Origin of the sequence: Aeromonas sp. s2 (assembly GCF_040907935.1) — a bacterium.
Classification (GTDB): domain Bacteria; phylum Pseudomonadota; class Gammaproteobacteria; order Enterobacterales; family Aeromonadaceae; genus Aeromonas; species Aeromonas dhakensis.
Genome location: NZ_JBFOCR010000027.1, coordinates 1 through 57,671, shown reverse-complemented (window position 1 = coordinate 57,671; position 57,671 = coordinate 1). Strand labels below are relative to the sequence as shown.

Here is a 57,671-nt window from a genome sequence, read left to right as displayed (position 1 = left end):
TTAACAATTTGGGGCATGTTGGTGCTGAAGAGAGAGAAAATGCGGCCACTATGGCCCCATCCGGCAACCTCAACTGACGGCAGACACGCAGGCGATGTCGAATGGATAGCAAGGCTTGCCGCAACAAAAGGGGAAAGAGGGATAGCCGCGCCCGGCATCCGCCAGGCAAGGGAATAGCCGCCTCAGAGAGGGGCGACGGGCAGCCAGTACTCCATGCGGGCATCCGGCTGGTTGCCGTCAAAATCGGGGGCGTAACGCTCCAGCTCGAAGCCGTCCACCCCGCGATAGCCGGAGCTCGGCAGCCAGTGCAGGATAAACCAGTTGAGGGTCTGCCCCAGCTGACTGACCGGGCCCACGTGGCTCAGCACCGCGTAGGTCTGGGCCGGCACCCGGAGGCGCGCCAGACCGGCGGGCAGGCTGGTCCCCTCCTCCATCACGCTGCCCGCCCAGTAGGGGAGCGACTCGCCGGCGCCAGAAACATCCACCACCCCCACCCGCTCCTGCCCGGGTGGCAAACCACCCGCCGCGCGCAGGGCGCGCCAGATAGCGGGCACCGTCTGCTGAAAGTCGGGGGCAGCGGCAAACAGCCCGTGGATCAGCCCCTTCACCCCGTGCAGGATAAAGCCCGGTTGACTCTCGATCCGCACCTGTACCAGCCTGGCAGGCATGGGCTGCGGCAGGGTAGCCCGCACCAGAGGGGTACGCAGCCCCAGCCGCAGGCCCCGCTTGCGATAGGCCAGCGGCGAGCAACCGAACTGCTGCTTGAAGGCGCGGCTGAAGCTCACCTCGGAGCCAAAACCGTAACAGAGCGCCAGATCCAGCACCCGCTGGCGACCAGAAAGCAGCGCCTCTGCCGCCTGGCTCAGCTTGAGCTCGCGCACATAGTGGGCCACCGTCAGCCCCGTCTCATGGAGGAACACCCGCTGCAGCTGCCAGCGCGACCAGCAGCTCTGCTCCGCCAGTTCGGCCAACGCCAGCGGCTGATCCAGGTTGGCGTGGATGTAGTCGAGCACCCGCTCGATGCGGGTCAGCTGGCTGTGCGGCCGGGGTTCGGCCTCTGGGGCGGAAGAGAAGCTGGTCATGGCGAGATCGGATCTGGGCTGTCGGCAAGGCGCTGCGCGCAAGGGCCCCATTAAACATGGCCGCCACCTTGGCGGCAAGGGCTGGCGATATGGTCACGTCCGCCCTCTTGCCAGGTGGCTCGAGTGCTGGTCCGTCAAGCCAGCTTGGCAGGCTGTCACAAAAGTGACGCGTTTCCCTGTCAGATTGTTTGAAAACAAATATATCAATTACCCCAAAAAGCCCATAAAGTCCTCGTTCGAATCTTTTATGCAGGGAGAGCCTAGATGAAGAAAGTTGCCTTGATCACCGGAGCCCGTGGCGGCATCGGATCCGCCATCACCACCGCCTTGCTGGCCCAGGGGTATCGCATCATCGCCACCCACTCCAGCGTCAACGGGGCGGCGGCGCACGACTGGTATGCAGAGCAGGGCTTTCGGCCGGATCAGGTGCGGCTGCTGGCGCTGGACGTGGCCGACACCGCCATGTGCCGCGAGGCCCTGGGCCGCCTGCTGCAGGATGAAGGGCGGGTGGACGTGCTGGTCAACAATGCCGGCATCACCCGGGACGGGGCCTTCAAGCGGATGACCCCGGAGCAGTGGTTCGAGGTGATCCACACCAACCTGTGCAGCCTCTACAACGTCACCCAGCCGCTGTTCGACGCCATGTGCGAGCAGCGCGATGCCCGCATCATCAACATCTCCTCGGTCAATGGCCAGAAGGGTCAGTTCGGCCAGGTCAACTACTCGGCGGCCAAGGCGGGCATGCTGGGCTTCACCAAGGCGCTGGCGGCGGAAGGGGCCCGCTTCGGGGTGACGGTCAACGCCATCGCCCCCGGCTACACCGCCACCCCCATGGTGGAGGCGATCCGCACCGACATCCTCGACAGCATCAAGGCCGACATCCCCATGCGCCGGCTGGCCAAGCCGGAAGAGATCGCCGCCGCCGTGGTGTTTCTTGCCAGCGAGGCGGGTGCCTATATCACCGGCGAGACCCTGGCCATCAACGGCGGCCTCTACATGAAGTGAGGCCTGGCCTTGTCTCATCGATATAGCGCATCGACAGAGGGCAGCCCGCGGGCTGCCCTCTTTTTTGATCCGGCCAACCGGAACGGCCTTCTTCCTTGCCCGGACTACGGACGTGTCGCCGTGGCCCCCACCGGCTCGGCGAAGTGGCTGCGCAGGGCGGCGATCACCCGGCGCACCTTCTCCGGGATCTCCCGCTGCGGGGTGATGGCGTGGATCTCCATGGGCGGCACCCGAAAGCCCGGCAGCAATTCCAGCAGGCGACCCGAGGCGAGATCTTCGGCGATCTCCCCCTCCGGCTGCAGCGACACCCCCTGCCCCGCCAAGGTGAACTGGCGCAGCGGCAGCACGTTGTTGCACACCACCCGCGGCTTGGGCTTGACCCTGTGCCCCTGCCCCTTTTCATCGAAGAAGGTCAGGCCGCCGTTCAGCATGTCGGCGGCCAGCCAGTCGTGTTCCAGCAGCGCCTCCGGGCTGCGCGGAGTCCCCTTGCGCGCCAGATAGGCGGGCGAGGCGCACAGCAACATCCGGGTCTGACCCAGCTTGCGCGCCACCAGGGTGGAGTCTTCGAGCGTGCCGACCCGCAGCGCCACGTCGATACGCTCCTTGATAAGATCCCGTTTCTCGTCGTCGGCAATGATCTGGATGCACAGGCCGGGGTGGGCCTGCAGCAACGGCGACAGTGCCCGCGCCAGCGGCTGGCCGGCCATCCCCACCGGGGCGGTGATCCGCACCTCCCCCAGCAGGCTGTCGCGCACCTCCGAGAGGCGCAGCTCGGTCTGGTTGAGGGTCTGCTGCAGAGACTGGCACCCCTGCCACACCACCTCCCCCGCCTCGGTCAGGTTGAGGCGGCGGGTGGAGCGGTGCAGCAGGGTGAGGCCGAGCAGGCTCTCCAGCTGGCTGATATGCTGACTGACGGCGGAGGGTGTCATGCCGAGGGCCTTGGCGGCGCCGGTCATGCTGCCCGCCTCGACCACGGCGGCGAAGATGGCGTAACGCTTGAGCTGTTCCATTATTAAATCCAGCTTATAAGTGAATGCAATTTACAACGGATTATTAAATCACATTCGGGGGCGTAGGATAGCCCCATTCCAACAGTGAAGGAGAATCTCCCATGAAAATTGCCCTGATCGGTGCCAGCGGTTTTGTCGGTACAGCCATCCTCAATGAAGCCGTCAGCCGCGGCCATCACGTCACCGCCATCGTGCGTGACGTGAGCAAGGTAGCCGCTCACCCGCAGGTCACCGCCGTGGCGGTGGATGCCCAGGACAGCCAGGCGCTGGCCAAGGTGCTCAAGGGGCACGATCGGGTGATCAGCGCCTACAACCCGGGCTGGACCGCCCCGGACATCTACGACCAGTACCTCAAGGGGGCCAGCGCCATCGTGGCCGCCGCCGTCGCGGCCAACAGCTGGCTGCTGGTGGTCGGTGGTGCCGGCAGTCTGGAAATTGCCCCGGGCGTGCAACTGGTGGATACCCCGGAATTCCCGGCCGAGTGGAAACAGGGGGCCTTGGCCGCCCGCGACGGCCTCACCGCCCTGCGCCGTGAAACCACCCTCGACTGGCGTTTCGTCTCCCCGCCCGTGTTCCTGGAACCCGGCGAGAAGCGCGGCGGCTACCGGCTCGGTGCCGATCAGGTGCTGTTCAGCGGTGAACAACCGGCCGGGATCACGGTCGGCGATCTGGCCGACGGCGTGCTCAACGAAGCGGAAAAACCGGCCCACCTGCGCCAGCGCTTTACCCTGGGTTACTGAGCCTGAGCCAGGCACCACACAGGGCCGCGACACCCGTCACACAAAGGGAGGCACCAGCCTCCCTTTTTGCATCTCTGCATTTTGCGCATCTCTGCGTCGCCAGCGATGCTCGCCTCTCTATTTGCCCAACTTGCTCAAGTCGCGCTCACATTGCACACAAGCCGGTGCATGCCGGGTCAGGCCAACATGGGTGCCAAGTGCGCCGGTATATTGCCATTATCGCCGCTCAATCCGCAGCCACCCGGATGGGTGGCGAATTCTATTTCGATTTTTGTATATAACTAAGAATAATTTGTTGTTTCCGTCTTATAACTCCGAACAGTAGCATCTCCCTCAATCCAAATGGCGCCATCCCTGGCAACAGGGACGCGGCCGGTTTATCGGTCAGGGCGTCGTCGTTTTCATGTCAGGTGTGCGGGTAACATCCCGCCCCTGGTCAGTGAGGAGGTGCACATGGAACATTCACCACTGCCGATCATCGATCTCGCCGCCCTCGACGGCGCCCCCGAGACCCGTCGCCAGATGCTGGCCACCCTTGGCCGGGCGGCCCGTAAGGTGGGTTTTTTCTATCTGGTCGGCCATGGTCTGAGCGAGCAAGAACAGCAGGAAACCCTGGCGCTGGCGGCCCGCTTCTTCGCCCTGCCGCAGCAGGAGAAGCTGGCGGTGCAGATGGTGCACTCCCCCCACTTTCGCGGCTACAACCAGGTGGGGGCCGAGCTCACCCGGGCGCGGCCGGATCTGCGCGAGCAGTTCGATATCATGAACGAGGCGCAGGCCCTGCCTTCGACGCAGATCCATGAACCCTGGCAGCGGCTGATCGGCCCCAACCAGTGGCCTGCCGCCCTGCCCGACATGCAGGCGCAGCTGCTGGCGTGGCAGGAGAAGTTGAGCGCCATCAGCCTCACCCTGCTGGCCGCCTTCGCCGAGGTGCTGGAACAACCGGCCGGGGTGTTTGACGAGAGCATTCGCGGCGCACCCTATCAGCACATGAAGCTCATTCACTACCCGGGGCAAGCCGAGGGTGGCAGCGGTCAGGGGGTGGGTGCCCACAAGGATCCCGGCTACCTGACTCTGGTGATGCAGGATCATCACTCCGGGCTCGAGGTGGAGACAGCGAATGGCTGGATCTCGGCGCCGCCCCTGCCGGGCGCCCTGGTGGTCAACATCGGCGAGCTGCTGGAGCTCGCCTCCAACGGCTACCTCAAGGCCACCCTGCACCGGGTGCAGAGCCCGCCGCCCGGCGTCTCGCGCCTCTCCTGCGCCTTCTTCATGGCGGCCAGGCTGGATGCCACCGTGCCGCTGCTCAGCCTCTCCCCCGCGCTGGCAGCCCAGGCGCTGGGGCCCGAGAGCGACCCGACCAACCCGCTCTTTTATCAGGTGGGGGAGAACGTACTCAAAGGGAGGCTGCGCTCCCACCCGGATGTGGCGGTCCGCCACTATGGCGTCGGCCCAGCCAATCCGCAGATGACAAACGGACAAACTACAAAGCGCGAACGGCGCGAGCCACAACTCGCCTGACGCTGCCATACCTAATAGACGGGGGCGCCGCGGCGCCCCCTTCAAACGACACAAGCAGTTGGGCCACAGCCTGGCAATGACGGAGCAATACAATGAAATTCAAGACCATGAGCGTGCACAGCGGCCAGCGGATCGATCCCCAGACCGGCGCCCTCACCACCCCGCTCTACCAGAGCAGCACCTTCAGCTACTTCAACGCCCAGGCGGGCAAGGAGCGCTTCGCAGGTCAAGCCCCCGGCTTCATCTACAGCCGCTTTGGCAACCCCACCACCGCCGAGCTGGAGCAGAAGCTGGCGGCGCTGGAAGGTGCCGACGAAGCGCTGGTGGTGGCGAGCGGCATGGCGGCGGTGAGCGCCATCATGTATGCCCTGGCCGACAGCGGCGATGAAGTGGCCTATATCGGCCCGCTCTACGGCGGCACCGATGCGTTTCTCAAGCAGACCTTCAGCCGCGCCGGCATCAAGGTCACCGCCTACGAGAGCGATCAGGATCTGCTGGCCAACATCCGCCCCGCCACCAAGGTGGTACTGTTCGAAACCCTGACCAACCCCACCCTCAAGGTGGTGGATCCGCGGCTGGTGGTGGAAGCGGCCCGCAAGGTGGGCGCCATTACTGTGTGTGACAACACCTTCCTCACCCCCTATTTGCTGCGCCCGCTGGAGCTTGGCATCGACATCGTCATGCACAGCGGCACCAAATACCTGGGCGGTCACGGCGACATCATCGCCGGGGTGGTGGCGGGCTCTCACGCACTGATGAAGTCGATCCGTACCGTGGCCCTCAAACACATCGGCTCCCCCATAGGCCCTCAGGAGGCCTACCTGCTGCAGCGCGGGGTCAAGACCCTGCCCCTGCGCATGGATGCCCACCTGCACAACGCCCAGCAGGTGGCCGACTTCCTGGCCGCCCATCCGGCGGTGAAGAAGGTGATCTACCCGGGGCTTGCCAACCATCCGGGCCACGATGCCCTCGGCGCCTTCGCCAGCGGTTTTGGCGGCATGGTGAGCATCGAGCTGGAAGGTGGGTTTGCCCGTTGCGCCACCCTGCTCGACAACCTGCAGCTGTTCGTGCAGGCGGTGAGTTTGGGGGATCTCGAGAGCCTCGCCTGCCATCCGGCCAGCACCACTCACGCCGCCATGGACGAGGCGAGCCGCCTCGCCGCCGGGGTCAATGACGATCTCATCCGCTTCAGCATCGGGGTGGAGGACGCCGACGATCTGATCGCCGATCTGGCCGCCGCCCTGGCCCTGATCTGACTGTCAGCCGCTTTTGAACGCAAAAAAACAGCCCGCCCCCTGCCAGGGGGCGGGCTGTTTTGCTTGCGGCCGTCGCCCAATAGGGGCAACCCGCTAGGGTGTGACGGAGAGGCGCTGCACCGGCCAGCCCAACGCGGCCAGCTCGGGAGCCAGCGTCTTGGCATCCCCCACAACCAGGATCACCATGTCGTCGGGATCGAGCCAGCGGCGGGCCAGCTCGCGCAGGGTAAAGGGGGAAAGCTGGCTCACCTGCTTCACCTGCTGCTCCACATAATCCTGCGGCCACCCTTTGAGCAGGATGGGTTGCATGTAGGCCACCTCCTGCGGCAGCGTCTCGTAGTCGAGCGCCTGGCCATTAAGCACCCGATCCCGCAGGGTACGCACCTCCAGCCTGGTCGGCCCCAGCCGCTGATACTTGTCGAGCTCCTGCAGGATCTGCCGCAGCGCCGCCCCGGTCACTACGCTGCGTACGCTGCTTTGCAGCAGGAAATAACCCGCATCGACGTTGCCCTCGAAGGTGGCGCCGATAAAGTAGGTGTAACCCAGCTCCTCACGCAGCCGGATGTTCAACCGCTCGGCGAGGGAGACATTCATCAGCCGGGTCAGGTACTGCTCGCCGAAGGCATCCTCTGCCATGGCGCGCCGCCCCACCCGGATCTGGCTGAGCGCAGCCCCGGGATTGTCCAGCAGATAGATGGCCCGTTTGGCCTGCTGCCCACGCCACTCCAGAGAGCGCAGGGCCGCCGGCTGACCCGCTGGCTCGACCAGAAAGCCGAGGGCTTTCATCACCCGCTCCTGGGCCAGATCCCCGCTCACCACCACTTGGGCTTCCCCGCTGCGATGGACCGACTGATAAAAATGGCGCACATCGTCCAGGGTCAGCGCCCGCAGGCTGGCCACGGGATCCAGCGGCTTGCTCCCCTTGAGCAGGGCACCGAACTGCCAGTCCGCCTGCCACTGGGGATCGCGAGCCAGCTGTTGCAGCCACTGGCTGTAGTCAAACTGGCTGCGCTCGAAATCGGCGTTGCGCATGGCGGGCTGCAGCACCAATTCCCGTACCAGCGCCAGCACCTCCTCGAAATGGGAGGTGAGCCCCTGGACCTCGATGGAGCTGCGCTCCTCACCATGTTCGAATCTGATGCTGGCTCCCAGCTGGCGCGCCCGCTCCTCGATGCTCGCCTCCTGCAGCTGTTCGCTGCCAAGGGAGAGCATGGCGTCAGTCAGGGTGGCGACCCCGCCCTTGCCCTGCGGCTCGGCCCGCTCACCGCCCGGCCAGTTGATGCTCATGGCAAAGGCCGGCACTTCATCGCTGTAGTGGCCGAGCAGAGAGACCCGCTCACCCAGCTTGGCATGCCACAGGGTCGGCATGGGCACCGGCAAGGCACCACCACTGGCCGGCTCCTGGCGTCGATCCAGGGTTTCCTTGATCTGCCTGGGAGCCAGCGTCTGCAGCGGCCGGGCCAGCGGCAAGGGGGGCGGCTCGACGAAGTTGGGGTTGCCCGCCTGCCACTCGGGATGCTCGGCCGGCACCACGCTCAGCACCACCCTGGGCTTGTTCAACACATAGCGCGTCAATGCCCGCTGCAGATCGGCCGGCGTCACCCGGGCAAGGCGCTTGAGGTTGCGGTACTGGAAGTTGGGATCCTGAAACAGGGTATAACCTGTGCCCAGCTGCTCCACCTTGCCGGCCACGCTGTCCAGCGGCCAAATCCGTTTGGCGCGCAGGGCATTGACCGAGTGGGCCAGCTGCTCGCGGGTGACCCCGTCGCTGGCGAGCTGGCCGATGACCCGATCGATCTCCGCCTTGATGGGGCCAAGCTCGGCCCCTTTGGCCAGATTGGGAATGGCATGGATCATCAACTTGCATGCCAGCACATTGCATTCATGGCTGGCAAAGACGGAGACCAGCCTGCCGCTTTGCTGCAGCTCTCGCTGCAGAAGGCCGCTGGCCGAGCCCCCCAGCTGATCCGCCAGCAGATCGAGAGCCTCGACCCCGGGATCACTGGCAGAGACGGTCGGATAGGCCAGCACCAGCAGGGGTTCGGCCACCCGATCGGTCAGGGTGCGATAGCGGCTCTTCTTCAGCGTCACCGGACGCACCAGCGGCCGAGTCTGGGCCGGTGTGGCGGGCAAGGCCCCGAAATAGCGCTCGACCCAGGCCAGAGTCTGGGCCGGTTGAATGTCACCGCCGATCACCAAGGTGGCGTTGTTGGGCCCATACCAGCGCAGGAAGAATTGGCGCACATCCTCCAGGGTGAGGCGATCCAGATCCGCAGCCCGGCCAAACGGCGTGTTGAAGTAGGGATGATTGGGCGGGTAAAGCGTGCGATTCAGCGCCTCATAGAAGCGCCCATAGGGTTGATCTTCGACCAGGTTGGCGCGCTCGTTCTTGATGATGTCGCGCTGCACGTCCAGCTTCTGCTGATAGAGGGTATCGAGCAGAAACCCCATGCGATCCGCCTCCAGCCAGAGCACCTTCTCCAGCTGATTGGCCGGCAGCGTCTGGAAATAGCGGGTCTGATCCTCCTGGGTCCAGCCGTTCACATCCTTTGATCCCATCTGTTGCAGCAGGCGGTTATGGCCCTCCTCCCCCACGTGAGCCGAGCCCTGAAACATCATGTGCTCGAACAGGTGGGCCAGCCCGGATTGGCCCGGAGCCTCTTCTTCCAGCCCCACCCGGTAGTGGACCGCCACGTGCACCAGGGGATCGGAGTGATCCTGGGTCAGGATCACCGTCAGGCCATTGTCGAGCCGATATTGCTGATAGGGCACGATCAGTGGATCGGCCACTCTTTTCTGCTCCTTGACCAGCACCGGGCCGGCCAAGGCCAAGACACTGAAGAAATAGAGCAAACTCCACACGACTCTCATGTAATTTCCCAATTCTCGAACCTGAACATTATTATGGGTCACCGTTGCTGCCCTTCATTGGTCTCGCAGCAAGGAGAAAACGGTGACGGCACGCCATGGGCATAACGCGCACTATTGAGCATATAAATATTATTTTCGCCCCCCACGGGGTTGCCGCGAGCCGGCCGCCACGCCGCGTCGGATCACCTGCTGCCACGGCCTCGTGGTATCGGCCTGGCCAGGCGGTCAGTGTAATCAATCAGGCTCGCACTGGATATCTTGAATGGATATTCATTTGTAACAAGGCATATATCCCGCCCATCCCGCGAGCCCACCGCCCCCTATTTTGTGGTACAGATGGAATAGAACGAGTCAGCTACCAGGGCGGCGGCGGGAATATATTTCCGACACTGATTGATCAGTCAGGAAATAATCGATGCGTCACAGTTAATATCTATTTAGTTAATAACAGTGCCACTGCATGGCAAAACCAAGACCCCATGCCTTGCAGCGTCAATGGCGTCGAGCCTGCCCTGTTCCTGCCAAAAAAACAGGGGGCCTGAGCCCCCTGTCGTCGTTCCCGATTGCCATCAACCGCGGTCCAGCAGGATGTTGAGCATGCGGCGCAGCGGCTCGGCGGCGCCCCACAGCAGCTGATCGCCCACGGTAAAGGCGGCCAGGTACTCCGGACCCATGTTGAGCTTGCGCAGACGACCGACCGGGATGCTGAGGGTGCCGGTGACGGCGGCCGGGGTCAGCTCGCGGGCGGTGATGTCGCGATCGTTGGGGATCACTTTCACCCAGTCGTTGTGGGCGGCCAGCAGGGCTTCGATCTCGGCCAGCGGCACATCCTTTTTCAGCTTGATGGTGAAAGCCTGGCTGTGGCAGCGCAGGGCGCCGATGCGCACGCACAGGCCATCCACCGGAATGGCGGCGTTTTCGATACCCAGGATCTTGTTGGTCTCGGCCTGGCCCTTCCACTCTTCGCGGCTCTGGCCGTTGTCGAGCTTGGTGTCGATCCAGGGGATGAGGCCACCGGCCAGCGGTACGCCGAAGTTGTCCACCGGCAGGGTGCCGGAGCGGGTCTTCTCGGTGATCTTGCGCTCGATGTCGAGGATGGCGGAGGCGGGATCCGCCAGCTCCACCGCCACTTCATCACGCAGCAGCCCCATCTGGGTGACCAGCTCACGCATGTGGCGCGCACCGCCGCCGGAGGCAGCCTGATAGGTGGCCACGCTCACCCACTCCACCAGATCGGCCTTGAACAGGCCACCCAGGGCCAGCAGCATCAGGCTGACGGTGCAGTTGCCGCCGACGAAGGTCTTGATGCCGTCGTTCAGGGCATGTTCGATGACGTCGCCGTTGACCGGATCCAGGATGATGACCGCGTCCTTCTCCATGCGCAGGGAGGAGGCGGCATCAATCCAGTAACCCTGCCAGCCGGCGGCTTTCAGGCGCGGATAGACATCCTTGGTGTAGTCGCCGCCCTGGGCGGTGATGATGACGTCCTGTGCGGCCAGCGCCGTGATGTCGAAGGCATCCTGCAGGGTGCCGGCATCGACGCCGAAATTGGGGGCGGCCTCACCGGCCTGGGAGGTGGTGAAGAAGGTGGGCTGAATGCGGGCAAAATCCTTCTCTTCCTGCATCCGGCTCATCAACACCGAACCCACCATGCCACGCCAACCGACCAAACCTACTTTTTTCATAATGTCCTACCCTGGATAGCTGCTTATAGAAACCGAGTGTGATAACCGTGATCCCTTGTCCGGCGCGGGCCGTTTACAAGCGGTTCACAAAATATGGGTTGCGAAAAATGCGTCTGTCCACATTACGGATTGTGACGGCGGGCGCAAGTCGAATTGCGCAATATTCTGTGCCGTTCGCTGCAATATCCGTCAGCCTGGCCGACCTGCGGGCAGCCGGTTGGCATCCCGCCACGAGTTGGGGCATCATTGAGACCGACCGGCAGCCCCGCTGCCCCTCGGGGACGACCCCGAGGCCTCCTGATACGCAGGGACGACCCTGCTTCCTGCGGAATCTGCCTTATGTCCTGGTTGCTCCTGCTGCTGGCCGGCCTGTTCGAGGTCGCCTGGGCCATCGGCCTCAAATACACCGACGGTTTCAGCCGTCCCCTGCCCACCCTGCTGACTCTCTCTGCCATGGGGGTGAGCGTGCTGCTGCTCGCCATGGCGGTCAAACAGCTGCCCCTTGGCACCGCCTACGCGGTCTGGACCGGCATCGGCGCGGTCGGCACCGTGCTGATGGGGATCTGGCTGTTCAACGAACCGGCCACCCTCGCCCGGGTGCTCTGCCTGCTGCTGATCATCGGCGGGATCCTGGGTCTGAAATTCATCGGCTGAGTCGTGACCCAGGGCGGTTGAAAGGAGAGCAAAACGGGGCATGAGCCCCGTTTTTTGCCTGCCAAACGCGCCGACCCCTGCTATTATCTGCGGCCAAACATGAGCCAATAAAAATCAGGATATCGTGATGACCGACCACACTTTTATTCCCGGCAAGGACGCGGCGCTGGAAGACTCCATCGAACGCTTCCAGACCAAGCTGCAAGCCCTGGGGTTTGATATCGAAGAGGCCTCCTGGCTCAACCCCGTGCCCAACGTCTGGTCCGTGCACATCCGGGACAAGGAGTGCTCCCTTTGTTTCACCAACGGCAAGGGTGCCAGCAAGAAGGCGGCGCTCGCCTCCGCCCTTGGCGAATATTTCGAGCGTCTCTCCACCAACTACTTCTTCGCCGACTTCTATCTGGGCGAGCAGGTTGCCAATGGCGACTTCGTTCACTACCCGAACGAGAAGTGGTTCCCCATCGAGGGGGATCAGCTGCCGGCCGGTCTGCTCGACAGCTTCACCCGCAAGTTCTACAACCCGGACGGTGAAGTGACCGCCGACATGCTGGTGGACCTGCAATCCGGCAACGAGGTGCGCGGCATCGTCGCCCTGCCCTTCGAGCGCCAGTCCGATCACCAGACCGTCTACATCCCGATGAACATCATCGGCAACCTCTACGTCTCCAACGGCATGAGCGCCGGCAACACCAAGACCGAGGCCCGCACCCAGGGCTTGTCCGAGGTGTTCGAGCGCCACGTCAAAAACAAGATCATCGCAGAAGCGCTGAGCCTGCCGGAGATCCCGGCCGAGGTCATTGCCCGTTACCCCGGCATCAAGGCCTCCATCGATGCGCTGGAAGCCGAAGGCTTCCCCATCTACAGCTTCGATGCGTCGCTCGGCGGTCGCTACCCGGTCATCTGCGTGGTGCTGCTCAACCCGAGCAACGGTACCTGCTTTGCCTCCTTCGGCGCCCACCCGCGCTTCGAAGTGGCGTTCGAGCGTACCGTCACCGAGCTGCTGCAAGGCCGCAGCCTCAAGGATCTGGATGTGTTCGTACCGCCCTCGTTTGACAACGAGCAGGTAGCGGATCACCACAACCTGGAGACCCACTTCATCGACTCATCAGGCCTCATCAGCTGGGACCTGTTCAAGCAGGATGCGGACTTCGAGTTTGCCGACTGGGACTTCCGCGGCACCTCCCAGGAGGAGTTCGACCACCTGATCGGCATCTTCCACGAGCTGGAGCAGCCGGTCTACATCGCCGACTACGAGCACCTGGGCGTCTACGCCTGCCGCATCCTGGTGCCCGGCATGTCCGACATCTATCCGGCCGAAGATCTGCTGCTGGCCAACAACACCATGGGTGCCCACCTGCGCGAGACCATACTGGCACTGCCGGCGCTGGAGTGGGACGCGGAGCAGTACATGGCGCTGTTTGACCAGCTGGATGAAGAGGGTCACGACGAGCGCACCCGGGTACGCGAGCTGCTCGGCATCGCCGCCGCCAAGGGCTCCGCCCTGCACACCCTGCGGGTGGGCGAGCTCAAAGCCATGCTGGCACTGGCCGCCGGCGAACTCGACACGGCGCTCGATCTCATCGACTGGACCATGGAGTTCAACCAGTCGGTGTTCCCGGCCGATCGCGCCAACTTCTATCGCGCCCTGCGCGCCTGCGTCGAGCTGTTCCTGGACGAGGATCGTGACCCCGAGCAGTACCGCGCCGTGTTTGCCCGCATGTATGGCGAAGAGACGCTGACGCAGGCTTGGGCCCACGCCAGCGGTGAAGCGCGCTTCCACGGACTGGCTGCCGCCGATCTCTCCCTCAGCCAGTTCCCGCTGCATCAGAAGCTGCTGGCTGCCTACGAGAAGCTGCAGAAGGCCAAACGAGCCCATTCATGGGGTTGATGTGGTAACATTCCGAAGGGGCCCTGATGGCCCCTTCTCTTTTATGGTCAGCCAAGTGGCCATTTGTTATTCAAAGATGAAATAAAAAACAAAAAATACCTCTTAGGGGGTTGCCAACAAGGAGTAGCGAGTGCTGGGGAGATGCAAAGATGCCTTGCCGGTACACTTTTTCAGGGATGAAAAATAAATTGTTTAAAATCATAACATTAAAAAAACCACGTTTCTGTTTCAGCTGAAACCTGGTGTAAAGAATCGCTGCCGGGGGACTCAAATATTTGTAGTAAAATTACATTCACAATCTGCAATTCTTGATCGGAGTCAATTTTGACGATCTGGCCCTTTGTTATGATTTCCACAGGCAAAACATCAGGTACATGAGAATTGAAAGCAGAATCTCCCTTTGATTGTCTCAAGCCAGAAGCCATCGCTGCACTGGCAGAAGATATAACCTATGCCAAGGCCACCAAGCCCGCATACAAGGTCATCCCCCTGGCCATCACAGCTGGCGCCTTCATCGCCATCGCTTTCGTCTTCTACATCACAGTCACCACCGGTGCCGGCAATGTGGCCTGGGGCCTCAGCAAGCTGGTCGGCGGTCTCTGTTTCGCTCTTGGCCTGATCCTCTGCGTGCTGCTCGGCGCCGAGCTGTTCACCTCCACCACACTCACCCTGGTGGCCAAGGCAGCCAACCGCATCACCTGGGCCCAGCTGTTCAAGAACTGGGGACTGGTCTACTTCGGCAACCTCATCGGCGGTCTCATCATCGTCGGGCTCATCATCATGTCGGCCGAATACATGGCGGCAGATGGTCAGTGGGGCCTCAACGCCCTCAAGGTGGCCCAGCACAAGATCCACCACACCTTCTTCGAAGCCGTGGCGCTTGGCATCCTCTGCAACCTCATGGTGTGTCTCGCCGTGTGGATGGCGTTCGGCGCCCGCAGTGCCACCGACAAGGTGATGGTCATGCTGCTCCCCGTCGCCATGTTCGTGGCCTCCGGTTTTGAGCACAGCATCGCAAACATGTTTATGATCCCGGTCGGCATCGCCATTCACAGCGTCGCAGGCCCGGAATTCTGGCAGGCCATCGGCCAGGACCCGGCGACCTTTGCCGACCTGACCGTATCCAACTTCGTCCTGCACAACCTCATTCCTGTCACCATAGGTAATATCATTGGTGGTGGCGTCATGGTTGGGCTGACTTACTGGTTTATCTTCCGTCGCCATCATTAAGGATGGCGGCAGACACATAAATACCTTGAGAGGTAATGAAAATGGCAGAACTTAACGAACAGTTCCAAAAAGCATGGGAAGGCTTCGCGGCCGGTGAATGGCAGACCTCTGTCAACACCCGTGACTTCATCCAGAAGAACTACACCCCGTATGAAGGTGACGAGTCCTTCCTGGCTGGCGCGACCGAAGCTACCACCAAGCTGTGGGACAAGGTCATGGAAGGCATCAAGATCGAGAACCGCACTCACGCGCCGGTCGATTTTGATACCGACCTGCCCTCCACCATTACCGCTCACGATGCCGGCTATATCGATCAGAGCCTGGAGCAAATCGTTGGTCTGCAGACCGACAAGCCGCTCAAGCGCGCCATCATCGCCAACGGCGGTATCAAGATGGTCAAGACTTCTTGCGAAGTGTACGGTCGTCAGCTTGACCCCATGGTCGAGAAGATCTTCACCGAGTACCGCAAGACTCACAACCAGGGCGTGTTCGACGTCTACACCAAAGACATCCTGAACTGCCGCAAGTCCGGCGTCATCACCGGTCTGCCGGATGCCTACGGTCGTGGCCGTATCATCGGTGACTACCGTCGTGTCGCCCTGTACGGTATCGACTTCCTGATGGCCGACAAACTGGCCCAGTTCAAGTCCCTGCAGGCTGACCTGGAAAACGGTGTCAACCTGGAAGCCACCATCCGTCTGCGCGAAGAGATCTCCGAGCAGCATCGTGCCCTGGCCCAGATGAAGGTGATGGCTGCCAAATATGGTTGCGACATCTCCGTTCCGGCCAAGACCGCCAAAGAAGCCGTACAGTGGACCTACTTCGCCTACCTGGCGGCGGTCAAGTCCCAGAACGGCGCGGCCATGTCCTTCGGTCGTACCTCCAGCTTCCTGGACATCTACATCGAGCGTGACCTGCAAAAAGGCCTGATCACCGAGCAAGAAGCCCAGGAGCTGATGGACCACATGGTCATGAAGCTGCGTATGGTTCGCTTCCTGCGTACCCCGGAATACGATTCACTGTTCTCCGGCGACCCGATGTGGGCGACCGAGACCCTGGCTGGTATGGGCGTTGACGGCCGTACCCTGGTCACCAAGAACAGCTTCCGTATGCTGAACACCCTGTACACCATGGGCCCGTCCCCTGAGCCGAACCTGACCATCCTGTGGTCCGAGAAGCTGCCGGTCGGTTTCAAGAAGTACTGCGCCAAGGTATCCATCGAGACCTCTTCCGTTCAGTACGAGAACGACGACCTGATGCGTCCGGACTTCAACAACGATGACTACGCCAACGCTTGCTGTGTGTCCCCGATGATCGTCGGCAAACAGATGCAGTTCTTCGGTGCTCGTGCCAACCTGGCCAAGACCATGCTGTACGCCATCAACGGCGGTATGGACGAGAAGATGAAGCTGCAGGTGGGTCCGAAGACCGACATGATCACCTCCGAGTACCTCGAGTACAACGACGTGATGGATCGTCTGGATCACTTCATGGACTGGCTGGCCAAGCAATACGTTGCCGCGCTGAACATCATCCACTACATGCACGACAAGTACAGCTACGAAGCCTCTCTGATGGCGCTGCACGACCGTGACGTCTATCGCACCATGGCTTGCGGCATCGCCGGTCTGTCCGTGGCGGCTGACTCCCTGTCTGCCATCAAGTACGCTAAGGTCAAGCCGGTTCGTGACGAAGATGGCGTGGCCATCGACTTCGAAATCGAAGGCGAGTACCCGCAGTTCGGTAACAACGACGCTCGCGTCGATGACATCGCCTGTGACCTGGTCGAGCGCTTCATGAAGAAGATTCAGAAGCTGAACACCTACCGTGGTGCCGTGGCTACCCAGTCCGTGCTGACCATCACCTCCAACGTGGTGTACGGCAAGAAGACCGGTAACACCCCGGATGGTCGTCGCGCCGGTGCACCGTTCGGCCCGGGTGCCAACCCGATGCACGGTCGTGACCAGAAGGGTGCCGTTGCTTCCCTGACTTCCGTTGCCAAGCTGCCGTTCGCTTACGCCAAAGATGGTATCTCCTATACCTTCTCCATCGTGCCGAACGCGCTGGGTAAAGACATGGAAGCCCAGAAAGCCAACCTGGCCGGTCTTATGGATGGTTACTTCCACCACGAGTCCAACCTGGAAGGCGGTCAGCACCTGAACGTCAACGTGATGAACCGTGAAATGCTGCTGGACGCCATGGAAAACCCGGAAAAATATCCGCAGTTGACCATCCGCGTATCCGGTTATGCCGTTCGCTTCAACTCTTTGACCAAAGAGCAACAGCAAGACGTCATCACCCGTACCTTCACCGCCTCTCTGTAATAGAGTCTCGGTGAACAAAAACCGGCGCCCAGGCGCCGGTTTTTTTATGCCTGATAGTCAGGGAACATAGGCCTGAAAATCTGCAGGCAAGGCCGGCACTCCCCTTCTCTCCCCCCGCCTTGTTCAGGGCCGCTCGCTGGCCGCCAGTCGGCGGTTGATATCGGCGATGACAGGGGCGATGTTCGCCAGGGTATCAATCACATAGTGTGCCCCCGCCGCCCGCAGTTTGGCCTCGGCCGGTGCGCGCCGGGCGGCGATCTCGGCTTCGCTCATGGCGACGAACTCCTCCCAAGTGGCGCCGAACTCGTTGCCGGAGACCGACAATCCCACCGTCCACATGCCGGCGTTCACCCCCTCGCTGATGCCCGGCACGGCATCATCCACCTTGATACAGCGATGCACCGCGCTTACTCCGAACTCAATCACGTTGGCCAGCGCCATCCAGGGGCCGGGACGGCCACCCGCCTTGAGATCATCGGTGGCGACCCAGTGATCCGGGCGATAGCCGTGCTCGGCCGCCGCCGGCACCAGCGCTTCCATTACCGGACGGGGGTAACCGGAGCAGGAGCCGATGCGCAACCCCTGCTCCCGCAAGGCATCCAGCACCGGCAGCACACCCGGGATCGGGGCGGCGAAGCGGGTCACCGCGGCAATCTGCAGCGGCATAAAGGTGTGATAGAGGTGGTCCACCTCGGCGTGGCTCATGGGGTGGCCGAAGCGGGCCTGCCAGCGTTCATCCACCGAGGGCAGACGGCCAAGCGCCGCGATATGATCCCACTTGCCCAGCCCCATGGGCTGGCGCGCCTCATCCAGGGTCACGGCAAAGTCATAGGCACGGGCGAAGGCCTCGACGAAGATCGAGGTGGGGGCGAAGGAGCCGAAATCGACCACGGTGCCGGCCCAGTCGAGGATCAGCGCCTCTATGTCTGTGGTCGGGTCGATGGCAATCTGCAAGTCAGTCATGGTGATGTTCCTGTTTCGGTGAAAGTGCGATCTCGCCCAAGGCGCGATCGAGAATGGCGATGGCGCGCACCAGATCGGCGCGAGCGATATTGAGCGGCGGCGAGAGCTGGATAACATTGCCCTGAGAGACCTTGAAGCTGAGGCCAAGCTCCAGGCAGCGGTAGAGCAGCCGCTCGGCGGCCTGGCTATTGCGCTTTCGACTCTGGTGATCGACCACCAGATCCAGCGCCCAGAGCAAACCAATACCACGTACCTGCCCGATCAGCGGGTGACGCTCGGCAAGCGACGCGAGCTCTACCGCCATAAAACGGCCATCCTCCCGCACCTTGGCCAGCAACCCCTCTTCACGGATGGTACTGATGGTGGCGAGGGCCGCCGCGCAGCCGATGGGGCTCTTCTCGTGGGTGTAGTGACCGAGCGAAATAGCTGCAGCCTGATTGAAACGGTCGCGGGTGATGAGCGCGGCAAATGGCACCACCCCGCCCCCCAACCCTTTGCCCAGGCAGATGATGTCGGGCTCGATGCCGAATTCTTCGAAGCTGAACCAGTGGCCGGTGCGACCCAGAGCATTGGGGATCTCGTCGACGATCAGCAGCACCTGGTGGCGATCGCAGATCTCCCGCACCCGCTGCCAGTAGGCCTTCGAGGGCACCTGCACATCGGTGTTGCGGATAGGTTCGGCGATAAAGGCGCCGATCCCACCCTCCTTCTCGATGACGTACTCCAGATAATCGGCGTAGTGCAGATCATCCCCCTCCCCGCGATACCAGACGCCGCGATAACGGGTGGGGGGCGGGATGCGCTCCACTCCGGCCATCAATGGGCCCATACCGGCGCGAAAACAGGCCTCGCCACCGACCGAGATGGCATCGAGGGAGGCGCCGTGAAAGGCATCCCACAGGGACACCACCTTGCTGTTGCCGGTGATAAAGCGGGCGAGCTTCAGGCCAATGCCCACCACCTCGCTGCCGCCGGGGGCGAACAGCACCCGGTTGAGATCGCCGGGGGCCAGTTCGGCCAAAGTGCGGGCGCAGTCGATGGCAACCCGGTGGGTGTAGCGGCGGGGCGCAAACGGCAGATCGGCGAGTTGCTGCTGCACCGCGGCCACCACCCTGGGGTGACCGTGGCCCAGCTGATGGACGCTGTTGCCGTGAAAATCGAGGTAACGCGCGCCCGATACGCTGGTCAACCAGCTCCCCTGCGCCCCCTCAATCAGATCCAGACAGGGGGTGGAGAGCGCCTGATGGAGGAAGTAGCGGCTATCTTCCGCCAATCCCGCCTGCACCGCCTCGCTCTGGTCGGCCCACCAGCGCGCCCGCCCCTCGCCGAGGTTGATATCCCCTTCGCTATCGGCGCGGCCGCTGCCGTGCAGCTTATGGTCATGCAGATCGCGACCGTGAAGCGCTTGGCTCGTCATCGTGCTTCCCCTTGCCAATAGCAGGCGCTGGCCATGGCGGCGAGCAAGGAGCGCACCCGCGCCGGGGTCACATCACCGATATTGCCAATCCGGAAGCAGTCGGCTTGCGAGACCTTGCCCGGATAGATGACAAAGCCCTGCCCCTTGAGCCGCTGGTAGAAGTCGGCGAAGCGGTAGTCAGGGTGGGCCGGCGAGTAGAAGGCGGTGATGATGGGGGATTGCCACTCCTCTGGCAGCAACGGCGCAAAGCCGAGCTCGGCCATCCCAGCTACCAGGGTGCGCTGGTTTTCGCTATAGCGCTGATGGCGGGCGGCGATGCCCCCCTCCTCGTCCAGCTCGCGCAGGGCCTGGGCAAAGGCGAGCACGGTATGGGTGGGCGAGGTAAAGCGCCACTTGCCCCCCTGCTGCTCCATGGTCTGCCACTGGGCATGCAGGTCGAGGGAGACCGAGCGGGCACGACCGGCGCAGGCCGTGAGCGCGGCGCGGCGAGCAATGACGAAGCCAAAGCCCGGCACCCCCTGAATGCACTTGTTGGCAGAGCTGATGAGAAACTCGATGCCAAGGCGCCCCATGTCGATGGGGATGCCGCCAAAGCTGCTCATGGCATCGACGATCAGGCGAATGCCGCGGCGCTGGCAGAGTTCAGCCACCTCCTCAAGCGGGTTGAGCATGCCGGTGGTGGTCTCGCAGTGCACCATGGCCAAGTGGGTGATCTCGGGGTGGCGCGCCAGCATCGCCTCGATGGCGGCGGGTTCGGGGCGGCTTGTCTCGCCGCAGTCGAGCTCATGGTGGCGCAGGCCAAGGCAGCGGGCCATCTCACCCATGCGGGCACCATAGGCGCCGTTGTTGATGATCAGCAGACACTCATCGACGCCTATCGCCGAGCCCAGCACGCTCTCCACCACATAGCTGCCGCTCCCCTGCAGCAGCACGGCGCTGTAGTCGCTTTCATATTCAGGGCCAGTTGCAAGCCGCACCAGCTCGCGGCGGATGGGCTCCACCACGCCCTGGTTGTAGTCCGCATCCCAGGTGCAGCTGTCTTGCAGCATGGCTGCGCGCACCGTGGCGGTGGTCGAGAGGGGGCCCGGGGTCAGCAGCAGGTAATCGACGGCGGCAGGGGCCGCAGGAATATGGGTCATGACTTCGCTCCTTTTGGTATATACCAGAATGAGCGCATTGTGGGTAACTGCCCCGCCAAGGTCAAAGGGGTGGCACTACGTGCAACAAAAAATTCATTTTCAGCGCCGGGATCGCGATAATCTAGGAAGCCTGAACAACAGGGGCAACACTGGTCTTTACCAATGCACGTTGATGCCTACGCTTAGCGACCGGGCAGATGACCTGCCCTGTGCCCAGTCCATTGCCCAGTCCATTGCCCAACTCATTGCACAACCAGGGATTTTCATGAGCAAACCCCAATACCTGCAGATCAAGGATGCCCTCGCCAACCAGATCCTGGCGGGGGGCCTGGTCCCCAACGACAAGCTCCCCTCCGAGCGGCTGCTGGGGGAACTCTACGCCACCACAAGGGTCACCATCCGCGAGGCGCTGGTGCAGCTGGAGGCCAATGGCCTTATCTATCGGGAGGATCGCCGCGGCTGGTTCGTCACCCCGCCCCGTTTCAGCCTCAACCCCAGACGCACCTCCAACTTTCACCAGATTGTGCGGGAGCAAGGGGGTGAGCCGCGCACCGAGCTGCTGGAGAAAAGCCGCCAGGCGGTGCCGCCGGCGCTGATGGCACGGTTGCAGCTCAAGCCGTTCGACAGCCTGTTTCTGCTAAAACGGCTGCGCTATGCCAACGGGCGCGCCATCTGCTATTGCGAGAACCACTGCCTGCCAGAGCGGGTACCAGGCCTGCTGGAGCTGGATCTCAACGGCAGCCTGACCGAGATCTATCAGGCCCATTACGATCTTCACTACGCCCGCATGCAGGTGCGCTTCTTCCCCACCGCCCTGCCGGACGAGGTGGCCAAGGCGCTGGGGGCCACCGCCGGTCTGCCCGCCCTGCGCCTCGAGCGACTCAACTTCGATCAGCACGGCCGGGTGCTCGACTTCGATCTGGAGTACTGGCGCCACGACAGTCTGGAGATAGAGGTGGATACCCAGGATTGATTGCCGCGACTTGTGCGCGGCAAAACGTCACGGGGCCGTCACCCGAACGTCATAAAGATCCCCTAGCCTCTCTCTCGACCAATCTGGTTTATACCAAGCCAATTCATATGGAGAAGAGGATGAAACAGGGAACCCATTTGCTGGCCGCCGCCGTGCTGGCCGCCATGACAGCGCCGGCACTGGCCGCGACCGATCTCACCGTCTACACCGCCTTCGAACCGGAGCAGCTCGGCGAGCTGAAAACCGCGTTCGAGCGCCAGCATCCGGACATCAACATCAAGTGGGTGCGCGACTCCACCGGCGTGGTCACCGCCCGCCTGCTGGCAGAAAAATCCCAGCCCAAGGCGGATGTGGTGTGGGGACTGGCGGCTACCAGCCTGATGCAGCTCGATCAGCAGCAGATGCTGAGTGCCTATGCACCGAAAGGGCTGGATAAACTCGACAGCCGCTTTCGCGACAGCAAGGCCGAGCCGCACTGGATCGGTCTGGACGCCTTCTTCAGCGCCATCTGCTTCAACAAGGTAGAGGCCGAGAGACAGGGGATCCCGGCCCCCACCAGCTGGGCTGACCTCACCAAGCCCGTCTACAAGGGCAAGGTGATCATGCCCAACCCCAGCTCCTCCGGCACCGGCTACCTGAGCGTCGCTGGCTGGCTGCAGACCATGGGTGAGCAGCAGGGCTGGCAATTTATGAACGGCCTGCACCAGAACATCGACCGCTACACCCACTCGGGCTCAGCCCCCTGCAAGCTGGCCGCCAGCGGCGAGACGGTGATCGGCATCTCCTTCGACTTCCCGGCTACCAGCCTCAAGGCCAAGGGGGCCCCCATCGAGGTGGTGTTCCCGAAAGAGGGTTCGGGCTGGGACATGGAAGCTGCCGCCATCATCAAGGGCACCCCCAAACTGGAAGCCGCCAAACAGCTGCTCGACTTTGCCGCCACCGAACAGGCCAACGCCCTCTACAACAAGTCGTTCGCAGTGGTTGCCATCCCGAAGGTAGCCAAGCCCAGAGCCGGCTATCCCGCCAACATCAAGGGCCAGATGATCGATAACGACTTTGGCTGGGCAGCCCGCGAGCGCAACACCATCCTCGCCCAGTGGAGCGCCAGCTTCGACGGCAAGACCGAAGCCAAGCAGTAATCCCTCTTGGAGCAGGTTTGTGCGATGGCAGCAAATCGCCGCCGACAGATCCATTGCCGAAGGCCAACCCAGGTTGGCCTTCGTTTTTTGGCATCGCCCCCGTGTTTGTGTCGCCCTCAATGGGTGGCGCCCCCATCCACACGCGGCCAAGCTAGCTGCTGGCTACCCATCGTCATCTAACTGTCATCTAGCCGTCATCCCCCGATCACCTGACCGTCACACTGCACTCGCAAACTGGTATATACCAAATCAGTAGCGAGTCGAACCATGACCCAGCCCTATCTGGACATTCAACATCTCAACAAGCAGTTCGGTGCTTTTCTGGCCCTCAAGGGGATCTCTCTGACCATTGAGCCGGGGGAGTTTATCTGCTTTCTCGGCCCCTCCGGCTGCGGCAAGACCACCCTGCTCAGAGCCATCGCCGGGCTGGATCTGCCGGACAGCGGCGAGATCTGGCAAGGGGGGCGCAATATCTCCCGCCTGCCGCCCCAGCAGCGCGATTTTGGCATCGTGTTTCAGTCCTATGCCCTCTTCCCCAACCTGACGGTGGCCCAGAACATCGCCTTCGGCCTTGAGAATCAGGGGCTGGCGCGGGATCTCATCAAGGAGCGGGTCGATCACTGGCTGGGGCTGGTGGATCTCACGGCCCAGTCCCACAAATACCCGAGCCAGATCTCCGGCGGCCAGCAACAGCGGGTGGCGCTGGCCCGGGCACTCGCCCTCTCCCCCGGCCTGCTGCTGCTGGACGAACCGCTCAGCGCCCTGGATGCCCTGGTGCGCACCCATCTTCGCAGCGAGATCCGCGCCCTGCAGCAGCGCCTTGGCATCACCACCATCATGGTGACCCACGATCAGGAAGAGGCGTTGACCATGGCCGATCGCATCGTGGTGATGGAGGGCGGCCGCATCGTGCAGGTGGGTACGCCGCAGGAGATCTACCACAGGCCAGCGAGCCGCTTCGTGGCAAGCTTTGTCGGCACCATGAACTTCCTCGAGACCCTGGTGCTCGGCCCTACCCAGGTTCGCCTCAACGAACAACCTTTGACGCTCGCCAACCGGGCGGCGGCCGGCAGTAAATTGCAGGTGGCGATCCGCCCCGAGGCGATCACCCTGGGTGCGCCGAGCGAGCCCTGTCTTGGGCAGCATGGCGTTGAAGCAACCATCGAGCAGGTGGAGTTTCTCGGCGCCGCCCAGCGCCTTATCTGCACCGCCGACACCTATCTGGGCCCGCAGCAAATTCTGGTGGAACGCCCGACCCACGAGCTGCCCCACCACGAACAAGGTGGCTGGCGCAGCGGCATGCGCTGCTCGCTGCACTGGCCCGCCGGGGCGATGCAGCTGTTTGAAGGAGAGCGCCCATGACTGCCCCCTTCACGACCTCCTCCCTGTTGCCGCCAGCGACAGCCAGGCACGGCTCCCGCTGGCAGCGGTTCTGTCGCGGCTGGAGCCGGGATCAGCTGCTGCAACTGATCCTGCTTTTGCTTGGCATCGCCCTGCTCACCGGCGGTCTGCTGCTGCCGCTGCTCACCATGCTGCAAAAGAGCCTGCAGGATGAGAACGGCCTCTGGGTGGGCCTTGCCAACTTCAGCGCCTACTTCGACTCCCCTCATCTGGGGCGCACCATAGGCAACACCCTCTGGCTCGGGGTGCTGATCACCGCGCTGGTAGTAACCATCGCTTTTGGTTACGCCTATGCCCTCACCCGCACCTGTATGCCGGGCAAGAGCCTGTTTCGCCTCATCGGCCTTATTCCGCTCTTGATGCCCTCCCTGCTGCCCGCCATCAGCCTGGTCTACTGGTTTGGTAATCAGGGGATCGCCAAGGGGCTGCTCGGCGGCGAGAGCATCTACGGCCCCATCGGCATCGTCATTGGTCTGGGCTTCTGGTGTTTTCCCCACGCCCTGATGATCCTCATCACGGCGCTCGGTCAGAGCGATGCCCGCCTCTATGAAGCCTCCCGGGTGCTCGGCAGCAGCGGCTGGCGCACCTTTGTCACCGTCACCCTGCCTACCGCCCGTTATGGCCTTTTGAGCGCCGCCATCGCCGTCTTCACCCTCACCATCTGCGACTTCGGGGTGGCCAAGGTGATTGGCGGCCATTACAACGTGCTGGCCACCGACATCTACCGGCAGGTGATCGGGATGCAGAACTTCTCCCTCGGCGCGGTTGCCAGCGTCACCCTGCTGCTGCCGGCGCTGCTGAGCTTTGCGCTGGAGCACCGAGTGCGCAGCAAGATGCAGGAGCAGAGCAGCACCAAGGCGGTGCCCTATCGCCCCAAGCCCCATCGGCTGCGGGATCTGCTGGCGCTCGGCTGGTGCACACTCTGGGCCCTGCTGTTTCTGGCGCTGGTAGGGATGGCGGTTTACGGCTCCCTGGTACAGTTCTGGCCCTACAACCTCGCTCTGACGCTGGATCACTACGCCTTTGACAGCAACAGCGTCTATGGCTGGCAGCCCTTTACCAACACCCTGCAACTGGGCCTCTATACCGCGCTTATCGGCACCGTGCTGGTGATGGTGCTGGCCTGGGCACAGGAGAAGGGGCGCCACTTCGCGCCGCTGCGCCAGCTGCTCCATCTGCTTGCCATGCTCTCGCTGGCGGTGCCCGGCATGGTGCTGGGGCTGGGTTACATCTTCTTTTTCAACGGCAATCCGCTCTTTGGCACTCTCTATGGCACTCTGCCGCTGATGGTGCTCTCCTGCGTCATCCACTACTACACAGTGGGCCATATGACGGCGCTGACCAGCCTGAAACAACTGCCCAAAGAGCTGGAGCTGGTGGCCATCTCATTGCGAATCCCGCTCTGGAAGGCGTTCTGGCGAGTCACCCTGCCCGCCTCCCTGCCAGCTCTCTTGGAGATCTTTATCTATCTGTTCGTCAACGCCATGACCACCACCTCGGCGGTGATCTTCCTCTACTCGAGCGACAGCGTGCTCGCCTCCATCGCCGTGCTCAATATGGAGGATTCCGGCGATACCGCCGCGGCTGCCGCCATGGCCACCCTGATCCTGCTGGCCGCCGCCACCGTCAAGCTGCTCCAGCTCTTTTTGAGCCGCGCCCTGCTGGATCGCACCCAGCGCTGGCGCCACCCATAACCTTATCGAGGAGTCATCATGTCCACTCTCCCCTTCTGGCTGGCCGAAGCGCTCGCCGCCGAAAAACCCGCGCCGCCCACGCCCCTAGTCGGCCACCACGAGGTCGATGTCTGCATCGTCGGCGGCGGCTTTACCGGGCTCTGGAGTGCCATCGCCCTTAAACAGGCCGAACCTGCCTTACGTATCATGGTGCTGGAAAAAGACCTGTGCGGCAGCGGCGCCTCCGGGCGCAACGGCGGCTGCCTGCTCACCTGGTCGGCCAAATACCTGACGTTAAAGCGCCTCTTTGGCGAGCAGCAGGCCGCCTGGCTGGTGCAAAGATCCGAGCAGGCGGTGCACGAGATTGCCCGCTTCTGCGAAAAGCACCACATAGAGGCAGAGCTGAGGGTCGAGGGCACCTGCTACACCGCCACCAGCGAGGCCCAGCGCGGTCTGATGGAGCCGGTATTGCAGGAACTCAAACGAGCCTGTCTTAACCAGTGGCAGGCGATTGCGGAGGGTGAACTGGCAAGACAGAGCGGCTCCCACGTTCATCTGGAGGGGCTCTACAGCCCCCACGCCGGTTCGGTGCAACCGGCGTTGTTGGTGCGCGGCCTGCTGCGGGTGGCACGGGAGCTGGGGGTCGAGGTTTATGAGCACTCCCCCATGCAGCGCCTCGAAGGGGGCCAGCCGGCGCGGGTGCAGACGCCGCAGGGCGAGGTGCGAGCCCGCAAGGTGGTGCTGGCCCTCAATAGCGCCATGGCGACGCACTTTCGCGAGTTTCGCCGCAGCATCGTGCTGGTCTCCTCCGATATGGTGATCACCGACCCTGCGCCACAGGCGCTTGCCGCCCAGCAGCTTGAGCACGGCCGCGCCGTGGTGGATGGCCGCACCTTTGTGCATTACTACCGATCCACTCCGCAAGGGCGGCTGATGCTGGGCAAGGGGGGCAACACCTTCGCCTTTGCCAACCGCCATCTGGCCGAGTTCGATGCCCCCAGCCGTTATCTTGCCCCTCTCACCCGTACCCTGCGCCGCTTCTTTCCGGCCCTTGAAGAGGTGCCCATCGCTGCCAGCTGGTGCGGCGCCTCCGATCGCTCGGTGGATGGCCTCCCCTTCTTCGGCCACTGGCGAGCGCAGCCCAATATCGTCTATGGCCTCGGCTATTCCGGCAACGGGGTGGCCCAGAGCTGGATGGGCGGCCAGATCCTGGCGGCCCTGGTGAGAGACAAACCGCGAGATGAGGACAAGCCGTGGCGCGAATGCGCCCTGGTCAGCGGCCCGCGCGGCTACTTTCCGCCCGAGCCGTTTCGCTGGCTGGGGGCCATGGCGGTGCGCAACGCCATCCGGCGCAAGGAGCGGGCGGAAGATGAGAACCGCCCGGTGGCCTGGTATGACAAACAACTGGCCAAACTTGCCGATGCGGCGGGCAAGGCAGACAAATAGGCGCCTTCGCAGCGCGAAGGATAAAGCCAGAAAGCCGAAGGGGCAGGAGAGTGATGACTCCCCTGCCCCTTCGCTTTTGATACGATGGCAGCCCGGATAAAACGGGTTTGGCGCTAGCTGGCCCAGGTGATGATATGGTCGGCCCAGTCGCCGGCATGTACCTCGTGGATCACCTTGCCGCGCACCGACTGACCGGCCTGGTGCATGGCGCTGCGGCTGCCGGTGATAAGCGGATGCCACTCTGGCAGGCTCTGCCCTTCAGCCAGCAGGCGGTAGGCGCAGGTGGAGGGCAGCCAGTTGAACTCGGCAATCTTGTCGTGGGTGATCTGCAGGCAGTCCGGCTCTTTTTTAAAGCGGTTGCCGTAGTCGGAGCACTGGCAGGTCTTGGTATTGAGCAGGTTGCAGGCCACGTTGGTGAACACCAGCTCCTCGGTATCCTCGTCGATCAGCTTGTTCAGGCAGCACTTGCCGCAGCCGTCGCACAGGGACTCCCACTCGGTCGTGGTCATCTGTTGCAGGCTTTTTACCTGCCAAAAGGGGGCGCTCTGCACGGGTTCACTCTGCTGCATGAAAATTGGCTCACTCAATACACTGACAAGCGCGTGGTTATACGCCCTATGGCCTGATTTTTCAAGGTTGGCAGAAGAACCTTGCTCGCCTACTCACTAGTAGCTGTCGGTAAAACAAGGGGAGACAAATAGATACAAGACAATAAATTTTGAAATTCTAATGTTCCCATGATGGGTTGAATTGCCCTATTGAGTATGAGTATCAGACTTTCTTGGTCAAGGCATTACTCTATCAATAGCCACATCAAACAATTGCAATGTCAAAAATGGCATTTCACTCGAATAAATTGGAAAGCATCAGCAATGTTTTTCAAGCATCCAATTACACTGCGATAATACAACCACAAAAACTGTCAAAATATATTGAAAAAAGTTGTTATAATGACTCTGTGGTTCACAAACCAAACTATAAAACAACCATATATAATCACACTGCATATGCAGATATAGTCTGTAAGTAATTTACTATTTTCTCTCAATCATTTTTTTAAGCTCATCTAATTTTGTCATGGTTGCATAGAAAGTTTGATATCCATGGTCTTCTATCTTACCTGTTGTATGCCACGTCGGAACATCTTTAATGTTTTTATTTACAGTGTGAAATTGACCTTCATTACTCAGGCTACTTACATAATTGAAAGCTGCTGCCAGTTGTATTTTCTGAGCGCCAGACAAAGTGCTTATTATGTCACTAAATTGAGTGGGCGTTAGCCCTAAACGAGCTTGCACCGTAGCACTAATGCTTCGAGTACTTATATATGCAATTCCTTGTGCCTGCATGACAAATGTTGCTAATTTAGTATCCTTTGGCAAATTCTGATAAATACTGCTGATATCATTTCCCACTAAAAATTGGGATATGCGTAAACCAGACACGATTGTAATTCCACTATTCTGATAGCCACCCTGCCCATCAATTTTCCCATAGGGGTCAGCTTCTATATCGAATCCACCACCGGCTGTGCTGCTCCACTGAAATATAAACGTATTACCATCTGACAACTTTGATAATACTTCCGCCTGTAAAGATTGAAATTCTGACTGAGCAGTAGATGCACTCTCAATCTCCGCTGTGCACTCTTCTTTTCCTGCATTTTTGCAAGTAGCCTTAACAAGCAATTTGGTAACTAAGTCTTGCGATTTTTTCTCTAAATTAGTGAGGCTGTTTTTAATGTCTTTTATTTTTTTACCAGGATTTCCTGTCACGGGGTAGTCATATTCGATGACTTTCGACTTATCTGTACTCAGACATATCATTGAATATGGCACACGATAACTACTCGCAACGCAAGGCATTCCAACAGTATCTATAGGAAGTTGGCCATTTATTGCAAGAAAGCGACTTTGAAATGGAATGTCATTAAAGTAAGATGAAATACCGCCATCATTTTGAGTCGAGCTAGTCAGTTTATCTACTGCACTTAGATTACTAGAACAGCCAGAAATAAGTGCAGAAGAAAAACAAAATAAAAACATACTTTTCGAAGTCATCATATTACCCTCCCCAGCAGTATTGACACTTATATCACTTGAAAGCCATAAGAATATAGCCCGCCATTCAGCATGTGCAAATTTTATTATTATGACTGTATCGTTTACATAATGGTCTTCAATTCATCGCACGCAGAGACCAGCGCCTTCATCGCGCCCCTTTGAGCTGAGATGTGTACTGAATTAAGTTACGCAGGCGAAAAAGCAAACTATCCCCATAAAAAATGCCGCCCCAAAGGGCGGCATTTTGCTATCCGAGATAACAGGCTAAAGAACTTACCAGCCAGTTACTTCACGCAGGGCTTTGCCGATATCGGCCAGGGAGCGCACGGTTTTCACGCCGGCATCTTCCAGGGCGGCAAATTTCTCGGCCGCGGTACCTTTGCCACCGGCGATGATGGCGCCCGCATGACCCATGCGCTTGCCAGCCGGAGCGGTGACACCCGCAATGTAGGAGACCACCGGCTTGGTGACGTGGGCCTTGATGTAGGCCGCCGCGTCTTCCTCGGCGTTGCCGCCGATCTCGCCGATCATCACGATGGCTTCGGTCTGCGGGTCATTCTGGAACATCTCGAGGATGTCGATGAAGTTGGAGCCCGGGATGGGGTCGCCACCGATACCGACGCAGGTGGACTGGCCGAAGCCCTCGTCCGTGGTCTGCTTGACCGCTTCGTAGGTCAGGGTGCCGGAGCGGGAGACGATGCCCACCTTGCCCGGCTTGTGGATGTGGCCGGGCATGATGCCGATCTTGCACTCACCCGGGGTGATGACGCCCGGGCAGTTGGGGCCGATCATGCGCACGCCGGTTTCCTGCAGCTTCACCTTGACGTCCAGCATGTCCAGGGTCGGGATGCCTTCGGTGATGGTGACGATGAGCTTGATGCCGGCATCGATGGCTTCCAGGATGGCGTCCTTGCAGAACGGGGCCGGCACATAGATGACGGAGGCGGTGGCGCCAGTGGCTTCCACGGCGTCACGGACAGTGTTGAACACCGGCAGGCCCAGGTGAGTGGTGCCGCCTTTGCCCGGGGAAACGCCGCCGACCATCTGGGTACCGTAGGCAATCGCCTGTTCGGAGTGGAAAGTGCCCTGACCGCCGGTAAAGCCCTGGCAGATCACCTTGGTGTCTTTGTTGATCAGAACGCTCATTATTTGGCCTCCGCTGCTTTTACCACTTGCTGAGCTGCGTCAGTCAGACTCGTTGCGGCGATGATATTGAGGCCGCTGTCGGCCAGTTTACGGGCACCCAGTTCGGCATTGTTGCCTTCCAGACGCACCACCACGGGCACTTTCACCCCCACTTCTTTGACGGCGCCGATAATGCCTTCCGCGATCATGTCGCAGCGCACGATGCCACCGAAGATGTTGACCAGCACGGCTTGTACCTTGCTGTCGGAGAGGATGATCTTGAACGCCTCGGTCACCCGCTCCTTGGTGGCGCCGCCGCCGACGTCCAGGAAGTTGGCCGGTGAACCGCCGTGCAGGTTGACGATGTCCATGGTGCCCATGGCCAGACCCGCGCCGTTGACCATGCAACCGATGTTGCCATCCAGCGCCACGTAGTTCAGCTCCCACTGGGCGGCGTGCGCTTCGCGGGGGTCATCCTGGGACGGGTCGTGCATCTCGCGCAGCTTCGGCTGGCGGTACAGGGCGTTGGCGTCGATGTTGATCTTGCCGTCCAGGCAGTGCAGGTTGCCCTTGTCGGTGATGACCAGCGGGTTGATCTCCAGCAGGGCGAAGTCGCAGTCCAGGAACATCTGGCCCAGACCCATGAAGATCTTGGTGAACTGCTTGATCTGATCGCCGACCAGACCCAGTTTGAAGGCCAGCTCGCGGGCTTGATAAGGCTGCGGGCCTACCAGCGGATCGATGGCGGCTTTGTGAATGAGTTCCGGGGTTTCGTGGGCAACTTTTTCGATCTCCACGCCACCTTCGGTAGAGGCCATGAAGACCACGCGACGGCTGCCACGGTCAACCACGGCGCCCAGGTAGAGCTCCTTGGCGATGTCGGTGCAGGACTCCACCAGGATCTTGGTGACCGGCTGACCGTTGGCGTCAGTCTGATAGGTCACCAGGTTCTTGCCGAGCCAGTTCTGGGCGAAGGCACGGATCTCGTCCTTGCTCTTGGCCAGCTTGACGCCGCCCGCTTTACCGCGGCCACCGGCGTGGACCTGGCACTTGACGACCCAGGTGTTGCCGCCAATCTTGTCGGCCGCTTCGGCCGCTTCCTGCGGGGTGGCACAGGCATAACCTTCGGAGACCGGCAGGCCATACTCGGCAAACAGCTGTTTTGCCTGATATTCATGCAGATTCATAGATGCTCTATCCGTGTTGTAGGTATTTCCGTCCGGGGCTCGTGTTTCTCAATCCCCTGTGAAAGAGGCCAGGGTGGCCCCTCGTTATCTTTCTAATTTCACTTTCACTCAGACGTTCCGTCAGGGCCGCGAGGGCCCCCGCTTGCCGCCGAACGGGAAGTCCGGCGGCAAGCTTGTGGCGCGGCTTGGCAAGCTCACAGGCTTGCCACTCCGGCCGATTTCTTTAGACGTCCAGCAGCAGACGGGTCGGATCTTCCAGCAGCTCCTTGATGGAGACCAGGAAGCCCACCGACTCGCGGCCGTCGATGATGCGGTGATCGTAGGAGAGCGCCAGGTACATCATCGGCAGGATCTCGACCTTGCCGTCGACGGCCATGGGGCGGTCCTGGATCTTGTGCATGCCCAGAATGGCGCTCTGGGGCGGGTTGATGATCGGGGTGGACATCAGGGAGCCGAACACGCCACCGTTGGTGATGGTGAAGTTGCCGCCGGTCAGTTCGTCCACGGTCAGCTTGCCGTCACGGCCCTTGCCGGCCAAGTCTTTGATGGCCTTCTCGATGTCCGCCAGGCTCATGCTGTCGCAGTCGCGCAGCACCGGAGTCACCAGACCACGGGGGGTGGAGACGGCGATGCTGACGTCGAAGTAGTTGTGGTAGACGATGTCGTCACCGTCCAGCGCCGCGTTCACTTCCGGGTAGCGCTTGAGGGATTCCACTACCGCCTTCACGTAGAAAGACATGAAACCGAGCTTGATGCCGTGCTTCTTCTCGAAGATCTCGCCGTACTGCTTGCGCAGCTTCATGATGGGCGCCATGTTGATCTCGTTGAAGGTGGTCAGCATGGCGGTGGTGTTCTTGGCCTCCAGCAGACGCTCGGCGATACGCTTGCGCAGACGGGTCATGGGCACGCGTTTTTCAGTGCGACCGGCCAGCGGGGCGACCGGTGCAGCAGGGGCTGCAGCGGCAACCGGCGCGGCGGCAGGCTTGTTGCCACCCTTGATAAAGGCTTCCACGTCTTCCTTGGTGACGCGACCGCCCTTGCCGGTACCGGTCAGCTTGGCAACGTCGATGTCATGCTCGGCCACCAGGCGGCGCACGGAGGGGCTCAGGCCATCGGCGGCGTCATCGGCTACCGCTTCCACCGGCTTCTCCTTGGTCTCTTCGCCGGCCACCGGGGCAGGCTTGAGCATGGCGATCAGCTGGCGGGAGAGCACGGTGGCCCCTTCGCTTTGCAGGATGTCGCCCAGCACGCCAGCTTCCGGCGCCGGCACTTCCAGCACGACCTTGTCGGTCTCGATGTCAACCAGCACTTCGTCACGGGCAACCAGATCACCCGGCTTCTTGTGCCAGGTCGCGATGGTGGCATCCGCCACTGATTCCGGCAGGTCCGGTACTTTGATCTCGATAGTCATCTAATCAGTTCCTTGTTTACTTCTTGGCCAGCGGGCTTGTTCTTGGTCGAAGAGGACGCTCCCGGGGAGCGCCCTCTCCTTCACAACTCGTTATTCCAGGGTAAGTGCGTCTTCCACCAGGGCTTTTTGCTGCTTGGCGTGGACTGACATGTAACCGACGGCCGGCGAGGCCGAGGCCGGGCGACCGGCATAACGCAGACGAGCATGGCTTGGCAGCACGCTGTCGTAGTGATGACGGGTGCAGTACCAGGCGCCCTGGTTCTGCGGCTCTTCCTGACACCAGACGAAGTCGGTGACATGGCTGTAGTCGGCCAGGATGGCGCGCACTTCCTCTTCCGGGAAGGGGTAGAGCTGCTCGATCCGCACCAGGGCCACATCTTGCTGCTCGGCCTTGCGACGGGCATCGAGCAGGTCGTAGTAGACCTTGCCGGAGCAGAACACCACGCGCTTGACGCCCTTCGGATCCAGCGCATCGATCTCACCGATGGCGTTCTGGAAGGTGCCTTCGGCCAGCTCTTCGAGCTTGCTCACCGCCAGCGGGTGGCGCAGCAGGGATTTGGGCGTCATCACGATGAGCGGACGGCGCATCGGACGTACCACCTGACGGCGCAGCATGTGGAACACCTGGGCCGGGTTGGACGGCACGCACACCTGCATGTTGTGCTGGGCGCACATCTGCAGATAACGCTCCAGACGGGCGGAGGAGTGCTCCGGGCCCTGCCCCTCGTAACCGTGCGGCAGCAACATGGTCAGGCCGCACATCCGGCCCCACTTCTGCTCGCCGGAGGAGAGGAACTGATCCACCACCACCTGGGCGCAGTTGGCGAAGTCGCCGAACTGGGCTTCCCAGATGGTGAGGCCGGCCGGCTCGGCGCTGGCGTAACCATATTCAAACGCCAGTACCGCGTTCTCGGTCAGCACCGAGTCGTACACCTCGAACGGGCCTTGCTCGTCGTGCAGGTTGCACAGCGGGGTGTAGGTGCTGGCATCGGTCTGGTTGTGCAGCACAGCGTGGCGGTGGAAGAAGGTGCCGCGGCCGGAGTCTTCCCCGGTGAAGCGGATGCGGGAACCCTTGTCCACCAGGGTGGCGTAGGCCAGGGTCTCGGCAAAGCCCCAGTCCACCAGCTTCTCACCGGCGGCCATCAGGCGGCGATCTTCGTAGATCTTCTCGACCTGGCGCTGCAGCACGTGGGTGGCTGGATACTGGCTCACCCGCTCGCCCAGGGCCTTCAGGTGATCCATCGGCACAGTGCTGTCATAGGGCATGGCCCAGTCGTGACCCAGGTAGGGGGTCCAGTCGACGGAGTGCAGCTCCATCGGACGCCACTCCTTGCTCACCCGCTCACCGCGATCCAGGGTGTCGCGATACTCGTTGATCAGGGTTGTGGCCAGCTCCTGGCTGATGACGCCATCGGCCACCAGCTGATCGGCGTAGATCTTGCGCGGGGTCGGGTGCTGCTTGATCTTCTGGTACATCAGCGGCTGGGTGGCGCTCGGCTCGTCGGCCTCGTTGTGGCCGTGACGACGGTAGCAGACCAGCTCGATAACCACGTCGCGCTTGAAGGTGTTGCGGTAATCCAGCGCAATCTGGGTCACCAGCACCACGGCTTCCGGATCATCACCGTTGACGTGCAATACGGGGGCCTGCACCGCCTTGGCGATGTCAGTGCAATATTCGGTGGAGCGCAGGTCACGAATATAGGAGGTGGTGAAGCCCACCTGGTTGTTGATGACGATGCGCACCGTCCCGCCGACGCCATAGGCTCGGGTCTGGGACATGTTAAAGGTCTCGGCTACCACGCCCTGACCGGCCATGGCCGAGTCACCGTGGATGGTGATGGGCAGCACGGTCGAGCCGTCCTTGTCACCACGGCGATCCATGCGGGCACGCACGGAGCCGATGACCACGGGGTTGACGATCTCGAGGTGAGACGGGTTGAAGGCGAGCGCCAGGTGGACGTTGCCGCCCGGGGTGGCGAAGTCGGACGAGAAGCCCATGTGGTACTTCACGTCACCCGTGCCCCAGGATTCGCCGTGCTTGCCGGCAAACTCGTCGAACAGGTCCTGGGCGCGCTTGCCCAGCACGTTGATCAGCACGTTGAGGCGACCGCGGTGGGCCATGCCGATGACGGCCTCTTTGCAACCCTGCTCGCCGGCGCGACGGATCAATTCTTTGAGCATAGGTACCATGGCATCACCCCCTTCCAGGGAGAAACGCTTGGCCCCCGGGAACTTGGCGCCCAGGTATTTTTCCAGCCCTTCGGCGGCGGTCAGGCTCTCGAGGAAGCGGGTCTTCTCTTCGAGGGTATAGGTCCCCTTCCCTTCGATGGATTCGAGCCTGTCTTGCAGCCAGCGCTTCTCCTCGGTGGAGGTGAGGTGCATGTAGTCGGCACCGATGCTGCCGCAGTAGGTCTTCTTCAGCGAGGCATACAGGTCGGAGAGCACCATGGTCTCGCGACCGATGGCGTAGGAGCCCACGTTGAAGGTGGCCTCCATGTCCGCGCCTTGCAGGTTGTGAAACGCAGGGTCCAGTTCGGCAACGGTTTCACGCGCCCACAGGCCGAGCGGATCCAGATTGGCGTTTTGATGGCCGCGGAAGCGGAAGGCGTTGATCAGCTGCAGTACCCGCACCTGCTTGGCATCCACTTGCGGATCGGAGACGGGGGCACTGTAACGGGAGGGCTCCTTGGCCAGGCGACGGAAATAATCGCGGACCCGGGAATGGGGTTGTTCTATCGCATGGCCATTGACCTGGGGCAGCGAGCTAAACAGGCTGCGCCACTCTTCGGCTACGGATTCGGGGTCTTCCAGGAAGGATTCGTACAAATCCTCGATATAGCTTGCATTCGCACCAGCCAGGTGAGATGACTCCAACCAGGCCTTCATCACGCCGTTATGCATTTCTATCCCTTGTACATCTTGTTCACTGCAGCGCAGCTTGTAGGGGTCAAATAGCCATCCAGGCTGGATGGCTATCCAGAGGTCGGGCCTGGCGCGTGACGCCCTGGCCCTGATATCAAACAGCCCGGTTGAGCAGCATCGACTTGATGTGGCCGATGGCCTTGGTCGGGTTCAATCCCTTGGGACAGACGTTCACGCAGTTCATGATGCCGTGGCAACGGAACACACTGAAGGCGTCATCCAGATTACCCAGTCGCTCGGTCGCGGCGGTGTCGCGGCTGTCCGCCAGCCAGCGATAGGCGGCGAGCAGCCCAGCCGGGCCGATGAACTTGTCCGGGTTCCACCAGAAGGAGGGGCAAGAGGTGGAGCAGCAGGCACAGAGTATGCACTCGTACAGGCCATCCAGCTTGGCGCGCTCTTCGGGGGATTGCAGGTGCTCACGCACGGGCGGCAATTTTTCGTCGTTGATGAGGAAGGGTTTGACCTTCTCCCACTGGGTGTAGAACTGGGTCATGTCGATCACCAGATCGCGGATCACCGGCAGGCCTGGCAAGGGGCGGATAACGACGTTATTGCCCTTCTTCAGCAGATCGGAGAGCGGGGTGATGCAGGCAAGACCGTTCTTGCCATTCATGTTGAGACCGTCAGATCCACAGACCCCTTCGCGGCAGGAGCGGCGGAAGGCGAGCGTGGGATCCAGCTCTTTCAACTGGATCAGTGCGTCGAGCACCATCATGTCGGAACCTTCAGGAATATCAAGACGATATTCCTTCATATGGGGGACGTTATCAACATCCGGATTGTATCTGTAGACAGAGAATGTGACGTTCATTGTGCTTGGCTCCGCAATCAGTAAGTCCGGACCTTGGGCGGGAACGCCTCACGGGTCTTGGGTGACATGTTGACAGCGCGACGGGTCATGGACTCGGTGTCCGGATGATAGAGGCTGTGGCACAGCCAGCTCTCATCGTCACGCTCCGGGAAATCGAAGCGGCTGTGGGCGCCCCGGCTCTCGGTACGGAAGTTGGCGGCCACCGCGGTGGCATAGGCGGTCTCCATCAGGTTGTCCAGCTCCAGGCACTCGATGCGCTGGGTGTTGAACTCCCTGGAGGTGTCGTCCAGACGGGCGTTCTTGAGGCGCTCGCGGATGAGTTTCAGCTCGGCCAGCCCTTCCGCCATGGCATCCCCTTCGCGGAACACGGAGAAGTTGTTCTGCATGCAGCGCTGCAGATCCTTGCGGATCTGGGCCGGGTCTTCACCGTTACGGTTGCTTTCCCAGCGGTTGAGGCGCTCGAGCGCCTTGGCGATGTCGGCTTCGGTGGCTTCCACGCCGTGCTCCATCGAGCCCAGGGTCTCCACCAGGTGCATGCCGGCGGCACGACCGAACACCACCAGATCCAGCAGGGAGTTGCCGCCCAGACGGTTGGCGCCGTGCACGGAGACACAGGCGATCTCGCCCACCGCGAACAGACCGACCACCGGCACGTCGTTGCCATCCTTGTCTTGGGTCAGGCACTGGCCGTTCACGCTGGTCGGCACGCCGCCCATCATGTAGTGGCAGGTCGGGATGATGGGGATGGGTTCCTTGACCGGATCCACGTGGGCGAAGGTGCGAGACAGTTCGCAGATGCCCGGCAGACGGGATTCCAGTACCTCTTTGCCGAGGTGATCCAGCTTGAGCTTGATGTGCGGGCCCCAGGGACCATCGCAGCCGCGGCCTTCGCGGATCTCGATCATGATGGAACGAGCCACCACGTCGCGACCGGCCAGGTCCTTGGCGTTCGGCGCATAACGCTCCATGAAGCGCTCGCCGTCTTTGTTCAGCAGGTAGCCGCCTTCACCGCGGCAACCTTCGGTCACCAGTACCCCTGCCCCGGCGATGCCGGTGGGGTGGAACTGCCAGAACTCCATGTCCTGCACGCCGACCCCGGCACGCAGCGCCATGCCGACACCGTCACCGGTGTTGATGTGGGCGTTGGTGGTGGACTGGTAGATGCGACCGGCGCCGCCAGTGGCGAGTACGGTGGCCTTGGCCTTGAAGTAGACGACTTCACCGCTCTCCATGTCGATGGCGGTACAACCGACGATGTGGCCGTCCTGGTTCTTCACCAGATCCAGCGCATACCACTCGGAGAAGACGGTGGTCTTGTTCTTGACGTTTTGCTGATACAGGGTGTGCAGCAGGGCGTGGCCGGTACGGTCGGCAGCCGCCGCGGTACGGGCAGCCTGCTCGCCACCGAAGTTCTTGGACTGACCGCCAAACGGACGCTGGTAGACGCGGCCGTTGTCGAAGCGGGAGAAGGGCAGACCCATGTTCTCCAGCTCATAGACGGCCTCGGGGCCTGTCTTGCACATGTACTCGATGGCTTCCTGATCACCGATGTAATCGGAGCCTTTCACGGTGTCATACATGTGCCACTGCCAGTTGTCGTCGTGGGCGTTGCCCAGCGCAACCGTGATGCCGCCCTGGGCGGAAACCGTGTGGGAACGAGTCGGGAAAACCTTGGAAAGCAGTGCGCAGCTCTTGCCGGATTGGGCAATCTGCAGCGCGGCGCGCATGCCGGCACCACCGGCGCCGATCACGACCGCATCAAATTCACGAGTTGGAATAGTCACCTTACACACCCCACAGCACGACGAAACCCGTCATCAGATAGACAAACAGCACCACCACCAGTGCAAACTGCAGCGCACCGCGCAGCCCGACCGGCTTGATATAGTCGGTCAGCACCTGCCACAGACCGATCCAGGCATGGATCAGCACACACAGCAGCGCCAACAGGGTGAACACCTTGGTGAAGGTTTTCGCGAAGAAACCGGTCCACACCTCGTAGGTGATGTCGTTGCACGCAACGAAACCCACCAGATAGAGGACATAACAGGTCATGATGAGGGCGGTGGCGCGGATCAGGATGTAATCGTGAACACCGCTGCGCCCGAATGTTGCAGAATTGGTTACCATACCAGAACCCCCGCCAATACCGCCAAAATCGCAGTGATCACGAAGGCCACACGGGCACTCTGATTACCGGATTCCAGCTCTTCCCAATAGCCCATGTCCATGACCAGGTGACGCAGCCCGCCCACAATGTGGTAAGCCAGCGCGGTCAGGATCCCCCACAGCACGAATTTGACCAGGAAGTTGTCCATGATGGACACCACGGTCTCAAATCCTTCGGGAGAGGCGAGTGAAGTACCAAGCATCCACAGCAAGATTGAGAGCGCCACAAAGGTGATGACCCCTGAGACACGATGCAAGATGGAAGCGATGGCGGTGACAGGAAAGCTGATCGTCTGTAGGTCGAGGTTTACAGGTCTCTGTTTATTTTTCACGGCTTTGCCCACTCAGCTCCATTGAGCACGTTAGTTATTGTTTTTTCACGCTTATGAGGGCATGGAGTGGCATTTGTTAGGTTTTTGTTACCAAAACAACTCGGGAAAGCCAAAAACGACATTTTCAATATCACATCTGGCTTTGCGAAAGCGTTTCAAACACCGACAGCCATCACCCACGAGGCGCAGTATATCGGCGGGCTTAACCAATGACAATCAATTAGCTACAAAGAAAGCCCAAAACCGTAAACCAGATCTCACAACTGATTTAACAAAACATTAATGATCATCCAGCAAAATTGACAACAGACCTGAACTCTGTTTCAAATAAGGCGCTCCAGCCGCCCTGGTACGGGTCAGAACCTTTGCCAGCGTCATCAAACTCGTAATAAAGTAGAGCTGGAATCAAATTATAAAAGAGCAAAGGAGACGTGCTATGGCTGATAAGATAGCCACCCTACATCTGCCCGGCAAAGACCCGGTAGAACTCCCGATCCTGTCAGGAACTGTCGGACCTGACGTGATCGATGTCAGAAAGCTGGGCGCGCAAGGGTACTTCACCTTCGACCCCGGTTTCATGGCCACCGGTTCTTGCAAATCATCCATCACTTACATAGATGGCGATCAGGGTGTCTTGCTGCACCGTGGTTACCCCATCGCCCAGTTGGCCACCCAAGCCAGCTACCTCGAAGTCTGCTACATCCTGCTGTACGGCGAGGCGCCCACCAAGGCGCAATACACGGAATTCGAACGTCTGGTCACCCGCCACACCATGGTGCATGAGCAGATCGCCTTCTTCTTCCGCGGCTTCCGCCGCGACGCTCACCCCATGGCCGTCATGTGCGGCGTGGTCAGCGCGCTTTCCGCCTTCTATCACGACGCCCTCGACATCAACAACGAAGAGCACCGCGAGATCTGCGCCTTCCGTCTGCTCTCCAAGATGCCGACCCTGGCCGCCATGTGCTACAAGTACTCCATCGGCCAGCCGTTCATGCAGCCGCGCAACGCCCTCTCCTATGCCGGCAACTTCCTGCACATGATGTTTGGCGTGCCGACCGAAGAGTACAAGGTCAACCCCATCGTCGAGCGCGCCATGGACCGCATCTTCACCCTGCATGCGGACCACGAGCAGAACGCCTCCACCTCCACCGTGCGTCTGGCTGGCTCCTCCGGTGCCAACCCGTTTGCCTGTATCGCCGCGGGGATCGCCTCCCTGTGGGGACCGGCCCACGGCGGTGCCAACGAAGCCTGCCTCAAGATGCTCGAGGAGATCGGCTCCGTGGATCGCATCCCCGAGTACATCGCCAAGGCCAAGGACAAGAACGATCCGTTCCGTCTGATGGGCTTCGGTCACCGGGTCTACAAAAACCACGACCCCCGTGCCACCGTGATGCGCGAAACCTGTCACGAGGTACTGACCGAGCTGCAGATCAAGGATCCGCTGCTGGACGTGGCCATGGAGCTGGAGCGCATCGCGCTGTCCGACCCCTACTTCATCGAGAAGAAGCTCTACCCGAACGTGGACTTCTACTCCGGCATCATCATGAAGGCCATCGGCATCCCCATGTCCATGTTCACCGTGATCTTCGCCATCTCTCGTACCATCGGCTGGATTGCCCACTGGAACGAAATGCACTCGGATCCGGATCAGAAGATTGGCCGTCCGCGCCAGCTCTACACCGGTCAGCCGCAGCGCGAGTTCACTCCGCTCGACCAGCGTTGAGTCGCAGGTTTCGGATAGTTTGTTACAAAGGCGGTCATTGACCGCCTTTTCATTTGCCGCTCTAATGCCCCCCTTTTAGCCAAGGAGTCCATCATGAGACCATTATTCATCAGCGCCGGCGCCGCCCTGCTGCTCAGCGCCTGCCAGAGCGCCCCTGCCCCGACCGCCGGCGAGACCCTCTACGTCAACAGTCAGCTGGTGCACTGCGTCGGTGTCGGCCCCATGCAGTGCATGCAGGTGCGCAGCGACGAGCAGCAGCCCTGGACCCTGTTTTATCAGCAGATCGAAGGCTTCCAGTTTGAGCCCGGCTACCGCTACCAGCTGAGCGTCAGCAAGGAGCAGCTCACCGATGTGCCGGCAGATGCCCCTTCCCTGCGCTACCAGCTCATCAAGGTCGTCAGCAAACAGGCGGCGCGCTGATCAAAAAAGGCATCATTTGAAGATGCCTGTTCAGTTGGTGACCCGCTTCTGGTAGGCTGGCTGACGCATTCACTATTTAATCAGCGTTTTCGGGCAGTCATGCCCTGTCACTATGATCAAGATCCGCACGACCCGGGCCAACGACTGGCCCGCCATCATGGCCATTCAGGACGAGTGTTATCACCAGCTGGATCCTGAACCCATCGACGTCATGAGCAACAAGGCCGAACTGGCCCCCGACTGCTGCTGGGTCGCCGAATATCAGGGCCAGGTACTGGGTTACCTGCTCTGCCACCCCTGGCGCGCCCACCAGCCACCGCCCCTCTCCGTGTCCATGCAGCGCCTGGCCGGCAACGACGAGTTCTATCTGCACGATCTCGCCGTCTCCAGACAGGCTCGCGGCAAGGGGATCGGCCAGCGTCTGCTCGCCACCGCCCTCGCGTTTGCCACCGACGAAGGGTTCGAGCACGCCGGTCTGGTGGCGGTACAGGATGCGCCAGCCTTCTGGCGCAAGCAGGGGTTCAAGCCTGCCAGCACCCAGAAATCCCTGGCTGAATACGGCGAGGGCGCCACCTACATGCGACTGCCACTGCAGGCGCGGGCCTGACGAACACCCAATAAAAAAGGCGCCTTGCGGCGCCTTTTTTGCAACTCATGACGGGCTCATCAAGCCTTGTACTTGCTGAACACCAGGGAGGCGTTGGTACCGCCAAAGCCGAAGCTGTTGGACATGACGGTGTTGAGCTCGGCCTCTTCGTACTCGCGCACGATGGGCAGACCTTCAGCCTTCTCGTCCAGGGTCTCGATGTTGATGCTGGGGGCGATGAAGCCGTGTTCCATCATCAGCAGGGAGTAGACAGCCTCGTGCACGCCGGCGGCGCCCAGCGCATGGCCGGTCATCGCCTTGGTGGCAGAGATCTTGGGACCGTTGGCACCAAACAGGGTCTGGATAGCTTCCAGCTCTTTGGTATCACCGACCGGGGTGGAGGTGCCGTGGGTGTTGATGTAGTCAACCTTGCCAACACCTTGCATCGCCATCTTCATGCAGCGCACCGCGCCTTCACCGCTCGGGGCGACCATGTCGTAACCGTCGGAAGTGGCGCCGTAGCCGGTCAGCTCGGCATAGATATGAGCACCACGAGCCAGCGCGTGCTCCAGCTCTTCGATCACCAGAATGCCGCCGCCACCGGAGATGACGAAACCATCGCGGTTCGCATCATAGGTACGGGACGCCTTTTCCGGCGTGTCGTTGTATTTGGTAGACAGCGCGCCCATGGCGTCAAACTGGATGGTAGAGGACCAGTCCAGCTCTTCACCGCCACCGGCGAAGACCACATCCTGTTTGCCAAGCTGGATCAGCTCCATGGCGTGACCGATGCAGTGAGCGGAGGTCGCACAGGCGGAGCTGATGGAGTAGTTCACGCCCTTGATCTGGAATGGTGTCGCCAGGCAGGCAGAGGTGGTGGAAGACATGGTGCGCGGCACCATGTAGGGGCCCACACGCTTGACCCCTTTCTCGCGAGCGATGTCCACAGACTCGGAGGTGTTCTTGCCGGAAGCACCACCCGAACCGACCACCAGGCCGGTACGCTCGTTGGAGACCTGGTCTTCCGCCAGGCCGGCATCTTCAATGGCCTGCTGCATGGAGAGGTAGGCGTAGGCCGCAGCGTCACCCATGAAACGCATGACTTTACGGTCGATCAGTTCAGACGGATCGAGTTTGATGTTACCCCAGACACGGCTGCGCAGGTTGTGCTGCTCGAACTGCTCGGAATAGGTGATGCCAGATTTGCCTGCTTTCAGGGAGGCCAGCACTTCTTCCTTGTTGTTGCCGATACTGGAGATGACGCCGATACCGGTGATCACTGCTCTTCTCATTAATTCATCTCGTCTGGAAAAACTGGCACCGAGTCTACCCGCTTTCGGCTGCCAAACTGGTCTGCTTTCACGTAGAATGCCCGCGATTTTGTGACGCGAGCCGAGGAAAACGTGAGTCAAACATCCTTACATCATGCCCGATTGGACTGGAATGAAGCGGGAACTCCAGTCTCCAGTGAGTTCGGGGATGTGTACTTTTCCAATGATAACGGTCTAAGTGAAACCCGCTACGTCTTTTTGCAGCAAAATCGGCTGCCAGCGCGATTTTCGCACCACGATAGTGACATTTTCGTGATAGGTGAGACAGGTTTCGGCACAGGTCTTAACTTTCTGGCGACAATGGCCGCCTTTCTGGAACAGGCGCCCCAAACCGGCAACGGTTCCCGGCTGCACTTCATCAGTTTCGAAAAGTACCCGCTCACCCAGGCCGATCTGCGCAAGGCGCTGGCGGCCTGGCCCGAGCTTGCCCACCTGAGCCAGGATCTGATTGCCCAGTGGCCGCTGCCGGTCAGCGGCTGTCATCGCCTCATCTTTGCCGACGGCCGCATCCGGCTCGATCTCTGGCTTGGCGACATCAAGGAGATGCTGCCCCAGGTGCCCCACCCGGCAACGGGGCTGGTGGATGCTTGGTATCTGGATGGCTTCTCGCCGGCCAAGAACCCCGAAATGTGGACCCAGGATCTGTTCGACGGGCTGGCCCGTCTCGCCCGCCCCCAGGCGACCATCGCCACCTTTACCTGCGCCGGCTTCGTGCGCCGCGGCCTGATTGCCGCCGGCTTTGCCATGCAGAAAGTGAAAGGGCACGGCAGCAAGCGGGAGATGCTGGCGGGCGAGCGCGCAGACAAACTGCCGCAGCAGACCATAGCCCCCTGCTATGCCCGTCCGGCCGGGCGGGAGGGAGAAGTGCTGATCATCGGCGGTGGCATCGCCTCGGCCATGACGGCGCTCTCGCTGGTGGAGCGGGGCCGCAAGGTCACCCTCTTGTGCCAGGATGATGAGCCGGCCGGCGGCGCCTCCGGCAATCGCCAGGGGGCGCTCTATCCGCTGCTCAACGGTGAGCACGATGCCCTGTCGCGCTTCTATTCGCTGGCCTTCGGCTTTGCCAGAAGTCGACTGCTGGCCCTGGCCGAGCGCCACCCCGTCGCCTTTTCCCTGTGTGGCGTCACCCAGCTCGGTTATGACGACAAGTCCGCCGCCAAGCTGACCAAGATGGCGCAAGGCCCCTTCCCGCCCGAGCTGATGCACCCGCTTTCCGAGCCAGAGGTCGATCAGGTGGTCGGCCTGCCCTGCGGCCACGGCGGCGTCAGCTATCCGCAGGGGGGCTGGCTCTGCCCGGCCGATCTCACCCGCGCCGCCATCCAGGAGGCGCAAGCCGGCGGGCTGCTTGAGGTGCTCTTCAATACCCGGGTCGCTACCGTGACCGAACAGGCGGATGGCTGGCAAGTCGAAAGCTGTGACGGTCGCCGCTGGCAGAGCCCCACCCTGGTGGTGGCCGCCGGACACCAGTTACCGGCGCTCATCCCCTTTGCCGAGTTGCCGCTCTATCCGGTGCGCGGCCAGGTGAGCCATGTGCCCACCTCCGCCAGCCTGAGCCGGCTCAATACCGTGCTCTGTTATGACGGCTACCTCACCCCAGCCAACGAAGGCCAACACTGCATCGGCGCCAGCTATGGCCGCAACCAGACCGAGCTCGCGTTTCGCGCCGAGGAGCAGACCCAGAACCAGGCGCGCCTACAGGCCTGCCTGCCGCAGCAGCGCTGGCCTGCCGAGGTGGACGTGAGCGGCAACCAGGCCCGGGTCCGCGTGCGCAGTGCCAGCCGGGATCATCTGCCGGTGGCGGGGCCGGTCGCCAGACTGGCGGCGCTGGCGGATCACAATCTGAAGGCGCCCGTTGATCAGCAGAGTCCATTGCCCCTCTACCCCGGTCTCTATGTGCTGGGGGCGCTCGGCTCACGGGGTCTCTGCTCGGCCCCCCTCTGCGGCGAGCTGCTCGCCAGCGAGATCTGCGGCGATCCGCTGCCGCTGGCCGCCGATCTGCTGGAGGCGCTCCATCCGGCCCGCTACTGGGTACGCAAGCTGCTCAAGGGCAAGCCGTTGCAGTAAGCCTCAGATGCTCAGCTCAAGTGCTCGGCAAGGCGCAACAACAAAACGGGCTCCCCAAGGGAGCCCGTTTTTCATGGATGGTATGTGGCGTCAGATGCCCTTAGGCCAGTTGAGCCCCAGCTTGCGGCCATGGTCGGTCTGCTGCTGCAACTGGGCAAAACGCTCGCGCAAGCTGGCCAGCCCCCCCTGCCCGCGCTGCCAGGCCTGATACTGCAGGGCGGCGCAGTCACGCTCCACCGGCAGTTGGGCCAACTGGATGCCGAGCTGGCTCACGCTCTCCAGCAAGATGTCCTTGTGGCGGCTCTCGTAATCGAACATGGCGGCCACCAGCTTGTCCCACTTCTGGCGCTCGGCGACGGAGGCCTTGGCCTTGTCCATCCAGTTCGGCACCATCACCTTGATGCGGGTGGTGACCTTGACCTGCTCCAGCTCGCAGCGCTGCGCCCCGGGGCTGGTCTGCAACTGCCAGGAGAGTTGATAGCTGGCCATGCCGATGTGGCCATTGGCCCGGGCTGTGCCCGCATTGGTCATCTGGCGGGCCAGGCTCGCCACATCCGGTCCGGAAACCCGATAAAACTGGAAGTCTACCTTGATGTCAGGCACCGCCTTGATGCCGGTGTAATGGGAACTCTCGGCCCCTGCGGTGGCGGCGAACAACATCAGTGCCACCATGAAAAGTTTGCTGACCATTCCCATCTCTGCTGCCTTGACCTCGTTGCTGGCGGGGTTGTTATTTTAATTAATAATCAACGCATTAATATTCAAAGCAGGAGATTAACCGCGATCCCCGCGACTGTCACCTACTCCCGTCACAAAGCCTAAGTGTCAGCTTGACAAGTCGCAACCCCGCGCCCGTATTGATTTGCAAGCGAGATCACAAGTGATGCGCTACATCATGGTGGGTTACCCCTTATTAGATAATAATCGCCGAGTTTTATGTCGATGCATTTCGGGATTGGCCAGATTAACCTCCAAGTTGACGCCAATAATGCATCCACTCCCATTCGTACTCAGGAACTCACTCTATGATGGAACTCCTTATTGGTACCCTGGTCACCCTTGCCGTGGGCCGCTACATATTCAAGGGCTACTCGGCCACCGGGGTGCTGCTCAGCGGCGGCCTGCTGCTGCTGGCGATCACCGCCCTGATGGGCAAGGCGGTGCTGCCCGCCAGCGTCACTTCCACCGGCCACGTTGCCACCGACGTGTTCGAATACGTGCGCTTCCTGCTGGTTGACCGGGGCGGCGGCCTTGGCATGCTGATCATGGTGCTGTGCGGCTTCGCCGGCTACATGAGCCACATCGGGGCCAATACCATTTTGGTGAAGCTTGCGAGCAAGCCGCTCGGCGTCATCAAGTCCCCCTACATCCTGCTGGTGGCCGCCTACCTGGTGGCCTGCGCCATGTCGCTGGCGGTGAGCTCAGCCACCGGCCTGGGCGTCCTCTTGATGGCCACCCTGTTCCCGCTGATGGTCAACATGGGGATCTCCCGCGGCGCCGCGGCGGCGGTGTGCGCCTCGCCGGCGGCCATCATCCTGGCCCCCACCTCGGGGGACGTGGTGATGGCCGCCCAGGCCGCCAACATGGAGCTCATCGAATTTGCCTTCAAGCTGACCCTGCCCATCTCGCTGGTGGCCATCGCCGCCATGGCGGTGACCCACTTCTTCTGGCAACGCTATCTGGATCAGAAGGCCGGCGAGCACAATGCCGCCGTCGCCCCGAGCGATCTCATCACCGACGCGCCCGGTTTCTACGCCATCCTGCCCTTCACCCCCATCATCGGGGTGCTGCTGTTTGACGGCAAACTGGGGCCCAAGCTCGACATCGTCACCATCATCGTCATCTGCCTGGTGCTGGCCGCCCTGCTGGAGCTGGTACGCAAGCGCAACGGCAAAGAGCTGCTGGACGGGTTGCAGGTGTGCTGGCGCAGCATGGCTGACGCCTTCGCCGGCGTGGTGATGCTGTTGGTGGGGGCCGGGGTGTTTGCCCAGGGCCTGATGGGGCTCGGCTTCATCGCCAACCTCCTGGATCTTGCCCAGAGCTTTGGTACCGGCGGCATCGTCATCATGCTGGTGCTGGTGGTCATCACCACCCTGGCCGCCTTTACCACGGGCTCCGGCAACGCCCCCTTCTACGCCTTCGTGGAGCTTATTCCCCATCTGGCCACCAGCCTCGGCGTCAACCCGGCCTATCTGGTGATCCCCATGCTGCAGGCCTCCAACCTCGGCCGCACCATCTCGCCGGTGTCCGGGGTGGTGGTCGCCTGTGCGGGGATGGGCAACCTCTCTCCGTTCGAGGTGGTTAAACGTACCTCGCTGCCGGTGGCCGTTGGCCTGCTGGTGGTGATCCTCGCCACCCAGATCATGGTGCCCGCCTGACGTGGCCGGGGCTCCCTGAGCGGATGCCCCGCCTCTCCCCGCTCTGCCAGCCCGGTCTACCGCCGGGCTGGTATCTCCCCCCGCCATTGGAGTAGACTCGGTGCTCTTTTTTCTCTAAGGAGGACCGAGATGAGTATTACGGTTCAACTTGCCCATTTCAGTGACTGCCACTCCCATTTCGACGGCGCCCCCATGCGCTTCGCCCCCGCAGGTGAGTCCGAGTGGCGCACCCAGTGCGGCGGCTATGCCCGTATCCTGACCCGGCTCAACGCCCTGCGCCGGCAGGCGGACGAGGCGGGCCAGTCCTGCCTGTTTCTGCACGGTGGCGACACCTTCCAGGGCTCGCTCTATTTCAACCGCTTCAAGGGGCGGGCCAACGCCGATCTGCTGAGCCTGTTGCGACCGGACGCCATGGTGATCGGCAATCACGAATTCGATCTGGGCAACGGTCCTCTGGTGGAGTTTTTGCGCCAGCTCGATTTTCCGGTGCTGGCCGCCAACCTCGACAGCAGCCAGGAGCCGGCCAATACCCCACTCCCCTTGCGCGGCCTGCCCAATCTGCACGATGCCAGCCGTCCCTGGCAGCGGCGCCTGCTCGGCGGCGTGCCCTTCGCCCTGCTTGGCATCACCTTGCCGCAGATGGCCGCCATCGCCAACCCGGATGGCCACACCCGCTTCCACGGCATCGAGCAGACCCTGCAAGCCGCGCTGGCAGAGATCAAGGCCGCCGGCATTCAGCACATCATCCTGCTCAGCCACCTGGGGCTCGAGCAGGACAAACGGCTGGCCGAGCGTTTCCCCGAGCTCAGCCTCATCATCGGCGGCCACACCCACAGCCTGCTGGGGGAGCTGGCGCCGCTCGGGCTCGACAGCGAAGGCAGCTACCCGCTGATGATAAACGGGGTGGCCGTCCTACACGCCGCCCACAGCGCCCTCTGCCTCGGGGTGTGCGAGCTGACCTTTGACCAGCGCGGCCGGGTAGCGCGCAGCCGCGGCCAGCTGGAGTGGCTGCCCTGGCAGCCCTGGCCCTTTGCCGGCAATCCGCCGGCCGGGCTCACCTTCTGCGACCCCGACCCCGAACTGGAACAGCATCTGGCCAGGCGCTACCGGCCCGAGCTGGAGACCATGACCCAGCGCATCGTGACCCGCCTTGACGAGCCGCTGCACCACCAGCGGCTGCCTGATGCCAACCTGCCGGCCGGCAGCCAGGTCGCCCCCCTGGTGGCGAGCGCCATGCTGGCCAGCGCCCGCGAGCAGGTCGGTCAGGTGGACTTCGCCCTGCACAACGCCGGCGGAGTGCGCTGCTCCCTCGAACCCGGGCCGCTCAGCGAAGCGGACATCGCCGGCCGCCTGCTGCCCTTCGCCATCCCGCTCACCCTCTATCGGGTGCACGGCCATGAGCTGGCCGAGGCACTGGAGGAGGCCATCGACAACGCCACCAACAACGGGGTGACGGGCAATGGCAGCGGCAGCTTCCCCTACACCGCCGGAGTGCGCTTCTGTTATCAGGCGGATCAGCCCAAGGGGCGCCGGATCACCCGGCTGGAGTGGGAGCGTGCGCCTGATGAGTGGCAAGCGGTCGACGCCGACGCCGTCTATCGGGGGGTCTCCAGCGCCTACACCGCCTCCGGCAAGGAGGGCTACACAGCGCTGGCCCGCACCCTGACGCAGCACAATCAGGAACTCGGCATCACCCTGGCGGATGCCTTCATTCGCTGGGCCCGCTATCTGCCGGCGCTCACCGCCATGCCGGCGCGGGTGGAGTATCAGGGGCCGACCACCGGCTGATCCCCCGCCAGCCGGGGCGAAAGTCGGACTCGGCTTCGCCCTTTGTCCCCGTACACCATAAAACGTGCCGCTTTCTTGTCGTAAAGCGGCACTTTTGCAAATTATTTCAAGCACATTCCCCTGGCCCATTGCATCGTGTGGTCAGGCTCGGCAAGATAGGCCCGCTTTCGAGACTTCCCAGCAGGAACAGGTCACCCATGAATCATGCCATCCGTTTTACTCCTCCTCGCGTCAATCCGGGCCTGCGGCCGCTGGTGATCCTGCTCACCGGTTTGCTGGCCTTGCTGTTCTGCCTGCGCAACCCGCTGTTCCACGGCATGGCGCCGGGCTTCGACGCCTCGCTGTTTGCCGTGATGGGCAAGATGTGGAGCGAGGGGGGCGTGCTCTATCGGGACATGATCGACATCAAGGGCCCCATGATCTTCGCCCTCGACGCCTTCGGCTACGGCCTCGGCGGCTTCTTCGGGATCTGGTTGCTGGAATGGGCGCTCTGCTGGCTGGGGCTGATGGCCAGCTGGCAGGCCTTCGGCCAGCTCGGCCTCTCATTGCGGGCCCGGCTCGGCAGCATGCTGGCGGTGCTGGCGCTCTACGGCACCCGCTACTACTACGGCAACATGACCGAGGACTGGACCTTCCATTTGGCCCTCATCGCCCAGTGGGCCTTCATCACCATGCTGCTGGACAAGCGCTGCAGCTGGGGACCGGCGCTGGTGGCCGCGCTCACCTTTGCCATCGTCGCCTGGATGCGCACCAACAACGGCGCCTTCTGGGGTGCCTGGTATCTGGTGCTGTTCTGCCACTGGTGCCTGCGCGAGCAGTGGCGCTGCGCCCTCTCCCTGCTCTGCTCCAGCCTGCTGGGGCTGGCGCTCGTCGGCGGTCCGCTGCTGGCCTATTTCCAGCACCACAACCTGCTGGCCGAATTCAAATACTACGCCTTCGACATCTTCTTCGAGGGGAGCTACGGCAACGGCTTCTCGCCGGATGTGGGCAGCGTCGGCCTGCTGCGTACCGGCCTCATCATGCTGCTGCCCGCCTTCATCGTGCTGATGATGAGCCGGCGTCAGGAGTGGTACCTGCCGGTGCTGTGCGCCACCCTGTTTGGGGTCATCTTCACCCTGATCGCCAACTCGGTATCCGGCCACGTGTTCGATCACTACGACGTGCTCTATCTGCAGCTGGCCCTGCTGCCGCTGGCCTGTCTGCTGGATCGCAGCGAACAGCAGGCCGATGCCCTCGGTCTGCTCTGCATCTCGCTGGTGGTGCTGACCGCCAGCTGGCTGCTGGCCCAGCAGCTCGGCTACGGCTGGAGCACCAAGGAGTGGTCGCTGGAACGGGTGCGTGAAGTGCTTGGCAACAGCCTGCTGTGGGCCCTGCCGGTGCTCATTCTGGTGCCCCTGTGGCGCGCCTGGGACGTGCGCAGTGCCACCCCCTGGCTCGCCTCGCTCGCCATGTTGGCCCTGATGCTCAACAACGCCTGGGAAGGCAGCCAGAAAGGCAGGCCCTTCAACCCGCCGGCCCAGGTACGGGTCGACCGGATCCTGGCCGAGACCACCCCCGCCGACAAGATCTGGGTGGATGGCATCCAGCCCCAATATTACCTCTGGACCGACCGCCAGCCGGCCTCCGCCTACCTCTTCTTTGCCAACGTCAACCCGCCCTATGACGTGCGCGAGCGGGTGCTGGCCGACCTCAAGCGCCAGAGCCCCAAGTTCATCATCGCCAAGCCGGATCGGGTGGTCGATGAGCTCAAGAAGCCAAGCTCCCCCTCCAGCCTCGCCTTCTATCAATACCTGGTGAGCCAGTATGAAGAGGTGGAGCCGGGTCTCTATCGCAGACGCTGAGCCCCCTTGAGCGAACAGGGCCGTCATCCCGCGTTGACGGCCTTTTCATTGCGGTGAGGCAGGCCCGGCCCGAAACGGTAGGCAAGCGGCGACGCGCTGACTACAATGGCGCTCTTTTGATGTATTGAGTAATGCAGACATGGCGGAACTGACCTATCTCGGTGGCTACCCCGAGCCCCTCAAGGCCCAGGTGCAACAGCTGATCGCGGCGGGCAAGCTGGGGGAAGTGCTGGCCAGGCGCTATCCTGAGACCCACCTCATCCAGAGCGACAAGGCGCTGCTCACCTACACCATGGAGCTGAAGAACCGCTACCTGAAAAGCTCGGCGCCGCTTTCCAAGGTGATCTTCGACGCCAAGATCAACGTGATCAAGGATGCTCTCGGCCTGCACACCTATGTGAGCCGGGTGCAGGGCAGCAAGCTCAAGGCCAAGAACGAGATCCGCATCGCCGCCCTGTTCAAGGAGGCCCACCCGGCCTTTCTGAAGATGATCGTGGTGCATGAGCTGGCCCACCTGAAAGAGAAGGATCACAACAAGAGCTTCTATCAGCTCTGTCAGCATATGGAGCCGGACTATCATCAACTGGAGTTTGATCTGAGGCTCTGGCTCACCTGGCGCGATCTCGAGCGTGCCGCACGCTGACCCATCGCAGGTTTCAAGGAGGAGACATGACCCCGTTGCGCCGACCACTTGCCCGCTGGTTGATGGCGGCACTCTTGCTGAGCCCTTCCCTCTCGGCGGCCGAACGCTGGCAGAGCGATGCCTATCTCACCGCAAGCTTCTTTGAGATCGCCATGAAGCGGGAGTATGGCCACGAACAGAACGTGCGCTTCTCCCGCTGGGAGCAGCCCATCCGGCTCAAGCTGGTCAACGAATTTGGCGACAAGGCGCTGCAAAGCGAGGTGGTCAGGGTGCAGAGCCAGCATCTGGCCGGCATCATAGGCCGCCCCATTACGCTGGTAGATGAGCGGCCCAACATCACCCTGATCATGACCGAGCGCGCCAAGATGGCGAGCTGGGCCAAGCGCACCATGGGGCAGGATGCCTCCGTCAAGACGGCGCTCAAGGAGGGGCTCTGCATGGCCAACTTCACCACCAATACCCGCCGCGAGATGGCCCGCGCCACCATCATCATTCCGGTGGATTACAGCCGGGCCAAGGGTCGCTTCCTCGACTGCGTGGTGGAGGAGCTCACTCAGGTGATGGGGCTGCCCAACGATTCGGACAAGGTGTTTCCCTCCATCTTCAACGACAACAGCATCGACAGCTTTCCGACCGGGCTCGATTACGTGCTGCTCAAGCTCGCCTATCACTCGGCCCTGCAGGCCGGCATGACGGCCAGCGAAGTGCGCGCCGCCCTTCCCATCGCCCTCAAGGCACTTCGGGCCAGCGGTGACATTGCCCAGGCCGATCAGCGGGTACAGGTCAACAGCCTCAAACGCTGGGCCGGGCTCTAACACTTGCTGCCTGTTCTGAGTTCTGAGTTTTGAGTTTTGAGTTTTGAGGATTAAGGATTAAGGGCAGAGAGCACGACAAGCACGGGCTCCATCCCGCGAAAACAAAAAACGCAGCCATGGCTGCGTTTTTTCTGTCTATCCAATTTTCATATGCTCGACGCCTGGCTCAGGAGGCTGCACTCTCCGGCATCCAGCTATCGGCGTTCTCCCACACCTCCTGCACCATGGCTTCCGCCAGCTCCTTATCCTCCTTGCTGGCCCGGCTGACGGTCAACGCCATGGCACTGCCAGGGGCGACGCGAACATGCAGGTCGGGGAACTTCTCGCCCAGCTGCTTGAGCAGCTCCTGGCGCAGCGCCTCCATGGTCGAGGTGGGCACCTGATGTTTCTTGTCGATGATGATTTCCAGACGCATAGGATACTTCTCCATGATTTTTACTGTATTTTTATACAGTAAAAATCAAAAGTAAAGAGGGCGCCAGCGGCTGACCAAAAACTCTTTCCTGCAAGACCTTCTCCCCTGATGCAATTGGCTGTCTATTCAAGCGGTCAACCGAGCAAACGGCGCAACGCGGCAACTTCATTCTCCTCGCTCAACCCTGATGCCGTGCAAAAAGTTGTTGATATTGATTCTCAACGGAGGCATGATTTTATTGTTATAACATAACATTAAATCACACAGAGCGAACCATCATGCGTCCAGACATTCACCCCGAGTACCGTCAGGTTCTGTTCCACGACCTGACCGCCAACACCTATTTTCTGGTGGGTTCCACCCTCAAGACCGATCGCACCAAGCTGTGGGAAGACGGCAATACCTACCCCTATGTAACACTGGATGTTTCCAGTGCGTCACACCCCTTCTATACCGGCAAGCAGAAGCAGGTCAGCAAGGAGGGTCAGGTCGCCCGCTTCGGCCAGCGTTTCGGTCAGTTCTTCAACAAAGGAAAAGCCCAGTCATGAAAGTCCTCTCCTCCCTCAAATCAGCCAAGTCGCGCCACCCCGATTGCCAGATCGTCCGCCGCCGCGGCAAGCTGTTCGTGATCTGCAAGAGCAACCCCAGGTTCAAGGCCCGTCAGCGCTGATCCGCGGCACAATAAAAACAAGGCCCTTCTGCGAGGGCCTTGTTTATCACTCCGGCATCACGCCGAATCTGCCGCTGTTGAAGTCATCGATGGCCTGCACTATCTCCTCATGGCTGTTCATCACGAAGGGGCCGTGCCCCACGATGGGCTCCTCGATGGGCTCGCCGCTCAGCAGCAACACAGTGGCGTCGCTGTTTGCCTCGATCAGCACCTGCTGTCCCACCCTCTCCAACACCACCATCTGCGCCTCCCGGGCGATGGCAGTGCCGTTGACCTGCACCGAACCCTTCAACACGATGAGCGCGCCGGTCCAGCCTTCGGGCAACTCGAGTGTGCTGATGCTGCCCTGTACCAGACGCAGATCCCAGACATACAACGGGCTGAAGGTATGGGCCGGGCCACGGACCCCCTCAAACTCGCCGGCGATCACCCGTACCGACCCCGCGTCGTCGGCAAGCGCCACCGTCGGAATGTCGCGCGCCAGGATGGGCTGGTAACCGGGCGGCGTCATCTTGTGCCGGCTCGGCAGATTCACCCACAGCTGCACCATCTCGAGCTCGCCGCCTGACTTGCTGAAGGCCGGGGCATGAAATTCCTCGTGCAAGATACCCGCGCCGGCGGTCATCCACTGCACGTCACCCGGGCCTATCACGCCGCCCCGACCGGTCGAATCCCGATGCGCCACTTCGCCCTTGTAGACGATGGTTACCGTCTCGAAACCGCGATGGGGATGTTCACCCACCCCGCGCGGCCGGCTGGTCGGCGTAAAGTTGGCCGGGCCGGCATAGTCGAGCAGCAGGAAGGGGCTCAACTGCTTGCCGTGACTGCTGTAGGAGAAGAGAGAGCGTACGGGAAAGCCGTCGCCCACCCAGTGAGGACGGGGTGCGCTGTAAACGCCGAGGATCTTTTTCATCTGTCGCTCCTGACATATCCGGTGGAATTGAGCACTGGAGACAGCATAGTTTCGAGACGAACAGGTGGGCAGACTGCTAAATTGGGCATCAGCGTCCTATTTTTGGAACGATGAGAGCGCCCTATGCAGGATCTGAACGATCTCTACTACTTCGTCCAGGTGGTGGATCACGGCGGCTTTGCCCCCGCTGGCCGCGCCATCGGCATGCCCAAATCCCGCCTCAGCCGCCGGATAGCACAGCTTGAAGAGCGGCTCGGCGTGCGGCTGCTCCAGCGCTCGACCCGCCAGTTTGCGGTGACCGAGCTGGGCCGTACCTATTACGAACACTGCAAGGGGATGCTGGTGGAGGCCGAGGCGGCGCAGGCTGCCATCGAGATGACCCGAACCGAGCCCTGTGGTCTCATCCGCATGAGCTGCCCCATCGCCCTGCTGCACACCCATATCGGCCCCATGCTGGCGGATTTCATGGCCCGTCACCCGCAGATCAGGATCGAGCTGGAGGGGACCAATCGGCGGGTCGACCCCATCGCCGAAGGAGTCGATGTGGCGATCCGGGTCAGACCGCCACCGCTGCAGGACAGCGAACTGGTGATCCGGACACTGGCGCAGCGTCGCCAGTGCCTGGTGGCCAGCCCGGCACTGATAGCACAACGGAGCTTGCCTGCCGCGCCGGCGGATCTGCACGGCTGGCCCAGCATGGGGCTGGGAGCGCCACGGCAGCACTATATCTGGTCGCTGTTCGGGCCGCAGGGGGCCCATGTCGAGCTCGCCCACCAACCCCGTTTCGTCACCACCGACATGGTGGCCCTGCGCAGTGCCGCTCTGGCCGGTATCGGCGTGGTGCAGTTGCCGCTGTTGATGGTGCGGGAGCAGCTCGATGCCGGCACCCTGATCAAGGTGGTGCTAGCCTGGGAGCCAAAGCCCGAACTCATCCACGCCGTGTTCCCCTCCCGGCGCGGCCTGCTCCCCTCTGTACGGGCGCTGATCGACTATCTGGTGGCTCGATTCGCCGCCATCGACGAGGAGTAACCTGCCGTGCCCGGCCGCCATCGACGAGGAGTAACCTGCCGTGCCCGGCCGCGATCGCCAGGCTGGGCATCCATCCTCGATGTCCGGCACACTGGCGGACGCGGCCAGAGGAAGCCGTTGAGACATGCCTTTGTCTTAGAAGATCATGGCGTTGCTCATCTCACCGGGCTGGCCAACCTGCCGCGGCCAATAAAGCGCCAACCACGACGACTGCCCTTCGCTCTGCCTGCGCTATGGTTTACCATGCAGGCAACCGAGGTGCATGGCACCCCCACCCAGGCGCCAGGCGCCGCCGTCATCGGATATCCCTCTCGAGCAACATGAGCAAAACAGCACACGCCAGCAGCGAGCCAACTTTTTTCTTCCACGTTTTGCAATATGTGTTTTTTAATGAACTGATTTATAAAGGTTTATGGTTCTTACGCTGATGAGCGCGGTACACAATTGGGACATGATGAAATTTGAGGACCATTGCTACAGATAGTAACGGTGTTCGTTTGAGCAACTGAACAGCCAGGACTTCATCCACTTTGGCCGCAAAAAACAAGTAAGGCCAGTCCAGCTGTTTCATGTGTGAAACACAACATGCAGAAGTTCGTGATCATAAACTGCAGAAGTTCAATTTACAGTTATATTTCAATACCTTGAAATAACATTCAAACAGCCTAATCAGCACCCAGCTGACTTATTCATGTAGAAAGCCCCGGCCAGCAAACCATAGACCCCCCTTACTCGCTCATCCCGACCCAACAGCACGCCGAGCAATACTTCGCCGCTTTCCAAGGCGTCACCATGCCAGAAGGCACTGTTGCAAATAGTCGGTGGTGATAAACTTATCATCCCCTTTTGCTGATGGAGCTGCACATGAACCCATTCAAAGGCCGGCATTTTCAGCGTGACATCATTCTGTGGGCCGTACGCTGGTACTGCAAATACGGCATCAGTTACCGTGAGCTGCAGGAGATGCTGGCTGAACGCGGAGTGAATGTCGATCACTCCACGATTTACCGCTGGGTTCAGCGTTATGCGCCTGAAATGGAAAAACGGCTGCGCTGGTACTGGCGTAACCCTTCCGATCTTTGCCCGTGGCACATGGATGAAACCTACGTGAAGGTCAATGGCCGCTGGGCGTATCTGTACCGGGCCGTCGACAGCCGGGGCCGCACTGTCGATTTTTATCTCTCCTCCCGTCGTAACAGCAAAGCTGCATACCGGTTTCTGGGTAAAATCCTCAACAACGTGAAGAAGTGGCAGATCCCGCGATTCATCAACACGGATAAAGCGCCCGCCTATGGTCGCGCGCTTGCTCTGCTCAAACGCGAAGGCCGGTGCCCGTCTGACGTTGAACACCGACAGATTAAGTACCGGAACAACGTGATTGAATGCGATCATGGCAAACTGAAACGGATAATCGGCGCCACGCTGGGATTTAAATCCATGAAGACGGCTTACGCCACCATCAAAGGTATTGAGGTGATGCGTGCACTACGCAAAGGCCAGGCCTCAGCATTTTATTATGGTGATCCCCTGGGCGAAATGCGCCTGGTAAGCAGAGTTTTTGAAATGTAAGGCCTTTGAATAAGACAAAAGGCTGCCTCATCGCTAACTTTGCAACAGTGCC

47 protein-coding genes are annotated in these 57,671 nt (G+C 61.5%); 26 read left to right on the top strand and 21 right to left on the bottom strand.

Annotated features, from left to right (window positions below; translation table 11 throughout):
• Positions 1-182: 182 nt before the first annotated feature.
• A complete protein-coding gene (locus AB5Y81_RS20340) occupies positions 183-1,160 on the bottom strand; it encodes an AraC family transcriptional regulator (RefSeq protein WP_279484428.1) in 978 nt (325 codons plus the stop codon).
• 186 nt (positions 1,161-1,346) lie between these two features.
• Between AB5Y81_RS20340 and AB5Y81_RS20335 the strand changes: the two genes are divergently transcribed.
• The gene (locus AB5Y81_RS20335) at positions 1,347-2,087 is read left to right on the top strand and encodes an SDR family oxidoreductase (protein WP_201971100.1); all 741 of its coding nucleotides are present in this window, start codon (positions 1,347-1,349) and stop codon (positions 2,085-2,087) included.
• 104 nt (positions 2,088-2,191) lie between these two features.
• Here AB5Y81_RS20335 and AB5Y81_RS20330 read toward each other — a convergent pair whose 3' ends face one another.
• The gene (locus AB5Y81_RS20330; protein ID WP_279484429.1) at positions 2,192-3,097 is read right to left on the bottom strand and encodes a LysR family transcriptional regulator; all 906 of its coding nucleotides are present in this window, start codon (positions 3,095-3,097) and stop codon (positions 2,192-2,194) included.
• A 101-nt stretch (positions 3,098-3,198) separates the two neighbouring features.
• Here AB5Y81_RS20330 and AB5Y81_RS20325 point away from each other — a divergent pair, with 101 nt between their 5' ends.
• The 3 genes from AB5Y81_RS20325 to AB5Y81_RS20315 all read left to right on the top strand — a co-directional run bounded on the left by AB5Y81_RS20325 (position 3,199) and on the right by AB5Y81_RS20315 (position 6,611).
• Positions 3,199-3,837 (top strand): NAD(P)-dependent oxidoreductase, encoded by a 639-nt coding sequence (locus AB5Y81_RS20325; RefSeq protein ID WP_019838689.1) that lies wholly within the window; start codon positions 3,199-3,201, stop codon positions 3,835-3,837.
• 453 nt (positions 3,838-4,290) lie between these two features.
• Positions 4,291-5,355, top strand: coding sequence for an isopenicillin N synthase family dioxygenase (locus tag AB5Y81_RS20320; protein ID WP_368146791.1), 1,065 nt, complete (start codon positions 4,291-4,293; stop codon positions 5,353-5,355).
• Positions 5,356-5,447: 92 nt separating this feature from the next.
• Positions 5,448-6,611, top strand: coding sequence for a PLP-dependent aspartate aminotransferase family protein (locus tag AB5Y81_RS20315; protein WP_279484431.1), 1,164 nt, complete (start codon positions 5,448-5,450; stop codon positions 6,609-6,611).
• Between the two features lie 93 nt (positions 6,612-6,704).
• On the opposite strand, the gene AB5Y81_RS20310 is transcribed toward AB5Y81_RS20315, so the two are convergent.
• Together AB5Y81_RS20310 and asd are read right to left on the bottom strand one after the other, a co-directional pair.
• Positions 6,705-9,482, bottom strand: a complete 2,778-nt coding sequence (locus AB5Y81_RS20310) for a pitrilysin family protein (protein WP_279484432.1) — start codon at positions 9,480-9,482, stop codon at positions 6,705-6,707.
• A 569-nt stretch (positions 9,483-10,051) separates the two neighbouring features.
• Entirely contained in the window at positions 10,052-11,167 is a 1,116-nt protein-coding gene (gene asd, locus AB5Y81_RS20305; RefSeq protein ID WP_279484433.1) for an aspartate-semialdehyde dehydrogenase, read from the bottom strand.
• A 339-nt stretch (positions 11,168-11,506) separates the two neighbouring features.
• Between asd and sugE the strand changes: the two genes are divergently transcribed.
• The 4 genes from sugE to pflB all read left to right on the top strand — a co-directional run bounded on the left by sugE (position 11,507) and on the right by pflB (position 17,263).
• Positions 11,507-11,821, top strand: coding sequence for a quaternary ammonium compound efflux SMR transporter SugE (gene sugE / locus AB5Y81_RS20300; RefSeq protein WP_017765470.1), 315 nt, complete (start codon positions 11,507-11,509; stop codon positions 11,819-11,821).
• Between the two features lie 127 nt (positions 11,822-11,948).
• The gene (ycaO, locus tag AB5Y81_RS20295; RefSeq protein ID WP_279484434.1) at positions 11,949-13,709 is read left to right on the top strand and encodes a 30S ribosomal protein S12 methylthiotransferase accessory factor YcaO; all 1,761 of its coding nucleotides are present in this window, start codon (positions 11,949-11,951) and stop codon (positions 13,707-13,709) included.
• A 381-nt stretch (positions 13,710-14,090) separates the two neighbouring features.
• Positions 14,091-14,939, top strand: a complete 849-nt coding sequence (focA, locus tag AB5Y81_RS20290; protein WP_005300246.1) for a formate transporter FocA — start codon at positions 14,091-14,093, stop codon at positions 14,937-14,939.
• A gap of 41 nt (positions 14,940-14,980) precedes the next feature.
• Positions 14,981-17,263: a formate C-acetyltransferase gene (gene pflB / locus AB5Y81_RS20285; RefSeq protein WP_368146789.1), complete on the top strand. Its 2,283-nt coding sequence runs from the start codon at positions 14,981-14,983 to the stop codon at positions 17,261-17,263.
• A 123-nt stretch (positions 17,264-17,386) separates the two neighbouring features.
• Here pflB and phnX read toward each other — a convergent pair whose 3' ends face one another.
• From phnX to phnW, 3 genes are read right to left on the bottom strand one after another with little or no spacing between them, the layout of a single operon-like run.
• Positions 17,387-18,226, bottom strand: coding sequence for a phosphonoacetaldehyde hydrolase (gene phnX / locus AB5Y81_RS20280; protein WP_279484435.1), 840 nt, complete (start codon positions 18,224-18,226; stop codon positions 17,387-17,389).
• On the bottom strand, positions 18,219-19,643 hold the full coding sequence (locus AB5Y81_RS20275) for an aspartate aminotransferase family protein (protein WP_368146787.1): 1,425 nt from the start codon (positions 19,641-19,643) through the stop codon (positions 18,219-18,221). The genes phnX and AB5Y81_RS20275 overlap by 8 nt, the downstream gene beginning before the upstream one ends.
• Positions 19,640-20,782 carry a 2-aminoethylphosphonate--pyruvate transaminase gene (gene phnW / locus AB5Y81_RS20270; protein WP_279484436.1) on the bottom strand — a complete coding sequence of 381 codons (1,143 nt, stop codon included), beginning with the start codon at positions 20,780-20,782 and terminating at the stop codon, positions 19,640-19,642. The genes AB5Y81_RS20275 and phnW overlap by 4 nt, the downstream gene beginning before the upstream one ends.
• A gap of 265 nt (positions 20,783-21,047) precedes the next feature.
• Here phnW and phnR point away from each other — a divergent pair, with 265 nt between their 5' ends.
• From phnR to AB5Y81_RS20245, 5 genes are all read left to right on the top strand, one after another.
• Positions 21,048-21,755 (top strand): phosphonate utilization transcriptional regulator PhnR, encoded by a 708-nt coding sequence (gene phnR / locus AB5Y81_RS20265; RefSeq protein ID WP_279484437.1) that lies wholly within the window; start codon positions 21,048-21,050, stop codon positions 21,753-21,755.
• A gap of 119 nt (positions 21,756-21,874) precedes the next feature.
• Complete coding sequence (locus tag AB5Y81_RS20260) at positions 21,875-22,894, top strand: putative 2-aminoethylphosphonate ABC transporter substrate-binding protein (RefSeq protein ID WP_279484438.1); 1,020 nt, start codon at positions 21,875-21,877, stop codon at positions 22,892-22,894.
• Positions 22,895-23,161: 267 nt separating this feature from the next.
• Positions 23,162-24,256, top strand: a complete 1,095-nt coding sequence (locus AB5Y81_RS20255; RefSeq protein WP_279484439.1) for a putative 2-aminoethylphosphonate ABC transporter ATP-binding protein — start codon at positions 23,162-23,164, stop codon at positions 24,254-24,256.
• A complete protein-coding gene (locus AB5Y81_RS20250) occupies positions 24,253-25,989 on the top strand; it encodes a putative 2-aminoethylphosphonate ABC transporter permease subunit (RefSeq protein ID WP_368146784.1) in 1,737 nt (578 codons plus the stop codon). The genes AB5Y81_RS20255 and AB5Y81_RS20250 overlap by 4 nt, the downstream gene beginning before the upstream one ends.
• An 18-nt stretch (positions 25,990-26,007) precedes the next feature.
• Complete coding sequence (locus AB5Y81_RS20245) at positions 26,008-27,414, top strand: FAD-dependent oxidoreductase (RefSeq protein ID WP_368146782.1); 1,407 nt, start codon at positions 26,008-26,010, stop codon at positions 27,412-27,414.
• A gap of 113 nt (positions 27,415-27,527) precedes the next feature.
• On the opposite strand, the gene AB5Y81_RS20240 is transcribed toward AB5Y81_RS20245, so the two are convergent.
• The 10 genes from AB5Y81_RS20240 to sdhC form a co-directional block, all read right to left on the bottom strand.
• Positions 27,528-27,983, bottom strand: coding sequence for a YcgN family cysteine cluster protein (locus tag AB5Y81_RS20240; RefSeq protein ID WP_017785494.1), 456 nt, complete (start codon positions 27,981-27,983; stop codon positions 27,528-27,530).
• A gap of 465 nt (positions 27,984-28,448) precedes the next feature.
• Positions 28,449-29,477, bottom strand: a complete 1,029-nt coding sequence (locus AB5Y81_RS20235) for a hypothetical protein (RefSeq protein WP_279484441.1) — start codon at positions 29,475-29,477, stop codon at positions 28,449-28,451.
• Positions 29,478-29,750: 273 nt separating this feature from the next.
• Complete coding sequence (sucD, locus tag AB5Y81_RS20230) at positions 29,751-30,623, bottom strand: succinate--CoA ligase subunit alpha (protein WP_005300222.1); 873 nt, start codon at positions 30,621-30,623, stop codon at positions 29,751-29,753.
• Positions 30,623-31,789: an ADP-forming succinate--CoA ligase subunit beta gene (gene sucC, locus AB5Y81_RS20225; protein ID WP_005300220.1), complete on the bottom strand. Its 1,167-nt coding sequence runs from the start codon at positions 31,787-31,789 to the stop codon at positions 30,623-30,625. Before sucC ends, sucD begins: the two co-directional genes overlap by 1 nt.
• A 223-nt stretch (positions 31,790-32,012) precedes the next feature.
• Positions 32,013-33,200, bottom strand: coding sequence for a 2-oxoglutarate dehydrogenase complex dihydrolipoyllysine-residue succinyltransferase (gene odhB / locus AB5Y81_RS20220; protein WP_005300217.1), 1,188 nt, complete (start codon positions 33,198-33,200; stop codon positions 32,013-32,015).
• A 90-nt stretch (positions 33,201-33,290) separates the two neighbouring features.
• Complete coding sequence (gene sucA, locus AB5Y81_RS20215) at positions 33,291-36,101, bottom strand: 2-oxoglutarate dehydrogenase E1 component (RefSeq protein ID WP_279484442.1); 2,811 nt, start codon at positions 36,099-36,101, stop codon at positions 33,291-33,293.
• Between the two features lie 115 nt (positions 36,102-36,216).
• Complete coding sequence (locus tag AB5Y81_RS20210; RefSeq protein ID WP_010634177.1) at positions 36,217-36,933, bottom strand: succinate dehydrogenase iron-sulfur subunit; 717 nt, start codon at positions 36,931-36,933, stop codon at positions 36,217-36,219.
• 17 nt (positions 36,934-36,950) lie between these two features.
• Positions 36,951-38,717 carry a succinate dehydrogenase flavoprotein subunit gene (gene sdhA, locus AB5Y81_RS20205; protein WP_017779962.1) on the bottom strand — a complete coding sequence of 589 codons (1,767 nt, stop codon included), beginning with the start codon at positions 38,715-38,717 and terminating at the stop codon, positions 36,951-36,953.
• 1 nt (position 38,718) lies between these two features.
• The gene (gene sdhD / locus AB5Y81_RS20200) at positions 38,719-39,063 is read right to left on the bottom strand and encodes a succinate dehydrogenase, hydrophobic membrane anchor protein (RefSeq protein WP_005300209.1); all 345 of its coding nucleotides are present in this window, start codon (positions 39,061-39,063) and stop codon (positions 38,719-38,721) included.
• The gene (sdhC, locus tag AB5Y81_RS20195) at positions 39,057-39,446 is read right to left on the bottom strand and encodes a succinate dehydrogenase cytochrome b556 subunit (RefSeq protein WP_005300207.1); all 390 of its coding nucleotides are present in this window, start codon (positions 39,444-39,446) and stop codon (positions 39,057-39,059) included. The genes sdhD and sdhC overlap by 7 nt, the downstream gene beginning before the upstream one ends.
• Positions 39,447-39,870: 424 nt before the next feature.
• Here sdhC and AB5Y81_RS20190 point away from each other — a divergent pair, with 424 nt between their 5' ends.
• From AB5Y81_RS20190 to AB5Y81_RS20180, 3 genes are all read left to right on the top strand, one after another.
• Positions 39,871-41,157 carry a citrate synthase gene (locus tag AB5Y81_RS20190; protein WP_005300205.1) on the top strand — a complete coding sequence of 429 codons (1,287 nt, stop codon included), beginning with the start codon at positions 39,871-39,873 and terminating at the stop codon, positions 41,155-41,157.
• A 93-nt stretch (positions 41,158-41,250) separates the two neighbouring features.
• A complete protein-coding gene (locus AB5Y81_RS20185; protein WP_005300200.1) occupies positions 41,251-41,577 on the top strand; it encodes a DUF4377 domain-containing protein in 327 nt (108 codons plus the stop codon).
• A gap of 112 nt (positions 41,578-41,689) precedes the next feature.
• Positions 41,690-42,184 (top strand): GNAT family N-acetyltransferase, encoded by a 495-nt coding sequence (locus AB5Y81_RS20180; RefSeq protein ID WP_005300196.1) that lies wholly within the window; start codon positions 41,690-41,692, stop codon positions 42,182-42,184.
• A 59-nt stretch (positions 42,185-42,243) separates the two neighbouring features.
• On the opposite strand, the gene fabB is transcribed toward AB5Y81_RS20180, so the two are convergent.
• Positions 42,244-43,455: a beta-ketoacyl-ACP synthase I gene (gene fabB / locus AB5Y81_RS20175; RefSeq protein ID WP_054545032.1), complete on the bottom strand. Its 1,212-nt coding sequence runs from the start codon at positions 43,453-43,455 to the stop codon at positions 42,244-42,246.
• A gap of 90 nt (positions 43,456-43,545) precedes the next feature.
• On the opposite strand from fabB, the gene mnmC reads away from it, so the two are divergent.
• Positions 43,546-45,558, top strand: a complete 2,013-nt coding sequence (gene mnmC / locus AB5Y81_RS20170; protein WP_279484443.1) for a bifunctional tRNA (5-methylaminomethyl-2-thiouridine)(34)-methyltransferase MnmD/FAD-dependent 5-carboxymethylaminomethyl-2-thiouridine(34) oxidoreductase MnmC — start codon at positions 43,546-43,548, stop codon at positions 45,556-45,558.
• A gap of 90 nt (positions 45,559-45,648) precedes the next feature.
• Here the strand turns inward: mnmC and AB5Y81_RS20165 are convergent, their stop codons facing one another.
• Entirely contained in the window at positions 45,649-46,248 is a 600-nt protein-coding gene (locus tag AB5Y81_RS20165) for a DUF922 domain-containing Zn-dependent protease (protein WP_017779966.1), read from the bottom strand.
• Between the two features lie 335 nt (positions 46,249-46,583).
• On the opposite strand from AB5Y81_RS20165, the gene dcuC reads away from it, so the two are divergent.
• From dcuC to AB5Y81_RS20140, 5 genes are all read left to right on the top strand, one after another.
• Positions 46,584-47,936, top strand: a complete 1,353-nt coding sequence (gene dcuC / locus AB5Y81_RS20160) for an anaerobic C4-dicarboxylate transporter DcuC (protein WP_005300187.1) — start codon at positions 46,584-46,586, stop codon at positions 47,934-47,936.
• A 129-nt stretch (positions 47,937-48,065) separates the two neighbouring features.
• Positions 48,066-49,724: a bifunctional metallophosphatase/5'-nucleotidase gene (locus AB5Y81_RS20155; RefSeq protein WP_279484444.1), complete on the top strand. Its 1,659-nt coding sequence runs from the start codon at positions 48,066-48,068 to the stop codon at positions 49,722-49,724.
• A gap of 197 nt (positions 49,725-49,921) precedes the next feature.
• Positions 49,922-51,565, top strand: a complete 1,644-nt coding sequence (locus AB5Y81_RS20150) for a hypothetical protein (protein ID WP_279484445.1) — start codon at positions 49,922-49,924, stop codon at positions 51,563-51,565.
• Between the two features lie 139 nt (positions 51,566-51,704).
• On the top strand, positions 51,705-52,208 hold the full coding sequence (locus tag AB5Y81_RS20145) for a M48 family metallopeptidase (protein ID WP_279484446.1): 504 nt from the start codon (positions 51,705-51,707) through the stop codon (positions 52,206-52,208).
• Positions 52,209-52,234: 26 nt separating this feature from the next.
• Positions 52,235-53,023, top strand: coding sequence for a DUF2927 domain-containing protein (locus tag AB5Y81_RS20140; protein ID WP_279484447.1), 789 nt, complete (start codon positions 52,235-52,237; stop codon positions 53,021-53,023).
• A 166-nt stretch (positions 53,024-53,189) separates the two neighbouring features.
• Here AB5Y81_RS20140 and AB5Y81_RS20135 read toward each other — a convergent pair whose 3' ends face one another.
• Positions 53,190-53,438 (bottom strand): DinI family protein, encoded by a 249-nt coding sequence (locus AB5Y81_RS20135; RefSeq protein WP_117404324.1) that lies wholly within the window; start codon positions 53,436-53,438, stop codon positions 53,190-53,192.
• Positions 53,439-53,716: 278 nt separating this feature from the next.
• Here AB5Y81_RS20135 and AB5Y81_RS20130 point away from each other — a divergent pair, with 278 nt between their 5' ends.
• Both AB5Y81_RS20130 and ykgO read left to right on the top strand, forming a co-directional pair.
• Positions 53,717-53,986 (top strand): type B 50S ribosomal protein L31, encoded by a 270-nt coding sequence (locus AB5Y81_RS20130; protein WP_010634187.1) that lies wholly within the window; start codon positions 53,717-53,719, stop codon positions 53,984-53,986.
• Positions 53,983-54,108, top strand: a complete 126-nt coding sequence (ykgO, locus tag AB5Y81_RS20125) for a type B 50S ribosomal protein L36 (protein WP_005300174.1) — start codon at positions 53,983-53,985, stop codon at positions 54,106-54,108. Before AB5Y81_RS20130 ends, ykgO begins: the two co-directional genes overlap by 4 nt.
• Before the next feature lie 46 nt (positions 54,109-54,154).
• Here ykgO and AB5Y81_RS20120 read toward each other — a convergent pair whose 3' ends face one another.
• Complete coding sequence (locus tag AB5Y81_RS20120) at positions 54,155-55,021, bottom strand: pirin family protein (RefSeq protein WP_268038797.1); 867 nt, start codon at positions 55,019-55,021, stop codon at positions 54,155-54,157.
• Between the two features lie 123 nt (positions 55,022-55,144).
• On the opposite strand from AB5Y81_RS20120, the gene AB5Y81_RS20115 reads away from it, so the two are divergent.
• Both AB5Y81_RS20115 and AB5Y81_RS20110 read left to right on the top strand, forming a co-directional pair.
• On the top strand, positions 55,145-56,050 hold the full coding sequence (locus AB5Y81_RS20115) for a LysR family transcriptional regulator (protein WP_279484448.1): 906 nt from the start codon (positions 55,145-55,147) through the stop codon (positions 56,048-56,050).
• 864 nt (positions 56,051-56,914) lie between these two features.
• Positions 56,915-57,619, top strand: a complete 705-nt coding sequence (locus AB5Y81_RS20110) for an IS6-like element IS26 family transposase (RefSeq protein ID WP_001067855.1) — start codon at positions 56,915-56,917, stop codon at positions 57,617-57,619.
• Positions 57,620-57,671 lie beyond the last annotated feature (52 nt).

What these genes read in the sequence shown, in the direction of transcription:
- AB5Y81_RS20335 (WP_201971100.1), top strand. Translation starts at nt 1,347, where the DNA reads ATGAAGAAAGTTGCCTTGATCACCGGAGCCCGTGGCGGCATCGGATCC.
- AB5Y81_RS20330 (WP_279484429.1), bottom strand. Translation starts at nt 3,097, where the DNA reads ATGGAACAGCTCAAGCGTTACGCCATCTTCGCCGCCGTGGTCGAGGCG.
- AB5Y81_RS20325 (WP_019838689.1), top strand. Translation starts at nt 3,199, where the DNA reads ATGAAAATTGCCCTGATCGGTGCCAGCGGTTTTGTCGGTACAGCCATC.
- AB5Y81_RS20320 (WP_368146791.1), top strand. Translation starts at nt 4,291, where the DNA reads ATGGAACATTCACCACTGCCGATCATCGATCTCGCCGCCCTCGACGGC.
- AB5Y81_RS20315 (WP_279484431.1), top strand. Translation starts at nt 5,448, where the DNA reads ATGAAATTCAAGACCATGAGCGTGCACAGCGGCCAGCGGATCGATCCC.
- AB5Y81_RS20310 (WP_279484432.1), bottom strand. Translation starts at nt 9,482, where the DNA reads ATGAGAGTCGTGTGGAGTTTGCTCTATTTCTTCAGTGTCTTGGCCTTG.
- asd (WP_279484433.1), bottom strand. Translation starts at nt 11,167, where the DNA reads ATGAAAAAAGTAGGTTTGGTCGGTTGGCGTGGCATGGTGGGTTCGGTG.
- sugE (WP_017765470.1), top strand. Translation starts at nt 11,507, where the DNA reads ATGTCCTGGTTGCTCCTGCTGCTGGCCGGCCTGTTCGAGGTCGCCTGG.
- ycaO (WP_279484434.1), top strand. Translation starts at nt 11,949, where the DNA reads ATGACCGACCACACTTTTATTCCCGGCAAGGACGCGGCGCTGGAAGAC.
- pflB (WP_368146789.1), top strand. Translation starts at nt 14,981, where the DNA reads ATGGCAGAACTTAACGAACAGTTCCAAAAAGCATGGGAAGGCTTCGCG.
- phnX (WP_279484435.1), bottom strand. Translation starts at nt 18,226, where the DNA reads ATGACTGACTTGCAGATTGCCATCGACCCGACCACAGACATAGAGGCG.
- AB5Y81_RS20275 (WP_368146787.1), bottom strand. Translation starts at nt 19,643, where the DNA reads ATGACGAGCCAAGCGCTTCACGGTCGCGATCTGCATGACCATAAGCTG.
- phnW (WP_279484436.1), bottom strand. Translation starts at nt 20,782, where the DNA reads ATGACCCATATTCCTGCGGCCCCTGCCGCCGTCGATTACCTGCTGCTG.
- phnR (WP_279484437.1), top strand. Translation starts at nt 21,048, where the DNA reads ATGAGCAAACCCCAATACCTGCAGATCAAGGATGCCCTCGCCAACCAG.
- AB5Y81_RS20260 (WP_279484438.1), top strand. Translation starts at nt 21,875, where the DNA reads ATGAAACAGGGAACCCATTTGCTGGCCGCCGCCGTGCTGGCCGCCATG.
- AB5Y81_RS20255 (WP_279484439.1), top strand. Translation starts at nt 23,162, where the DNA reads ATGACCCAGCCCTATCTGGACATTCAACATCTCAACAAGCAGTTCGGT.
- AB5Y81_RS20250 (WP_368146784.1), top strand. Translation starts at nt 24,253, where the DNA reads ATGACTGCCCCCTTCACGACCTCCTCCCTGTTGCCGCCAGCGACAGCC.
- AB5Y81_RS20245 (WP_368146782.1), top strand. Translation starts at nt 26,008, where the DNA reads ATGTCCACTCTCCCCTTCTGGCTGGCCGAAGCGCTCGCCGCCGAAAAA.
- AB5Y81_RS20240 (WP_017785494.1), bottom strand. Translation starts at nt 27,983, where the DNA reads ATGCAGCAGAGTGAACCCGTGCAGAGCGCCCCCTTTTGGCAGGTAAAA.
- AB5Y81_RS20235 (WP_279484441.1), bottom strand. Translation starts at nt 29,477, where the DNA reads ATGATGACTTCGAAAAGTATGTTTTTATTTTGTTTTTCTTCTGCACTT.
- sucD (WP_005300222.1), bottom strand. Translation starts at nt 30,623, where the DNA reads ATGAGCGTTCTGATCAACAAAGACACCAAGGTGATCTGCCAGGGCTTT.
- sucC (WP_005300220.1), bottom strand. Translation starts at nt 31,789, where the DNA reads ATGAATCTGCATGAATATCAGGCAAAACAGCTGTTTGCCGAGTATGGC.
- odhB (WP_005300217.1), bottom strand. Translation starts at nt 33,200, where the DNA reads ATGACTATCGAGATCAAAGTACCGGACCTGCCGGAATCAGTGGCGGAT.
- sucA (WP_279484442.1), bottom strand. Translation starts at nt 36,101, where the DNA reads ATGCATAACGGCGTGATGAAGGCCTGGTTGGAGTCATCTCACCTGGCT.
- AB5Y81_RS20210 (WP_010634177.1), bottom strand. Translation starts at nt 36,933, where the DNA reads ATGAACGTCACATTCTCTGTCTACAGATACAATCCGGATGTTGATAAC.
- sdhD (WP_005300209.1), bottom strand. Translation starts at nt 39,063, where the DNA reads ATGGTAACCAATTCTGCAACATTCGGGCGCAGCGGTGTTCACGATTAC.
- AB5Y81_RS20190 (WP_005300205.1), top strand. Translation starts at nt 39,871, where the DNA reads ATGGCTGATAAGATAGCCACCCTACATCTGCCCGGCAAAGACCCGGTA.
- AB5Y81_RS20185 (WP_005300200.1), top strand. Translation starts at nt 41,251, where the DNA reads ATGAGACCATTATTCATCAGCGCCGGCGCCGCCCTGCTGCTCAGCGCC.
- AB5Y81_RS20180 (WP_005300196.1), top strand. Translation starts at nt 41,690, where the DNA reads ATGATCAAGATCCGCACGACCCGGGCCAACGACTGGCCCGCCATCATG.
- fabB (WP_054545032.1), bottom strand. Translation starts at nt 43,455, where the DNA reads ATGAGAAGAGCAGTGATCACCGGTATCGGCGTCATCTCCAGTATCGGC.
- AB5Y81_RS20165 (WP_017779966.1), bottom strand. Translation starts at nt 46,248, where the DNA reads ATGGTCAGCAAACTTTTCATGGTGGCACTGATGTTGTTCGCCGCCACC.
- dcuC (WP_005300187.1), top strand. Translation starts at nt 46,584, where the DNA reads ATGATGGAACTCCTTATTGGTACCCTGGTCACCCTTGCCGTGGGCCGC.
- AB5Y81_RS20155 (WP_279484444.1), top strand. Translation starts at nt 48,066, where the DNA reads ATGAGTATTACGGTTCAACTTGCCCATTTCAGTGACTGCCACTCCCAT.
- AB5Y81_RS20150 (WP_279484445.1), top strand. Translation starts at nt 49,922, where the DNA reads ATGAATCATGCCATCCGTTTTACTCCTCCTCGCGTCAATCCGGGCCTG.
- AB5Y81_RS20145 (WP_279484446.1), top strand. Translation starts at nt 51,705, where the DNA reads ATGGCGGAACTGACCTATCTCGGTGGCTACCCCGAGCCCCTCAAGGCC.
- AB5Y81_RS20140 (WP_279484447.1), top strand. Translation starts at nt 52,235, where the DNA reads ATGACCCCGTTGCGCCGACCACTTGCCCGCTGGTTGATGGCGGCACTC.
- AB5Y81_RS20135 (WP_117404324.1), bottom strand. Translation starts at nt 53,438, where the DNA reads ATGCGTCTGGAAATCATCATCGACAAGAAACATCAGGTGCCCACCTCG.
- AB5Y81_RS20130 (WP_010634187.1), top strand. Translation starts at nt 53,717, where the DNA reads ATGCGTCCAGACATTCACCCCGAGTACCGTCAGGTTCTGTTCCACGAC.
- ykgO (WP_005300174.1), top strand. Translation starts at nt 53,983, where the DNA reads ATGAAAGTCCTCTCCTCCCTCAAATCAGCCAAGTCGCGCCACCCCGAT.
- AB5Y81_RS20120 (WP_268038797.1), bottom strand. Translation starts at nt 55,021, where the DNA reads ATGAAAAAGATCCTCGGCGTTTACAGCGCACCCCGTCCTCACTGGGTG.
- AB5Y81_RS20115 (WP_279484448.1), top strand. Translation starts at nt 55,145, where the DNA reads ATGCAGGATCTGAACGATCTCTACTACTTCGTCCAGGTGGTGGATCAC.
- AB5Y81_RS20110 (WP_001067855.1), top strand. Translation starts at nt 56,915, where the DNA reads ATGAACCCATTCAAAGGCCGGCATTTTCAGCGTGACATCATTCTGTGG.